Annotated in this window: 62 protein-coding genes (1 of these 62 only partly in view); 32 read left to right on the top strand and 30 right to left on the bottom strand. The window is 71.3% G+C overall.

The window, feature by feature from the left end; genetic code table 11:
* Positions 1-281: 281 nt before the first annotated feature.
* The 3 genes from PINTE_RS01180 to PINTE_RS01170 are packed head-to-tail and all read left to right on the top strand — an operon-like array spanning position 282 to position 2,000.
* On the top strand, positions 282-776 hold the full coding sequence (locus PINTE_RS01180; RefSeq protein ID WP_068425038.1) for an ABC transporter permease: 495 nt from the start codon (positions 282-284) through the stop codon (positions 774-776).
* A complete protein-coding gene (locus PINTE_RS01175) occupies positions 773-1,402 on the top strand; it encodes an acyltransferase family protein (protein WP_169798432.1) in 630 nt (209 codons plus the stop codon). The genes PINTE_RS01180 and PINTE_RS01175 overlap by 4 nt, the downstream gene beginning before the upstream one ends.
* Positions 1,353-2,000, top strand: coding sequence for an acyltransferase family protein (locus PINTE_RS01170; protein WP_068425033.1), 648 nt, complete (start codon positions 1,353-1,355; stop codon positions 1,998-2,000). The genes PINTE_RS01175 and PINTE_RS01170 overlap by 50 nt, the downstream gene beginning before the upstream one ends.
* 101 nt (positions 2,001-2,101) lie before the next feature.
* On the opposite strand, the gene PINTE_RS01165 is transcribed toward PINTE_RS01170, so the two are convergent.
* Both PINTE_RS01165 and PINTE_RS24950 read right to left on the bottom strand, forming a co-directional pair.
* Complete coding sequence (locus PINTE_RS01165; protein ID WP_068425030.1) at positions 2,102-2,845, bottom strand: hypothetical protein; 744 nt, start codon at positions 2,843-2,845, stop codon at positions 2,102-2,104.
* A gap of 455 nt (positions 2,846-3,300) precedes the next feature.
* Positions 3,301-3,873 (bottom strand): LysE family translocator, encoded by a 573-nt coding sequence (locus tag PINTE_RS24950; protein ID WP_068425026.1) that lies wholly within the window; start codon positions 3,871-3,873, stop codon positions 3,301-3,303.
* Between the two features lie 115 nt (positions 3,874-3,988).
* Between PINTE_RS24950 and PINTE_RS01155 the strand changes: the two genes are divergently transcribed.
* Complete coding sequence (locus PINTE_RS01155) at positions 3,989-4,183, top strand: helix-turn-helix domain-containing protein (protein ID WP_068425023.1); 195 nt, start codon at positions 3,989-3,991, stop codon at positions 4,181-4,183.
* A gap of 233 nt (positions 4,184-4,416) precedes the next feature.
* Complete coding sequence (locus tag PINTE_RS01150) at positions 4,417-5,703, top strand: ATP-binding protein (RefSeq protein ID WP_068425020.1); 1,287 nt, start codon at positions 4,417-4,419, stop codon at positions 5,701-5,703.
* 107 nt (positions 5,704-5,810) lie between these two features.
* Here the strand turns inward: PINTE_RS01150 and PINTE_RS01145 are convergent, their stop codons facing one another.
* Positions 5,811-6,377: a GNAT family N-acetyltransferase gene (locus PINTE_RS01145; protein ID WP_068425017.1), complete on the bottom strand. Its 567-nt coding sequence runs from the start codon at positions 6,375-6,377 to the stop codon at positions 5,811-5,813.
* Between the two features lie 266 nt (positions 6,378-6,643).
* On the opposite strand from PINTE_RS01145, the gene PINTE_RS01140 reads away from it, so the two are divergent.
* The 3 genes from PINTE_RS01140 to PINTE_RS01130 all read left to right on the top strand — a co-directional run bounded on the left by PINTE_RS01140 (position 6,644) and on the right by PINTE_RS01130 (position 8,149).
* Positions 6,644-6,826: a hypothetical protein gene (locus PINTE_RS01140; protein ID WP_068425015.1), complete on the top strand. Its 183-nt coding sequence runs from the start codon at positions 6,644-6,646 to the stop codon at positions 6,824-6,826.
* Between the two features lie 61 nt (positions 6,827-6,887).
* On the top strand, positions 6,888-7,112 hold the full coding sequence (locus PINTE_RS01135; protein WP_068425013.1) for a hypothetical protein: 225 nt from the start codon (positions 6,888-6,890) through the stop codon (positions 7,110-7,112).
* A complete protein-coding gene (locus PINTE_RS01130; RefSeq protein WP_068425010.1) occupies positions 7,109-8,149 on the top strand; it encodes a hypothetical protein in 1,041 nt (346 codons plus the stop codon). The genes PINTE_RS01135 and PINTE_RS01130 overlap by 4 nt, the downstream gene beginning before the upstream one ends.
* Before the next feature lie 52 nt (positions 8,150-8,201).
* On the opposite strand, the gene treF is transcribed toward PINTE_RS01130, so the two are convergent.
* Complete coding sequence (treF, locus tag PINTE_RS01125) at positions 8,202-9,638, bottom strand: alpha,alpha-trehalase TreF (protein WP_245642734.1); 1,437 nt, start codon at positions 9,636-9,638, stop codon at positions 8,202-8,204.
* Here treF and PINTE_RS24095 point away from each other — a divergent pair.
* Positions 9,622-9,909, top strand: a complete 288-nt coding sequence (locus PINTE_RS24095) for a hypothetical protein (protein WP_245642733.1) — start codon at positions 9,622-9,624, stop codon at positions 9,907-9,909. The genes treF and PINTE_RS24095 overlap by 17 nt on opposite strands.
* A 156-nt stretch (positions 9,910-10,065) precedes the next feature.
* Here PINTE_RS24095 and PINTE_RS01120 read toward each other — a convergent pair whose 3' ends face one another.
* Complete coding sequence (locus tag PINTE_RS01120; protein ID WP_281178815.1) at positions 10,066-10,572, bottom strand: GNAT family N-acetyltransferase; 507 nt, start codon at positions 10,570-10,572, stop codon at positions 10,066-10,068.
* Positions 10,573-10,633: 61 nt separating this feature from the next.
* On the opposite strand from PINTE_RS01120, the gene PINTE_RS01115 reads away from it, so the two are divergent.
* From PINTE_RS01115 to PINTE_RS01105, 3 genes are read left to right on the top strand one after another with little or no spacing between them, the layout of a single operon-like run.
* Entirely contained in the window at positions 10,634-11,128 is a 495-nt protein-coding gene (locus PINTE_RS01115) for an RNA polymerase sigma factor (protein WP_068425069.1), read from the top strand.
* Positions 11,125-11,712, top strand: coding sequence for a methylated-DNA--[protein]-cysteine S-methyltransferase (locus PINTE_RS01110; RefSeq protein ID WP_068425004.1), 588 nt, complete (start codon positions 11,125-11,127; stop codon positions 11,710-11,712). The genes PINTE_RS01115 and PINTE_RS01110 overlap by 4 nt, the downstream gene beginning before the upstream one ends.
* Before the next feature lie 20 nt (positions 11,713-11,732).
* A complete protein-coding gene (locus PINTE_RS01105; RefSeq protein ID WP_068425001.1) occupies positions 11,733-12,188 on the top strand; it encodes a VOC family protein in 456 nt (151 codons plus the stop codon).
* A gap of 12 nt (positions 12,189-12,200) precedes the next feature.
* On the opposite strand, the gene PINTE_RS01100 is transcribed toward PINTE_RS01105, so the two are convergent.
* Complete coding sequence (locus PINTE_RS01100; protein ID WP_157087012.1) at positions 12,201-12,365, bottom strand: winged helix DNA-binding protein; 165 nt, start codon at positions 12,363-12,365, stop codon at positions 12,201-12,203.
* A 216-nt stretch (positions 12,366-12,581) separates the two neighbouring features.
* On the opposite strand from PINTE_RS01100, the gene PINTE_RS01095 reads away from it, so the two are divergent.
* Both PINTE_RS01095 and PINTE_RS22470 read left to right on the top strand, forming a co-directional pair.
* A complete protein-coding gene (locus PINTE_RS01095; RefSeq protein ID WP_068424995.1) occupies positions 12,582-13,019 on the top strand; it encodes a MarR family winged helix-turn-helix transcriptional regulator in 438 nt (145 codons plus the stop codon).
* Positions 13,009-13,596, top strand: a complete 588-nt coding sequence (locus PINTE_RS22470) for a hypothetical protein (RefSeq protein ID WP_068424992.1) — start codon at positions 13,009-13,011, stop codon at positions 13,594-13,596. The genes PINTE_RS01095 and PINTE_RS22470 overlap by 11 nt, the downstream gene beginning before the upstream one ends.
* Here PINTE_RS22470 and PINTE_RS24945 read toward each other — a convergent pair.
* From PINTE_RS24945 to PINTE_RS01075, 4 genes are all read right to left on the bottom strand, one after another.
* On the bottom strand, positions 13,482-13,832 hold the full coding sequence (locus tag PINTE_RS24945; protein WP_245642735.1) for a PIN domain-containing protein: 351 nt from the start codon (positions 13,830-13,832) through the stop codon (positions 13,482-13,484). The two genes, PINTE_RS22470 and PINTE_RS24945, sit on opposite strands and share 115 nt — an antisense overlap.
* Before the next feature lie 53 nt (positions 13,833-13,885).
* The gene (locus tag PINTE_RS01085; protein ID WP_068424990.1) at positions 13,886-14,119 is read right to left on the bottom strand and encodes a hypothetical protein; all 234 of its coding nucleotides are present in this window, start codon (positions 14,117-14,119) and stop codon (positions 13,886-13,888) included.
* A 52-nt stretch (positions 14,120-14,171) separates the two neighbouring features.
* On the bottom strand, positions 14,172-15,188 hold the full coding sequence (locus PINTE_RS01080) for an LLM class flavin-dependent oxidoreductase (RefSeq protein ID WP_068424987.1): 1,017 nt from the start codon (positions 15,186-15,188) through the stop codon (positions 14,172-14,174).
* Between the two features lie 129 nt (positions 15,189-15,317).
* On the bottom strand, positions 15,318-15,644 hold the full coding sequence (locus tag PINTE_RS01075; RefSeq protein ID WP_068424984.1) for a thioredoxin family protein: 327 nt from the start codon (positions 15,642-15,644) through the stop codon (positions 15,318-15,320).
* A gap of 172 nt (positions 15,645-15,816) precedes the next feature.
* On the opposite strand from PINTE_RS01075, the gene PINTE_RS01070 reads away from it, so the two are divergent.
* Positions 15,817-16,734 (top strand): NAD(P)-dependent oxidoreductase, encoded by a 918-nt coding sequence (locus PINTE_RS01070; protein WP_068424980.1) that lies wholly within the window; start codon positions 15,817-15,819, stop codon positions 16,732-16,734.
* 4 nt (positions 16,735-16,738) lie between these two features.
* Positions 16,739-17,995, top strand: a complete 1,257-nt coding sequence (locus PINTE_RS01065) for a M24 family metallopeptidase (protein ID WP_068424977.1) — start codon at positions 16,739-16,741, stop codon at positions 17,993-17,995.
* 6 nt (positions 17,996-18,001) lie between these two features.
* Here the strand turns inward: PINTE_RS01065 and PINTE_RS01060 are convergent, their stop codons facing one another.
* The 5 genes from PINTE_RS01060 to PINTE_RS01040 all read right to left on the bottom strand — a co-directional run bounded on the left by PINTE_RS01060 (position 18,002) and on the right by PINTE_RS01040 (position 22,664).
* Positions 18,002-19,018, bottom strand: a complete 1,017-nt coding sequence (locus PINTE_RS01060) for an NAD(P)/FAD-dependent oxidoreductase (protein ID WP_068424974.1) — start codon at positions 19,016-19,018, stop codon at positions 18,002-18,004.
* The gene (locus PINTE_RS01055; RefSeq protein ID WP_068424971.1) at positions 19,015-19,539 is read right to left on the bottom strand and encodes an isoprenylcysteine carboxyl methyltransferase family protein; all 525 of its coding nucleotides are present in this window, start codon (positions 19,537-19,539) and stop codon (positions 19,015-19,017) included. Before PINTE_RS01055 ends, PINTE_RS01060 begins: the two co-directional genes overlap by 4 nt.
* The gene (locus tag PINTE_RS01050; protein WP_084343067.1) at positions 19,536-20,705 is read right to left on the bottom strand and encodes a type III polyketide synthase; all 1,170 of its coding nucleotides are present in this window, start codon (positions 20,703-20,705) and stop codon (positions 19,536-19,538) included. Before PINTE_RS01050 ends, PINTE_RS01055 begins: the two co-directional genes overlap by 4 nt.
* A gap of 106 nt (positions 20,706-20,811) precedes the next feature.
* Complete coding sequence (locus PINTE_RS01045; protein ID WP_084343066.1) at positions 20,812-21,783, bottom strand: UbiA family prenyltransferase; 972 nt, start codon at positions 21,781-21,783, stop codon at positions 20,812-20,814.
* Positions 21,784-21,902: 119 nt separating this feature from the next.
* A complete protein-coding gene (locus tag PINTE_RS01040) occupies positions 21,903-22,664 on the bottom strand; it encodes a DeoR/GlpR family DNA-binding transcription regulator (protein WP_068424969.1) in 762 nt (253 codons plus the stop codon).
* Positions 22,665-22,721: 57 nt separating this feature from the next.
* Here PINTE_RS01040 and PINTE_RS01035 point away from each other — a divergent pair, with 57 nt between their 5' ends.
* Together PINTE_RS01035 and PINTE_RS01030 are read left to right on the top strand one after the other, a co-directional pair.
* Positions 22,722-23,324, top strand: a complete 603-nt coding sequence (locus tag PINTE_RS01035; RefSeq protein WP_068424966.1) for an HAD family hydrolase — start codon at positions 22,722-22,724, stop codon at positions 23,322-23,324.
* Positions 23,325-23,368: 44 nt separating this feature from the next.
* Complete coding sequence (locus PINTE_RS01030; protein WP_068424963.1) at positions 23,369-24,274, top strand: CPBP family intramembrane glutamic endopeptidase; 906 nt, start codon at positions 23,369-23,371, stop codon at positions 24,272-24,274.
* Between the two features lie 23 nt (positions 24,275-24,297).
* Here PINTE_RS01030 and PINTE_RS01025 read toward each other — a convergent pair whose 3' ends face one another.
* Positions 24,298-25,185 (bottom strand): alpha/beta hydrolase fold domain-containing protein, encoded by an 888-nt coding sequence (locus PINTE_RS01025; protein ID WP_068424960.1) that lies wholly within the window; start codon positions 25,183-25,185, stop codon positions 24,298-24,300.
* Positions 25,186-25,385: 200 nt separating this feature from the next.
* Between PINTE_RS01025 and PINTE_RS01020 the strand changes: the two genes are divergently transcribed.
* The 4 genes from PINTE_RS01020 (at position 25,386) to PINTE_RS01005 (ending at position 27,390) form a co-directional block, all read left to right on the top strand.
* Positions 25,386-25,727, top strand: a complete 342-nt coding sequence (locus PINTE_RS01020) for a VOC family protein (protein WP_068424956.1) — start codon at positions 25,386-25,388, stop codon at positions 25,725-25,727.
* A 170-nt stretch (positions 25,728-25,897) separates the two neighbouring features.
* The gene (locus PINTE_RS01015) at positions 25,898-26,254 is read left to right on the top strand and encodes a cyclophilin-like fold protein (protein ID WP_169798431.1); all 357 of its coding nucleotides are present in this window, start codon (positions 25,898-25,900) and stop codon (positions 26,252-26,254) included.
* 21 nt (positions 26,255-26,275) lie between these two features.
* Entirely contained in the window at positions 26,276-26,908 is a 633-nt protein-coding gene (locus tag PINTE_RS01010) for a M23 family metallopeptidase (RefSeq protein ID WP_068424951.1), read from the top strand.
* A 59-nt stretch (positions 26,909-26,967) separates the two neighbouring features.
* Positions 26,968-27,390 carry an organic hydroperoxide resistance protein gene (locus PINTE_RS01005; protein WP_068424949.1) on the top strand — a complete coding sequence of 141 codons (423 nt, stop codon included), beginning with the start codon at positions 26,968-26,970 and terminating at the stop codon, positions 27,388-27,390.
* 77 nt (positions 27,391-27,467) lie between these two features.
* Here PINTE_RS01005 and PINTE_RS01000 read toward each other — a convergent pair whose 3' ends face one another.
* The 3 genes from PINTE_RS01000 to PINTE_RS00990 form a co-directional block, all read right to left on the bottom strand.
* Positions 27,468-27,917: a nitroreductase family deazaflavin-dependent oxidoreductase gene (locus PINTE_RS01000; RefSeq protein WP_068425066.1), complete on the bottom strand. Its 450-nt coding sequence runs from the start codon at positions 27,915-27,917 to the stop codon at positions 27,468-27,470.
* Positions 27,918-28,009: 92 nt separating this feature from the next.
* Complete coding sequence (locus PINTE_RS00995) at positions 28,010-28,996, bottom strand: zinc-dependent alcohol dehydrogenase (RefSeq protein WP_068424947.1); 987 nt, start codon at positions 28,994-28,996, stop codon at positions 28,010-28,012.
* Entirely contained in the window at positions 28,993-30,828 is a 1,836-nt protein-coding gene (locus PINTE_RS00990) for a lysylphosphatidylglycerol synthase domain-containing protein (RefSeq protein ID WP_157087010.1), read from the bottom strand. The genes PINTE_RS00995 and PINTE_RS00990 overlap by 4 nt, the downstream gene beginning before the upstream one ends.
* An 89-nt stretch (positions 30,829-30,917) precedes the next feature.
* Here PINTE_RS00990 and ribA point away from each other — a divergent pair, with 89 nt between their 5' ends.
* Entirely contained in the window at positions 30,918-32,261 is a 1,344-nt protein-coding gene (ribA, locus tag PINTE_RS23765) for a GTP cyclohydrolase II RibA (RefSeq protein WP_068424941.1), read from the top strand.
* Here ribA and PINTE_RS00980 read toward each other — a convergent pair.
* Genes PINTE_RS00980 through PINTE_RS00970 form a run of 3 tightly spaced genes read right to left on the bottom strand, consistent with a single transcriptional unit; the run spans position 32,248 to position 34,792 of the window.
* Entirely contained in the window at positions 32,248-33,195 is a 948-nt protein-coding gene (locus PINTE_RS00980; protein WP_068424938.1) for a class I SAM-dependent methyltransferase, read from the bottom strand. The two genes, ribA and PINTE_RS00980, sit on opposite strands and share 14 nt — an antisense overlap.
* Positions 33,192-34,406 carry a glycosyltransferase family 4 protein gene (locus tag PINTE_RS00975; protein ID WP_068424936.1) on the bottom strand — a complete coding sequence of 405 codons (1,215 nt, stop codon included), beginning with the start codon at positions 34,404-34,406 and terminating at the stop codon, positions 33,192-33,194. The genes PINTE_RS00980 and PINTE_RS00975 overlap by 4 nt, the downstream gene beginning before the upstream one ends.
* Positions 34,403-34,792, bottom strand: a complete 390-nt coding sequence (locus PINTE_RS00970; protein ID WP_068425063.1) for a 6-pyruvoyl trahydropterin synthase family protein — start codon at positions 34,790-34,792, stop codon at positions 34,403-34,405. Before PINTE_RS00970 ends, PINTE_RS00975 begins: the two co-directional genes overlap by 4 nt.
* A 148-nt stretch (positions 34,793-34,940) precedes the next feature.
* Between PINTE_RS00970 and PINTE_RS00965 the strand changes: the two genes are divergently transcribed.
* Entirely contained in the window at positions 34,941-35,657 is a 717-nt protein-coding gene (locus tag PINTE_RS00965) for a type 1 glutamine amidotransferase domain-containing protein (protein WP_068424933.1), read from the top strand.
* On the opposite strand, the gene PINTE_RS00960 is transcribed toward PINTE_RS00965, so the two are convergent.
* The gene (locus tag PINTE_RS00960; RefSeq protein ID WP_068424929.1) at positions 35,644-36,195 is read right to left on the bottom strand and encodes a DUF488 domain-containing protein; all 552 of its coding nucleotides are present in this window, start codon (positions 36,193-36,195) and stop codon (positions 35,644-35,646) included. The genes PINTE_RS00965 and PINTE_RS00960 overlap by 14 nt on opposite strands.
* Before the next feature lie 192 nt (positions 36,196-36,387).
* On the opposite strand from PINTE_RS00960, the gene PINTE_RS22460 reads away from it, so the two are divergent.
* Positions 36,388-36,546, top strand: coding sequence for a hypothetical protein (locus PINTE_RS22460; protein WP_157087009.1), 159 nt, complete (start codon positions 36,388-36,390; stop codon positions 36,544-36,546).
* A complete protein-coding gene (locus PINTE_RS00955) occupies positions 36,543-37,403 on the top strand; it encodes an SDR family NAD(P)-dependent oxidoreductase (protein ID WP_068425060.1) in 861 nt (286 codons plus the stop codon). Before PINTE_RS22460 ends, PINTE_RS00955 begins: the two co-directional genes overlap by 4 nt.
* Before the next feature lie 4 nt (positions 37,404-37,407).
* Here the strand turns inward: PINTE_RS00955 and cls are convergent, their stop codons facing one another.
* On the bottom strand, positions 37,408-38,904 hold the full coding sequence (cls, locus tag PINTE_RS00950) for a cardiolipin synthase (RefSeq protein ID WP_217996454.1): 1,497 nt from the start codon (positions 38,902-38,904) through the stop codon (positions 37,408-37,410).
* Between the two features lie 182 nt (positions 38,905-39,086).
* Here cls and PINTE_RS00945 point away from each other — a divergent pair, with 182 nt between their 5' ends.
* Positions 39,087-39,578, top strand: a complete 492-nt coding sequence (locus tag PINTE_RS00945; protein WP_068424927.1) for a hypothetical protein — start codon at positions 39,087-39,089, stop codon at positions 39,576-39,578.
* A gap of 11 nt (positions 39,579-39,589) precedes the next feature.
* Here PINTE_RS00945 and PINTE_RS00940 read toward each other — a convergent pair whose 3' ends face one another.
* Complete coding sequence (locus PINTE_RS00940; protein ID WP_068424924.1) at positions 39,590-40,234, bottom strand: DUF1345 domain-containing protein; 645 nt, start codon at positions 40,232-40,234, stop codon at positions 39,590-39,592.
* 60 nt (positions 40,235-40,294) lie between these two features.
* Between PINTE_RS00940 and PINTE_RS00935 the strand changes: the two genes are divergently transcribed.
* Positions 40,295-40,654, top strand: a complete 360-nt coding sequence (locus PINTE_RS00935) for a DUF488 domain-containing protein (protein WP_068424919.1) — start codon at positions 40,295-40,297, stop codon at positions 40,652-40,654.
* Between the two features lie 37 nt (positions 40,655-40,691).
* The gene (locus PINTE_RS00930; protein ID WP_084343063.1) at positions 40,692-41,606 is read left to right on the top strand and encodes a YhjD/YihY/BrkB family envelope integrity protein; all 915 of its coding nucleotides are present in this window, start codon (positions 40,692-40,694) and stop codon (positions 41,604-41,606) included.
* Positions 41,607-41,615: 9 nt separating this feature from the next.
* Here PINTE_RS00930 and PINTE_RS00925 read toward each other — a convergent pair whose 3' ends face one another.
* Together PINTE_RS00925 and PINTE_RS00920 are read right to left on the bottom strand one after the other, a co-directional pair.
* Complete coding sequence (locus PINTE_RS00925) at positions 41,616-42,803, bottom strand: MFS transporter (protein ID WP_217996453.1); 1,188 nt, start codon at positions 42,801-42,803, stop codon at positions 41,616-41,618.
* A 36-nt stretch (positions 42,804-42,839) separates the two neighbouring features.
* Positions 42,840-43,532, bottom strand: coding sequence for a helix-turn-helix transcriptional regulator (locus PINTE_RS00920; protein ID WP_068424909.1), 693 nt, complete (start codon positions 43,530-43,532; stop codon positions 42,840-42,842).
* Between the two features lie 149 nt (positions 43,533-43,681).
* Here PINTE_RS00920 and PINTE_RS00915 point away from each other — a divergent pair, with 149 nt between their 5' ends.
* Complete coding sequence (locus PINTE_RS00915) at positions 43,682-43,963, top strand: DUF2249 domain-containing protein (RefSeq protein WP_068424906.1); 282 nt, start codon at positions 43,682-43,684, stop codon at positions 43,961-43,963.
* Positions 43,964-43,992: 29 nt separating this feature from the next.
* Here PINTE_RS00915 and PINTE_RS00910 read toward each other — a convergent pair whose 3' ends face one another.
* Positions 43,993-45,210 (bottom strand): FAD-dependent monooxygenase, encoded by a 1,218-nt coding sequence (locus tag PINTE_RS00910; RefSeq protein ID WP_169798430.1) that lies wholly within the window; start codon positions 45,208-45,210, stop codon positions 43,993-43,995.
* A gap of 122 nt (positions 45,211-45,332) precedes the next feature.
* Between PINTE_RS00910 and PINTE_RS00905 the strand changes: the two genes are divergently transcribed.
* Entirely contained in the window at positions 45,333-45,920 is a 588-nt protein-coding gene (locus PINTE_RS00905; protein ID WP_068424901.1) for a TetR/AcrR family transcriptional regulator, read from the top strand.
* A gap of 24 nt (positions 45,921-45,944) precedes the next feature.
* Here PINTE_RS00905 and PINTE_RS00900 read toward each other — a convergent pair whose 3' ends face one another.
* Both PINTE_RS00900 and PINTE_RS00895 read right to left on the bottom strand, forming a co-directional pair.
* Positions 45,945-46,421: a cupin domain-containing protein gene (locus tag PINTE_RS00900; protein ID WP_068424897.1), complete on the bottom strand. Its 477-nt coding sequence runs from the start codon at positions 46,419-46,421 to the stop codon at positions 45,945-45,947.
* Positions 46,422-46,486: 65 nt separating this feature from the next.
* Complete coding sequence (locus tag PINTE_RS00895) at positions 46,487-47,305, bottom strand: MBL fold metallo-hydrolase (RefSeq protein ID WP_084343061.1); 819 nt, start codon at positions 47,303-47,305, stop codon at positions 46,487-46,489.
* Positions 47,306-47,675: 370 nt separating this feature from the next.
* Between PINTE_RS00895 and PINTE_RS00890 the strand changes: the two genes are divergently transcribed.
* Positions 47,676-48,673 carry the 5' portion of an anaerobic C4-dicarboxylate transporter family protein gene (locus tag PINTE_RS00890; protein ID WP_068424890.1) on the top strand. The gene runs 319 nt beyond the window's last position, so only the first 998 of its 1,317 coding nucleotides appear in the window; the start codon lies at positions 47,676-47,678; the stop codon falls past the right edge of the window.

Here is a 48,673-nt window from a genome sequence, read left to right as displayed (position 1 = left end):
TCAGACACGACGAAGCGAGAGCCGCTGCTCGTCGCCTTGAAAGGGACCGTCTTACCGACGAAGGCCGAGACGGCCTCTGAGATCTGACGCGCAAATGCGTCGGACTCTTCCTCCAGGGTGCTCACGAGGACTGGAGCCACCTGAGGTCTCGAATTCGTCGAAGGACCTGGTAAAGGTCAGCGTCCAACGCGTCTGCCTCAGCGAGGTGCTCGGCAAGATCAACTGGCATGCCGAGCTGCGCTGCCAGCCTGCGGAGTTCATCATCGAGCTGTCCTGGCGTCATGGACTCTGTTGTGGCGGACCCCATCGAGCACCTCCATGTAGATGGCTTTCACTATGACAGACGCTACGTGCAGCCACTGACAACCAGCCTGTCGAGTGCGCTCGTCGCACTGGCCAGTCGCTGGGGCGCGCCGACACCGCGCGCTTGTCTCGTGCCCGGCGCGGGTCGGCAGGTGGTCGAGGTGGCGGCGGAAGAGTTCGATGACCTCGCCCTGGCGGGGCTCTACCCCTCGGTGGGGGCGGCCACCGGCGTCGGGAACGTCCTGATGATCCTGCTCATGCTGACTTCCGGTGCGTTCACGCCCACTTCCGTACTGCCCGACGGCGTACGTCGCGTGTTCGAGTTCTCGCCCGTGCGGTGGTTCGTCGACCTCACCCAGCCGCTGTGGGACGCCGGCACGGTCACCATGCGCCCATTGCTCCTACTCACGGCGCTGCTCGTCGCCGCCGCGCTGATGGGTCGCCTTCTCTTCCGATGGGAGACGGCGAGATGACCACCGCCGCGCAGCACACTCCGGTGCCCGCTGCCCGAGCGCGCATCCACGGCCTCGACGCCGTCCGGGGAGGGGCGCTTCTCCTGGGCATCGTTCTGCACAGCCTCATGCCCATATCGGCGGGAATGCCATGGATGGTGGAGGACTCCCAGCGTGCCGACTGGCCGATCGTACTCATCACCGCCATCCACCTGTTCCGGATGACCATGTTCATGCTCATGGCCGGCTACTTCGCCCGGCTGATGCGCCACCGTTGCAGTACGCGCTCATACCTGGCCGACCGGCTCAAGCGGATCACCCTGCCCGTGGTCGTGTTCTGGCCGTTGGCGGTGATGCCCCTGGGTCTCCTCGCCGCCTGGCACGCCAGCCGCAGCGGCACCCATATGATCCGGCCCGACATCGCCGGACACGGTGGGATCCTCGGCGCGGTCGACCTTGGCCACCTGTGGTTCCTCTGGGTCCTGACTCAGGTCATCATCATCGCTCCTGGTCAGGGCGGCTGCAGCTCGGCTGTTCCCGGTTGCCGCCGAACGGCTGGCACAGACCCTCGCGCGCGTACTCACGAACCCCGGCGGCGTGCTGCTCGCCGCCGTTCCCTACGCCATCACAACCAACCTCCAGGGTGACGCGTCAGGCATCGTCGCCCCCTCCACCCTCCTGCCGGACCCCGTCGCCCTCATCGCCTACCTGGGTGCCTTCCTCGTCGGCTGGATCCTCACGCACGACCCCGAGTCCCTCACTCGGCTCGGGCGCCAGGCCTGGTGGCACGCGGGGGTGCTCGTCGTACTGCTGGGCTTCTTTGCGCTCGGGATTCTGCCTATCGATATGGACAGTTCGCGGCCCGGCTGGTCGACCTTCATGGCCCTCTTCGGGTGGTTGACCTGCTACACGCTGCTCGGCCTCGCCGTCCGGCACCTCACCCAAGAGCGGGCCTGGATCCGCTATCTCGCCGATGCCTCCTACTGGATGTACCTCATGCACCTCGTGCTGCTGACGTTCTTCGAGGTGCTCATCGCGGGGTACACGTGGCCCCCTGCGCTCGAGGTGCTCCTGAACATCATCGTCACGACCGCGATCCTGCTCGTGACCTACCACCTATTCGTCCGCAGCACTGCCCTGGGCGGATGGTTGAACGGCCGGCGAGCGCGGAAGACCGACCGGGTCGCAGCCGCGCCCGGCGCAAAGTCTGTCGCTCTCAAAGACGGCACTCTCTCCAGTCGCTGAAACTCGGCCTCCCCGGCGGTGGCAGGGCTGACGGCTTGGGTCTGTGTAGAGGGGGGCTGGGGCACCGTTTGCTTGGGCCAGCAAGCCGCAACCTTTGCTCCTCATCGTCCGTTCAGGTGGTGGTGCACCCAGACGTTGGGCTCAACGTAGACCGCGTGGCCCTGGGCCACATCCACGTGAACCGGCACCAGTGCGCCGGGGACAACCACGTTGCCGGACCGGTCGAAGGGGAGCCCGGTCCACTCCCGCCACTGACCGAGCGTGCCAGGGATGACCATCGACAAGAACGCAACCTTGACGATGACTCCCCCGGCGCGTACGTGGACGCGCAGCCAGGCGTCCTCGGGAAGGCCGTCGCCGCGCGTGCGGGCGGCGTACTTCTCGATCGAGGCGGTGGGGTGCTCGGCCTTCCCGTTGGGGCGCACCGGCCCGACGAGATGCTCGACGCCCAGGCTCCGCAGGTGGGCGCAGGTCTGTGTAAGCACCTCGTGACTGAGTCCCTGGCCGCGCAGGCCAGGACGAAGCCGGATCTCTATGAGGCTCACGCCGGTGAGGTCGTCGATCGGCCGGTCCACCGCATCGGACAGGACGGCGTCCCAGCCCGTGACAGGCAGATCGTCAACCCCCTGCCAGCGCAGCGGCACCGCGTGAACCCGAGCCACCGGCTCTCCGTCGAGCAGGCCGAGCAGGTGCAGCTGGGGGTAGAGATGGCGGGCAGCGGTGTAGCGGACGGCCACCGGATCCTTCTCCATGAACGCCGGCCAGGCCCCCTCGACGTTGTTCCAGTGGGGCTCTAGCTCGGGGTGGTCGGCAAGGGCGTGCAGTTCGAGGGCTGTCGCTGTCATTCTGGAAGCCTAGGATCGCCGTGCGCCGTCGCCCCCCTCCTTTGCCGACTCGGGGCGGCGGCGTCACAACCACCGGCATGACGCTGGCCGCGCTGCGCGTCCGCTGGTCGAGACGGGCTACTTCGCATGGCCGCCTGTCAGGCCCCGATCTGTGCCAAGTGGGCGGCGGGTGGCTGTGCATAGTACGGCGCGTCTCGCACCTATTGTTGTCGAGATGCAGTGAACTTTTCACCGGCCGCGAGGCTATGAAACGTCAACTTCAAGTTATGTGACGTGTCGCGTTTGATCGAGTGTTATGAGCAACGTTCTCTCTGGGACCAGGTCGCGGCTGCTGGCACGACTGCGTTAACGGGACTCGTGCGGCTGATAGGCTGGGTATGTATCGCCTTCGGCGGCGCCAGCATCTCTCATCGACGGGGTTCCGGGACGCAGATGGCAACGGGGGTTTGCGGGGGTTAGTGGGCTTCCGTGGCGACCCTGAGGCCAAGCCCAACTAAGACTGTTCCCATCGTCGCCTCTTGGATGCGCCGGGCTCGAGCGGACGAGAGAAGTCGTCGAGCACGGCCAGCGAGGACGGCGACCAAGGAGAGGCCCCCGGCGCTGAAACCGCCCGCGATGAGGGCCAGGAAGAGTGCCGTGAGAGTCGGCTGTCCGCCCGAGGCCACAAACTGGGGCAGGGCCGCGAGGAAGAACAGCGTCGCCTTCGGATTCATCAAGTTGGTCAGCAACCCCTGAACGTACGGTCCCCTTCGGCGACGGCTGCCGGGTTCGGTCGATAGGGGCTGGTGGTTGCGGCAAGCACTCCAAAGGCTGATCAGTCCGAAAGCCACCAGCAGGACAGCTCCAGACAGTCGGACCGCCTCGAAGACAGCAGCGGAGTTGAGCAGGATCGCGGAGAGCCCGAGTGCTACGCCAGCCGCGTGAGCGAATAGGCCGGTCGCGCACCCGAGCGCGGTGCGGATCCCCGCATGGCTGCCGGACGCCAGCGCTGAGCGCAAAACAACTGCAGTGTCTAGTCCTGGCGTCACCGAACGGGTGGGTGAACGAGGCGCAGCGACCTACCGACTCGCTCCTGAACTGGGCGGGTCACCGACTCCGCCATCGGTCCGGTCGGAGCAGCTTGATCTCGGCGACGAATCCCGCGTGGCGGAGGTGACCAAGAACGCCCGAGCCGTGTGGCAGCAACTCGAACAACCCACGACGCGAATTGAACTCGCCGACGGGCTCAGCCTGACGCTGCGACAGGTGCAGTTCACGCTGGACAAGCTGCGCGACGCGGGGTTCGTCGACATGGTGGGAGCGGGACGCCGCCCGGCCTATCAGCGACGTCTGGAATGACAGATCCGCGCCGTCCGGCTCGCCGCCCGGAGCCGGCAGCGCTCGTGAAACCTCGTCGCCGAGCTGGACCTCGAGGTTGAGGGTGCCGCGGAGGGCCTCGACGCAGCTTCAAGCCCGAACTGTGCAGATCCTTGCAGGCCCTCAGGACTGGCAACTTCGAATGATCACGAATGTAAGGTTTGTACGCTCTAGTTTGTCATGTGTAAGGCCTCGCGTCTGGTAGGTTGGCGGTCGTGATCCTTGAGTCGCTGGTGCCGCGCAGGGTCAGTGAACTGCTGACAGACCTGGTGCAGGTCGAACCGGTGATCGCATTGCATGGACCGCGATCGGTTGGCAAGTCGACGGTGTTGAGCGGATTCGCCACGCAGGCTGGTGGATCGGTGCTCGACCTGGACGACGTGGCGGTGCGTGAAGCGGTCGCGGGCAATCTGTCCTCGATAGTCAGCGGTCCTGCGCCGCTGTGTGTCGACGAGTATCAGCGGGTCCCTGACCTCCTGGATGCGCTCAAGGCACGGCTGAACCGCGAGGGCAGTCGACCTGGCACTGCCGTGATCACCGGCTCGACGCGGCAGGACGCCCTGCCCGCGTCCGCCCAAGCTTTGACCGGGCGGCTGCATGCGTTGACCATCTGGCCCCTGTCCCAGGGTGAGATCGCTGGGGTCCGGGAGGATCTGCTGGAGAGCCTGTGGGTTGATCCTGAGGGCACCGTCCTCCGGACCGCCACTTCCACGACCACGCGGACGGACTACGTGGACCGAGTCTGCGCCGGTGGCTTGCCCCTTGCTCTGCGACGACCTCGAGCGGCACGGGCGCGCTGGTTTGACGACTTCGTCCGTGCGTCGGTGGAGCGGGACGCCCTGGAGCTGGGCCGGATCCGGGAGCGACAGGCCATGAGCGACCTGCTCGCACTCCTTGCGGCACAGACAGGACAGCTACTCAACGTCTCAGCCGCTGCCGACAAGCTCGGTGTCAGCCGGCCCACCATCGAGACTCACCTGCGGCTGCTCGAAGACCTCTTCCTCGTCGTGCGACTGTCCGCGTGGGGCAAGACACTGCGTTCCCGAGTCAACGTCAAGCCCAAGGTGCACGTCGTCGACTCCGGCTTGGCCGCCCGGCTGCTGCGACTGATACCTGACAAACTCACAGGTCTGAATCCAGCAGCCCTGAGCGACTTCGGCCACCTGCTGGAGACTTTCGTCGTCGGAGAGCTCCGCAAACAGGCATCCTGGTTGCAAGAGCCGGTCACCTTGGGTCACTGGCGCACCAGCGACGGAGCCGAGGTAGACCTGATCATCGAAAACGATGACGGCAACGTCCTCGCTTTCGAGGTCAAAGCTAGCGAGCGAGCAACCGCTTCCGACTTCCGCGGCCTGACCCAGCTCCGCGACACCCTGGGGCCACGGCTCGCCGCAGGCGTCATCTTCACCACCGGCATGCGCTCATACACGTACGACCAGCGCCTCCACGTCATGCCCATCGACCGACTCTGGACCTCGGCCACAGTCGACATCACACAGTGATCGCACACTCACTTGACGCGGTCTTCGTCCTTGGTGCGGGCATGACTCCAGCTTGCTGAAGAGTCCAGGACGAGTCCAGGACGAGACCCGAGGCAGATCACAGCACGTCACTTTGCGGAGTCAGCTGATCTCCGCTGCTCAGTTGTCGGACCGTCGTTGACGATGCGCTTCTCGAACCGGAAGAAGTCCTGTTCTGCGGCCCCAGGATGCTCGGGATCCCGGTGCGGATCGGGGTGGCCGGCGTGGTAGTACTCGACGATCTGGAAGCCCAGCTTGTTGACGTAGAAATGGATGTTGCGCTTCTCGAAGTACGGGGTGTGCGTCTCCCACACCAACACCTGTGGGTATTGCCGCTCGATCGCCTGCCAGATTCCCCGGCCCGCGCGCTTACCCTGCCGGCCGACCACCGTGTAGAGGAGGTCGAGATTTCCACGGTCGCCGGGATCCTGGACAACCACGATCGCTCCACCGACCACGGATCCGTCCTCACCCACGGCGAACCAGCCATCCGCCCCGGGCGCCGAGAATGACTTCTCGACGTCGTCTCGGGGGAGGATCGGTCGGTCCGCCGGGCCGTACACCTGCTCGTAGCCCGTCTGAAAAGCGGCCTGAATCTGTTCGATGAACACGTGCCGCTGGTCTGCCGTCACGGGCACCAAAGCCACCTGGGTCATGGCCACACGGTATGCACTGGGGCGAGCAGCCCCGCTGCCCCAGGTCAACCATCCGCGTCGAACGGACAGACCACATGGAATGGGACGCCTCACTGCGGTGGACAGCAGGCGCCCGCGAGTAGTCGCCGGGACGTGCCCGAGGCTCTTCCCCCGCCTCCATGCTGGACGTTGGGCTTTATCCGGCGATCCGCGGAGCGCTGACCAGAGGTTCAGTAAGTACTGACCTAGAGGTACAGTAGGAAACCGTCCCAAGGTACAGTAGCGCGATGGCGCCGCCATATCTGACCCGCACGATCGACCGCGAACTCGACGAGCTCATGCCGTTGGCTCCGGCCATCGCGTTGGACGGCCCGAAGGGCGTGGGCAAGACCGGTACCGCCCGCCGTCGAGCCACCCAGACCTGGCTCCTGGACCTCGCCGAGCAACGGGCTCTGCTGGAGGCAGACTAGGCGGCCAACCAGCGGCGCAGCGTCTCGGGTTCGCCGCGCCGTGGTTCCCGAGGAGGACCCGGTGGTGGTCGAGACGACCCTCGGTGACGGGGCCGCGCTGGTGCTGATGACCGACGGCGTCGGCGACCCGCTGGGCTCCGGCGCGGGCGAGGTCGGGACGACCCTGGCTCAGCTGTGGTCCCGCCCGCCGCACCCGGTGGAGTTCGCGGCCCAGGTCGCGTTCGGCCGCAAGACCTTCGACGACGACCGGGCCGCGCTCGTCGTGTGGCTGGTGGGTGACGAGTGAGCCTGAGTGCCGGCGAGCTCATCGAGAAGTCCCAGCTCGGCCAGCTCGAATACATCGCCGAGGGCGGGCAGGGTCGGATCTACCGGTGCCCGTCCCTGCGCCTGCGCGACTTCGCGCACCCCGTGGCCTACAAGGAGTTCAAGTCCGGGCAGCTGGCGAGCAGCGGCCTGGAGGCGGTGGTGGCGGTGCGGACGCGGATGAACGACCGCGACCGCGACCTGCTCGACACCCACGCCACCTGGCCGATCCGGCTCGTCCGGGACCAGGGCCGGGTCGTCGGTCTGCTGATGCCACTGATCCCGGACTCCTTCGTGCAGGTGGGGAGGTCGATCACGGGGTCGGCGATGCGCAAGGAACGCGAGATCCAGTACCTGTTCCTCGGCGCGGCCCGCTGCGCCAAGCTGGGGTTTCCGCTGGTCAACCTGCATCAGCGGTTCGCCATCTGCGAGGGCCTCGCGCGGGTCTTCGCCCTGCTGCACGCCCACAACGTCGTGTTCGGCGACCTCAACGCCAAGAACGCCCTGTTCCGAGTCGGGCCGGGCCGCCAGGACGCCGACGTCATGCTCGTGGACTGCGACGCCGTGCGAGTGCGCGGCACGATGTCGGCGGTGCCGCAGCTCAACACCCCCGACTGGGAGCCGCCCGCGGCCGAGCGCACCCAGCTGACCCACCAGACCGACGTCTATAAGTACGCGCTGTTCGTGCTGCGCTGCCTGAGCCCGGGCACCAACGCCTCGACCGCCCGGGACCCGCGTCGCGTCTCGAACGTCCTCGACGCCGACGGCCAGGCCCTGCTGTCCGCCTCCTTCAGCCAGACCCCCGCGCAGCGGCCGAGCGCCGAGCAGTGGGCGTCCTACTTCGCCCGGCTGCGCAGCTCTTCCGGCGCGCAGACGCCTTCCGCTGCGCCGGCCCCTGCCGCCACCCAGGCTCCTCCCGTCGCGCCGGGCCGTCAGTCGAGCACCGCGACCCCCGCTCCCGCGGGACCGTCGGGGTGGGTGCGCACCCCGAGCGGTGAGTGGGTGCGCGCCCGCGGCTGAGGCGCTCGTCGGTGGCCGGGACAACCGTCGAGGCCACCCCGGCTCCGAGCTGCTATGTCGTCGGCATGCCGTACTTCTCGATGAGCGCCCGCGTGACACCGTTCGACCAGCCGAAGCCGTCTTGGAGCTCGTATTCGCCGCCTCCGCCGCCGGCTTGCGATTCGATGTTGTATTTCTCGACGAGCTTTCCGCTGCGCTTGTACTCGGCGAGAACGGTGGTGAGGAACCGGTCGGAGATCGTTTTCGCGAGGGCGTGTTGCCCGTTCTTCTCGAGCCCCTCGACCGCGACCCATTGCAGCGGCGCCCAGCCGTTGGGTTCATCCCACTGCTGACCGGTCTTGACCGTCGTGGTGCGCAGCCCGCCCGGAGCCAGCAGCTGGGCTTTGATCGTGGCCGCGAGGTCGTTGACGCGGGATTTCGGGGCGAGCCCGACGAAGAGCGGGAAGGCGGTGGCCGCCGTGACCCCCGGACGAATGGCGGATTTCTTGACATCCCAATCGCCGTACCGCTTCTGGGAGCTGCTCCACAGATAGGTGTTGATGGCCTTCGCGCGCCGATCGGCCTTCTTCGTGAAACTCTGCGCACACGCGCGGTCCGCCGCCTCACGGCAGCCCTGCGCGATCGATCTCTCCATTCCGTACAGCAGGCTGTTGAGGTCGACGGGCACGATGTTCGTCGTGTCGATCGTCGTGATCGACCTGCCGTCGGCGAACCACCGGGAACTGTAATCCCAGCCGCTCTCGGCGCCGGCCCGAAGGTCGCGATAGACCTGCGCCTTCGGGCGCCCGGACTTGTGTGCCGTCTCGACATCCTCCAGGTAGGACTCGTCACGCGGGGTCGCCCGGGCATCCCAGTAGTGCTGCAGCTTCGAGCCGTCCGGCATCGACACCGTGCGGGCCTTCGAGGTCATGTACGCGTATTCGGCCTTGACCGCCGCCAGCCGCCGGGCCTTGACGCGATCGTTCGTCGTCTCCGAGAGGCCGACCATGAGGTACAGGAACGGCGGCTGAGACCGGCTCAGGTAGTACGAGCGCGTGCCGTTGGGGATGTGCCCGTATCGCTCCACGAGCGACACGAAGTCGTTGATCGTGCTTTCCATCACCGTGTTCTGCCCGTCTTCCTTGAGGCCGAGCATGGTGAAGTAGCTGTCCCAGTAGTACATCTCCCGGAATCGTCCACCCGGCACGACGAAAGGCTCGGGCAAGGACAAGGCTGAGCCGCCCTTGACGCTTTTCACGGCGGGGCGGGTCAGGTGCGGCCAGAGTTCCTTGATGTGCTGCTGGAGCGATGCGCCCTTGGTGACCGGGACCGTTGTGGGCGGGCCGTCGTTGACGCCGGGGACGACGAAGTTCTTCAGCGCGAAAGCCTTCAAGGCCGCGTTCGTGCTGGGCTTCTGCCGCTGGTAATCCTTCATGATGTCGGCGACCGGGCGCTTCGGCACCGCGTCGACGAACGTCTTGCCGTCGACGAAGATGTCGCGCATCTGCACCTGGACGAACAGGTCGTCGTACAGCTCCGACGGCGTCTTCACCGACAGCGGGTCGATCCGGGGCTTCGGGTCGGGGTGGCGCTCGGTGCGCGCGGTGGCGGCTCCGGCTCCGGCCGTCGCCAGCGTCATGGCCAGGCTGCCGGCGGTCAACGCGACGACAATTCGTCGCGGCCCGCGGTGCCCGCAAGTGCGCGAACGCGTCGTCGTCGACGCTCGCGAGGCAGCGTTCATGCCGGGATTCAAGCAGAGGAGCGGTGTGAGCGCGCCCTGAATGCGGAGGCAATTGCACTCAGTTGCAACGCAATACCTCCGAGGACACAGGCTTTGATCAACTATTGGTGGCTCTGCGTGCGCCTCCTTCGCTGCGGGCTTATCGCTTGCATGAGGCGGTGACCACCCGGTACGACAGGGGCGTGCCCTGCGCGACTCACGTCGCTGACAGCGTCTTGACGAAGAACACCCGACGAAACCCGTGCTCGACGGCCCGATGGCTCTCCCGATAGCCGAGGCGGGGGTAGAACTCGAGGTTCTCGGTCATGGCCTCGTTGGTGTACAGCCGCACCTCGCGCCGCTCGTGGCCGGCGGCGTAGCCCTCGACCGTGCGCATGAGCAGCCTGCCGACTCCCGCGTGCTGGACCCGCGGATGCACCGCGACGTTCTCCAGAAGCACGTGGTCGAGGCGCAGGTGGGCGACCGCCACGCCGACGATCGTTTCGCGCCGTTGCGCCACCCACACCTGCGCGTTCGCGATGAGGTGCGCGTAGTCCTGATCCATCGGCGCCGGCCGGCGAGACATGCGGGCGATGTACGGCGCGTACGACAGCTCCACGATCCGCGTGATCGCCGCGGCGTCGGCGTCGACCTCGGCCCGAATCGTGACCGTCTCCATGCGCCGATTCTCGCGGGGGCGACCCCGATCCTGTCGGTCCGGCACAGGTCTCTAAGCGGGTCGATCTCACGTTCGGCGCGGCTGATGCGTCTACGGTGCGATGACGATGAAGGAGCCATTCGAGCGGGCCGTGACGCGGCACGGGGCCACCGTGTTGCGCGTGTGCCGTGCCGTGCTCGGCCCCGGCGCCGACGCCGACGACGCGTGGTCGGAGACGTTCGTGGCGGCGCTGCGTTCGTGGCCGGAGCTGCCGGAGGACACGAACGTGGAGGCGTGGCTCGTGCGGGTGGCGCGCCGCAAGGCGATCGACGTGACCCGCCTCCGGGCCAGGCACGCGATCCCGGCCGAGCTGCCCGAGCGGCCTTCGTCGGTCGGTAACCCCGGCGGCGACGAATACGGCGTGTGGCAGGCGGTGGCCGCGCTGCCCGAACGACAACGACTCGCGATCGCCTACCACTATCTCGGCGGCCTGCCACATGCCCAGACGGCGGAACTCATCGGTGGCACCCCGGAGGCGGTGCGCCGGGCGGCAGCGGACGGCATCAAGAGTCTGCGGCGAACCTACGGCGCCGGCGAATCACCGAAAGGGGCATCCCGATGAGCCACGACCTGTTCCCGGTGTCGGGAGACGACCTCACGCGCCTGCACGCCGCCCTGGCCGCCCGCGCCCAGAACGACGGTCTCCTCGACGTCGCCTACCGCGTGTTCGACAGCCCGGTCGGGCCGCTGCTGCTGGCCGCGACGCCGAAGGGCCTGGTGCGAGTGGCCTACGAGACCGAGGGGTTCGACTCCGTGCTGGCGGCCCTCGCGACGAAGGTCAGCCCTCGCATCCTGCTCGTCCCGAGTCGGTTGGACGCGGTCGCGGTGGAACTGGAGGAGTACTTCGCGGGTGAGCGCCACGAGTTCGACGTGCCCCTGGACTACGCGCTCTCGAGCGGGTTCCGGCAGATCGTGCAGCGCTTCCTGCCGCGCATCGGGTACGGCCACACCCGCTCCTACAAGGAGGTCGCCGAGCTCGTCGGCAATCCGCGGGCCGTGCGAGCGGTCGGCACCGCGTGCGCGACGAACCCCCTGCCGGTCGTCGTGCCGTGCCACCGAGTGCTGCGCACCGACGGCAGCCTCGGCGGCTACATCGGCGGCCTGGATGCCAAGACAACACTGCTGAGTTTGGAGAAGGCGGCATGACGGCCCGCGAGGATGAGGGCATGGCACGCCTCCCGCGCTTCGACCACGTCGGCATCACCGTGACCGACCTCGACGCCGTCACCGGCTTCTTCGTCGCGCTCGGCCTGCAGGTCGAGGGCCGGACCTTCGTCGAAGGCGAGTTTCTGGAGACCGTGTCCGGCATCCCCGACTCCCGCACCGAGATCGTCATGCTCACGACGCCCGACGGTGCCAGGCTCGAGCTCGCCCGGTTCGTGCGGCCGGAGTCGGTCTCCGGCTCGGGACTATCGGGGGGCTCGGGCGCTGCGATGCCCAACGAGCTCGGGCTGCGCAACGTCGCCTTCGAGGTCGACGACCTGGACGCCGCGATCGCCTGGGCGGCCGGCGAGGGCTACGGGCTGGTCGGTGGCGTCGGCGAGTACGAGGGGGCCTGGCGGATGGCCTACGTCCGCGGGCCGGAAGGGATCATCGTCTCGCTCTGCGAGCGCGTCGGGTGACCGTCCGAGATGTCAGCGCCCCTGCGCGTTCGCGGCCAACCGGGTGAGCGCGTTCGTGAGCGCCTCGAGTTCGTCGTGGGTGAAACCGGCGCGGAGCTGAGCGTCGAACCGGGCGGCGGCGTCGCGTGACCGGTGGAACCGCGCCCGCCCGGTCGGGGTGATTTCGATGATGTGCACCCGTCGGTTGGCCGGGAGTTGGAGCGCCGGCACGAGGAATCGGACATCAGCGTCGTCGGGGTCAACGGGGCCCTCGCGCGGCAGTTCGCGCCCGTGCTCGATCGGCTGGCCGCGGGGTAGGGGCGACTCGGGCGGGCTGACGCCGTCCGGACTAGTATCAGGCGACTGATACTGTGCGAAGGTGCGATCGAGGACGCGGCGCCCGCGGGGGCGACCATGACCAAGGCGCTGCTGCCCCTGTGGGAGTTGGTGCAGACCCATCAGGTCGTGGCCCGGCGCTTTCGAGAGCTCTTCGTCGAGCACGGGCTCACCCCCAACCAGTTCGGCGTTCTTGCCTGCCTCGCCGACGGCGATGACTTCACCAAGGCGCAGTTGGCCCGGGCTGTCTTGGTGACCCCGCAGAGCATGGACCCTCTCATCGACTCCCTGCTGGCCCGAGGGTTGGTCCGGCGCGCCGGGCCGCCGGGCCGCGGTCGGGCAGCGGGAATCGGCATCACCCCGATCGGCCTCGACCTGCTGGCGGTCGTGCGCCCACAGGTGGAGGCTCTCAACGCGCCGGCGGCGATCGGTCTGCCGAGCGCGGCAGTGCCGACGTTCGTCGAGCACCTTCGAGCAGTTCGTGAGCGCCTCGACGAGCCGGCCGATGGGTCCTGAGCAGCGCGGGCGGCGCGCTCAGCTCTCACCGGCCGCCCGCAAGGCGTGGCTGCTCGCCCATGTCGTGTTCTCCGTCGGATGGCTCGGCGCCGGGGCGGCGAATGTCTCGCTCGGAGCACACGCCTGGTCGCGACCCGGCGGCGAACTCACCCCACTGCTGGCGCATCACGCGATCCGGCTCATCGACACGTGGGTGGTCATCCCCGCCGCGTTCGGGGCGCTCATCAGCGGGCTCGTCGTCTCGCTCGGCACCCGTTGGGGGCTCTTCGTGCACTGGTGGGTGACGATCAAACTCGTGCTCACCGTGGTTGTCATCCTCGCCTCCACCGTCGGAATCGGCCGCTGGATCGAGGAGTCGGTGGCCGACGGCACCCCGGCCGCCGCCCAGGCGCTCTCGGCAAGGATCGTCGCGCTGGGGGTGGGCAATCTGCTCGCGTTCGGCGTGATGACCGCGTTGTCCGTCTACAAGCCGCGCGGGACGATCCGCGGGATCAGGAAACCACCGGGCAACCGAGACATGGGCTCGTCGAGAGTCGCGACGAGGCTGCCGCGGGCCAGCGCCAGCGAGCGCAAATAGGCGTCGGTCACCTGACGGTGCCCGGACACATCGGTCAAGTCGGTTGCTGCGAACGGGATGTCGTCGGGCCAGAAGGCGTGGTCCGTGCGGGCTGCCACGGCCTCGAGCCAGCGTTGGGCGTCGGAGGCGAGTTCGCCGGACCGCACGAGGAAACGCACCACCGCACCCTGCGTTATGGGGCACGTGGCGAAGGACGCGATGGAGGCGAGCCATCGGTCGCACCGCTCGTGATGCACGTGCTGAGGTACCGCCAGGGCGATGAGCACGTTCGCGTCGAGCAGGTAAGTGGTCACTCGTCATCCAGCGCATCAGCGACGTCGTCGCTGGTGACGACGCTGCGCGCCAGGTCGATCGTGGGAAATCCGGAGTGCTGGCTGCGGGAGATGACGACCGGTTCGCCCGAGAGCGCCATGCCCCGGATCGTCATCTCCGCGATCAGCGACGACAGCGACTGCCTCCGTGACGCGGCCAACTGGACGGCACGCCGATGTACCGCCTCGGGGAGATCGACCGTTGTACGCATGTCTGCATCATACGAGCATCAGTCTGATGCGGACCACATAGTTGGTCGCCCCTCAGCGCCAGCCGAGCTCGCGTCCGACGGCGAGGACCTGCTCGACGACGTGCGCGCAGTAGTCGACGCCCAGCTGGTTCGGCACGGTGAGCAGCAGGGTGTCGGCCGCCGTGATCGCCTCGTCGGCGGCGAGCTGGCGGACCAGCTCCTCGGGCTCCGCCGCATACGTTTTGCCGAAGGTGGCGCGGCCACCGTCGATGATCCCGACCTGGTCGGAGCTGTGCCGCTCCAACCCGAAGTACGCGCGGTCCTGGTCGCTGACGAGCGGAAAGATGCTGCGGGAGACCGAGGTTCGCGGCTCACGGTCGTGGCCCGCCGCGCGCCACGCGTCCTGGAACAGCCGGATCTGCTCGGCCTGCAGCTCGTGGAACGGCATGCCCGCGTCTTCGGTGAGCAGCGTGGAACTCATGAGGTTCAGGCCTTCGGTGGCGGCCCAGCGCGCGGTGTCGCGCGACCCGGCTCCCCACCAGATGCGCTCGCGCAGGCCCGCCGAATACGGCTCGACGCGCAGCAGGCCGGGCGGGTTCGGGAACATCGGCTGCGGATTCGGCTGCGCGAAGCCCGCACCCTCGATGACCTCCAGGAACCGCGCCGTGTGCCGCCGCGCCATCTGCGCGTCGGTCTCACCCTCGCGGGGGTGGTGGTCGAAGTACCGGTAGCCCTCGATGGTCTGCTCCGGCGATCCCCGGCTGATCCCGAGCTGCAGCCGGCCGCCCGAGATGAGGTCGGCCGCGCCCGCATCCTCGGCCATGTACAGCGGGTTCTCGTAGCGCATGTCGATGACGCCCGTGCCGATCTCGATGCGCTGCGTGCGCGCCCCGACCGCCGCGAGCAGCGGGAACGGCGACGCCAGCTGACGCGCGAAGTGGTGCACCCGGAAGTAGGCGCCGTCACCGCCGAGCTGCTCCACCGCCTCCGCGAGCTCGATCGACTGCAGCAATGCGTCGGAGGCCGACCTCGTCGCCGACTGCGGGTGCGGGGTCCAGTGCCCGAAGGACAGAAAACCGATGCGCTTCATGTGACGTGTCAACAAACCGCGATGGCTGGTATTCCCTCGCCCAACGTCCCTCGAAACTGCGTGTCGTGGTGAGGACTGCGAGACGGACCGCAGTCGCGACCGTGAAGCGCAGTTCTCAGCGAAGGGGGCTCAGGGAAGGGGGGCGGTGATCTTGGCCAGGGCGTCGTCGATGACGGCGCGGTTGCCGGGGCGCACGACGCGGTCGAGTTCGACGCCGTCGCGCAGGAACACCAGCGTCGGCCACAGCTTCACGCGGTACGAGCGCCCGAGCGGCCGGCCCGGCCCGTCCTCGACGCCGATGACCGGCACCTGAGCCTGGTCGGCGAGCGCGGGGGAGATGTAGCGGTCCGCCGCGAGGCAGAAGCCGCACCATTCGGTGCCGAACGCGAGCACGAGCGGTCCGCTCGTCGCGTCGATGTCGTCTCGCAGGGGCTGTTCGGGGCTGTAGTCGGGCACCCCTCCAGGATGCCCGGCGCGCGAGCGGTCCGCCGGGCGGGCCGCCGGGGGCGACCGACGACACACGAATCCGCGCGACCGCGGCCGATGCTCAGTGGTTGACGCCGGGACTGCCCGGCTGCTGGGGTGCCCTTAGCTGTTCCCGGAAGACCCACGTAGATCGGACGGCGACATGTCGGAGCGACCCACCCTCGGCTTCATCGGCCTCGGCACCATGGGCGGCCCCATGTGCGCGCGGCTGGCCCGGGCCGGCTACACCGTGCACGCCTACGACCTTGATCCGCAGCGCCTGGAGGCGGTCGTCGCGGCGGGTGCACGCGCCGCGCACTCAGCCATCGACGCTGCCGCGGAGGCCGACCTGCTGCTCACCTCGCTGCCCCGGCCCGACCACTGCGAGGCGCTCATGCGCGCCGGCGGGGTGCTCGCAGCCCTGCGGCCCGGCTCCGCCTGGGTCGACCTGACGACCAACAGCGTGCCCCTGCTGCACGCGCTCGCCCAGGAGGCGCCGGCCGGGGTGGCGGTGGCCGATTCGCCCGTCACCGGGGCCGTCGACGGCGCCCGCGGCGGCACCCTGACCCTCTTCCTCGGAGGCGGTCCCGACGTCGTCGCGCGGGCCCGCCCGGTGCTGGAGCACCTGGGCCGGGTCATCGACTGCGGCGCGCTCGGCACCGGCAACGTCGTCAAGCTCGTCACCAACCAGCTGTGGTTCGTGCACGCCGCCGCGCTCGGCGAGGGGTTCGCCCTCGGCCGCCAGCACGGCGTCGACCTCGGCGTGCTGTGGGAGGCGATCAAGGCCAGCGTCGGTGACTCATTCGTCGCCCGGCACGACGCCCCGTCGATCTTCGCCGGCCACTACGACCCGTCGTTCACCCTCGACCTGTGCCTCAAAGACCTCGGCCTCATCGCCGAGCTGTCGCACGAGGTGCAGGCCCCGCTGCCGATGACGGTCGCCGCGCACGAGACCTTCGCCCGCGCCGGCGACCGGTACGGCCGCGACACCGCCGAACTGCACGTGGCCCGGCAGATCGAGGAGGATGCCGGTCTCAGCTTCCGCCTCGCCGGCGACTGGACCCCGCCCTGGGAGCAGTGAGGGCATGACCGAACTGGACTGGCACGCCGAGCGCGGCGACATCGAGGGCCTGGCCCAGCTCGGCCGCGAACCCGCCGACGGTATCGATCTCGTCGCCGTGCGCGGCTACCGGCTCGGCCGGGTGCGCGCGCAGATGGAGCGGCTCGGGGTCGACGCGCTGATCGTCTCCGACCCGGTGAATATCCGGTACGCCACCGGCGCGCGCAACATGCAGGTCTTCTCGATGCGCAACGCCCCGTCGAGCTACCTGCTGCTCACCGCGCAGCGCAGCATCCTCTTCGAGTTCACCGGCTGTCTGCACCTGGCCGCCGGGCTGGAGACCATCGACGAGGTCCGCCCTGCGCGCATCGCGAGCTTTGTTGCAGCCGGTCAACACATCGTCGACGTCGATCGGGCCTGGGCCGCCGACATGGCCGCGGAGCTGACCCGGCTCGTCGGGCCGAAGCCCACCGTCGGGCTCGAGCGGCTCAACGCCGGGGTCGCGATCGCGCTCGCCGCCGCGGGGGTGCGCGTCGTCGACGCCCAGCACGCCCTCGAACTGGCCCGCAGCGTGAAGTCCGCCGAGGAGCTCGCGTGCGTCACCGCCTCCTTGCGGGCGACGGAGATCGGGGTCGCGGCGCTGCGGGAGGCGATCCGCCCCGGTCTGACCGAGGCGCAGCTGTGGTCGGTGCTGCACGCGTCGGTCATCGCACAGAACGGCGACTACATCGAGACCCGGCTGCTCAGCGCCGGCAGCCGCACCAACCCGTGGTTCCAGGAGACCAGTGACAACGTCATCGGGCCCGACGAACTCATCGCCCTCGACACCGACGTCGTCGGCTGCCACGGCTACTACTCGGACTTCTCCCGCACCTTCCACTCCGGGCCCGGTGCGCCGACGCGCGAGCAGCGCGAGCTGTACCGACTCGCCCGCGAGCAGGTCGGTCACAACATCTCGATCCTGCGCCCGCACATGAGCTTTCGCGACTACGCCCGCGAGGCGTGGGACATCCCCGAGGAGTTCTACGTCAACCGCTACTACCTGTCCGCGCACGGCTGCGGCATGACCGGGGAGTACCCGTACCTGTACCACCACGGCGACTTTCCGACCGCCGGCTACGACGGCGAGATCGTGCCCGGCATGACGATCTGCGTCGAGAGCTACATCGGCCGCGAGGGCGGCCACGAGGGCGTCAAGCTCGAGGAGCAGGTGCTCATCACGCCGACCGGCGTCGAGGTGCTTTCGCGGTTCCCGTTCGAGGACGCGCTCTTGAACGGGTGACGCGGGCTACCCGCCGAGAGCGTCGACCGCGCCGGCGAACACTCTCGGGAACGCGGCGGCCAACGGCACGAGTCGGTTTCGTGCGGCGGGCAGTTGGGTGGGGAGCACGAGGGCGTGGGTGAGGAGACGGTACCGGCGGCTCACTCGCCGCCAGGCCCCTTCGTAGGAGACCGGGTCGCCGGCAGCGCAGGCCGCCACCGCCTCCCGGGCCTGGGCGAGGGCGAGCGCGACGCCCTCGCCGGTCAGCGCGTCGACGTACCCGGCGGCGTCGCCGACGAGCAGCACTCGCCCGGCGGTTCGGGCCCGGGTGCGCTGCAGCATCGGCCCCGCGCCCAGCGTCGGCGACATCTGCGCACCCGCCAATCGCTCCGACAGTTCGGGGAACTCGGTCAGGAGGTGGGCGAACGGGGCGCGTCGGGTGGTCAGCAGCGCCACCCCGACCTCGCCCGAGCCGAGCGGGGTGACGTACGCCTCGGCGCTCGGCCCCCAATGCACCTCCACCCGGTCGGTCCACGGCGCCACCCGGGCGTGCCGCCGCTGACCGTACCGCCGCAACCCGGCCGGTCGAGCGCCCAGCCCGGCGGCCGCGCGGACCGCCGAGTGCAGGCCGTCCGCGCCGACGACGTAGCGCGCTCGGACGCCGTCGACGGTGACCGACTCCTCGTCCTGGGTGAGGGTCGAGAACCGCTGCGGCCGCACCGGCACGGCCGCGGCGAGGGCTGCGGAGTGCAGCGCGGCGTGCAACGTCGTGCGGCGCACCCCGCGCCCGAGCCCGGAGCGGAAGGGTGCGCTCGCCGAGCGGGCGCCCGCGACGTAACGGATGCCGGTCAGGTCCGCCCCTGCCGGGTCGACGCCGAGTTCGGCGAGGGCCGCGACGGCCGTCGGCATGAGTCCCTCGCCGCAGGCCTTGTCGACCGGAGCCGCTCGCGGCTCCCACACCTGCACGTCCAGGCCGGCGCGCGCGGCGTGCAGCGCGGTGGCCAGGCCGGCCGGACCGCCTCCGACGACGAGCAGGTCGATCATCGAGCCGGTGGCAACGTGGCCAGGGCCGCGTTCTCGCAGCGGATCCGCACGGTGAGCAGCGCCGCGTTGAGCACCGTGAAGCACACCGCGGTGAGCCACGCCGAGTGCACGAGCGGCAACGCGATGCCCTCGAGCACGACCGCGACGTAGTTCGGGTGCCGCAGCAGGCGGTACGGGCCGCGGGTGACCGGCGGTAGACCCGGGACGACGATGACCCGCGTGTTCCAGCGCCGCCCCAACGACGCGATGCACCACCAGCGCAACGCCTGCGCCGCCGCGACGAGGGCGAGCATCGGCCAGCCGAGCCACGGCACGAAGCCCCGCCCGAGCACCGCCACCTCGACGAGCGCGCCGACGAGCAGGAGGCTGTGCAGCGCCACCATCGGCGGGTAGTGCCCCGCGCCGAACTCCCGGCCGCCGCGGGCCATCGACCACGCCTCGTTGCGGCGTGACACCACCAGCTCGGCCACCCGCTCGGCCGCCACCAGCGCGATGAGCAGCGCATATAACCCCAGGCTCATCGGGTCTCCCGTCCGGTGGCTGAGTCGACTGTGTGGCCCGAGTCGGGTGTGTCGGCTGTGTCGACTGAGTCGACGGAGGGCGCCAGCGCCCGCAGCAGGACGAGCTCGGAGCAGAACCCGGGTCCCATGGCGAGCAGCAGGCCCAGCCGCCCGGCCGGCGGTGGGCGCTGCGCGAGGGTGTCCGCGAGCACGTGCAGCACCGAGGCCGAGGAGAGGTTGCCGATGCGGTCGAGGGATCGCCACGTGACGGCGAGCGCCTCGCGATCGACCCCGAGCGCGTCCTCGAGCGCCTCCAGCACCTTCGGCCCGCCGGGGTGCGCGACGTAGAAGCCGAGGTCGGAGCGCGTCAGCCCGTGCCCGGCGAGGAACGCGTCGACATCCTCGCCGACGTGGGCGCGCACGAGGTCCGGGACCCCGGCGTCGAGCACGATCCGCAGGCCCGAGGCGCCGACGTCGAAGCCCATCGTGCGTTCGGAGCGCGGGTACAGGATGCTGCGCGAGTCGAGCACCTCGAGCGCGGGCGCTGCGGGCGCTGATCGGGTGCGACCGGCCGCCGGATGCTGCTCGCCGCAGGCGACGACCGCCGCGGCACCGTCTCCGAAGAGTCCGCTGGCCACGAGGTTGGCGGCGGAGGAGTCGCCGCGCTGCCACGTCAGGGAGCACAGCTCGACGGTGACGAGCACCCCGAGCCGCGCAGGCCGCCCGCGCAGATAGTCGTCGAGGCGGGCCAGGCCGGCGGCCCCGGCCACGCACCCCAGCCCGACCAGCGGCACGCGCACGACGTCGGGCCGCAAGCCCACCGCCGCGGCGATGCGGGCCTCGAGCGACGGCACCGCCAGGCCGGTGACCGTGGCGCAGACGATCACGTCGACGTCCGCCGGCTCCGCCCCGGCGGCCGCGACGGCCTCCCGTACGGCCTGCGAGCCCAGTTGCACCGCCGCCGCGATGAACTCGTCGTTGGCCTGCCCGAAATCGGTGAGCTCCCCGTAGCGGTCCAGCGCCAGCGCGGTGTGGCGCGTGCTCACTCCGGCGTTCTCGTGCAGCCGCCGGGTGAACCGCGCGTCCACGCTCGCGCCGAACGTGCTCAGCACCTGGGCGGTGATCTGCGCCTGGGTGTAACGGTGCGACGGCAACACCCCGCGCGCGCTGAGCACGTGAGTGGGCACGGGGTCTCCTTGCGCTGGGTGCGCGCGGCGCCGGATCGCCGCCGCGGTAGAGCAAACTTCGCATAACGTCGGCGGGGACGCATGGCCAAGGCGAGTGCCCCGGAGGTCAGCCGGAGCCGGTTCCCGCGACGGTCCGTTTCGCGGTCGCCGTCCGGGCGGGGACGGGTGCTGGGATCGCGTGGCCCTCGGCGACGAGCGCCACGGCGTCGAGCAGCGCCATCGCGCTCGCCGCGCGGAACGGGGCGCGGCCCGCACCGGTCACCGCCACCCCGGCCAGCACGGTATTGAGGGCCAGCAGCGCGCCCCGCCCGCGCGCCGACAGGCCCCGCCCGGTCGCCGCGAGCACCGCGGAGGCGCCGGTCAACAGGCTCGCGGCCAGCAACCGGCTCCGGCGTTCGCCGAGCCGGTGCGGCAGTCCGCGCACGCCGGTGCGCGCGTCGTCGTCGAGATCCCGGATCGCGTTGAGCAGGTGTGCGCCGACCCCCAGGGCGGCGGCCAGCCCCGTGACCCGGGGCGGGGCGGGCGCCGGACGCGGGCGGGCCAGCGTGACGACCGACGGCAGCGCACCGAACGCCGCGGCGTACGGCAGCCACGACCACCGCGTGCCCTTGAGGCCGAGGTTGTAGGCGTGGCCGGAGATCACGACGAGGCCCATGTGGGTCAGCGCGGCGCGTCGACCCAGCCGGCCCGACAGGGCGGCGCACGCGCCGAGGGCGCCGGCGACCAGGCCCACGACGAGCCGGGGGTCCGCGGCGCCGCTGGCCACGGGTTTGTCGGATCGCCCCACCGCGCGGTCCCGGTCGGCGTCGGCGAGGTCGTTGCCCCAGCCGATCGAGAGCTGCCCGAGCAGCACCGCCGCGACGACCTGACCCGCGCGGCGCGCAGTGAGCCGGGAGCCGGAGGCCAGCAACGCGGTCAGCGCGGTCACCGTCAGGGTCGGGCCGGGGTGGGACGCGCCGACGACCGCGCGAGCCGTGCCCGCGAGATCCGGTCCGTGCGGCTGTGGGTGGGTGCCCTCGCCGGGCACGTCGCCGCGGAACTCCTCGGGGGCGTCGGTGAACTCGCCGGCGGATGTCATGACGGGCCTCCGTGCCGTCGCGGAGCCCGATCGCCGGGCCGACCGTGGGCCAATGGTGGCGCCAGGCTAGTGCCGATCCGCTTGGACGGCTCGAGATGCCTGGGCCGCACCGGGCGCCCCTAGTCCGCGAGGTGCACCTGCACCCCCGCGTCCCGGAACTCCTCCAGCAGGTCGGCCGGAGACTGTCGGGTGGTGATCAGATCGTCCAGGTCCTCCAGTCCGGCGAACCGGAAACTCGCTGTGCGAGTCAGCTTTTCGTGGTCGGCGAGGAGAATTCGTCGGGTGGCCGAGCGGGTGATCTCGCGTTTGATCTGGGCGTCCTCCCACGTGGTGGTCGTCAGACCGTGGCGCGCGGTGGCCGCGACCGCGCCGAGCACGGCGACGTCGGCGCGGATGCCGCGGGCGGCCTCGATGCACGCCGCCGAGGTGGCCGAGAGGGTGTCGGCGGCGATCAGCCCGCCGGGCACGATGACCTGGGTGGCCGGGTGCGCGCCGAGCGCCACCGCGGCGTGCAGCGACATGCACAGCACCGTCAGGCTCCGACCGGTGAGCGCGCGGGCCAGGGCGTCGTTCGTCGTGCCGTTGTCGAGCACGACGGCCTCGTCCTCGTCGATGAGACGGGCCGCGACCGCCGCGATCGCCTCCTTGCGCTCCAGGTCCTGCGTCGCGCGCAACGCGTACGGCATCGTGCGCCGGCCGCGTCGCTCGACCGCGACCGCCCCGCCGTGCACCCGCTTGATGAGCCCGTGTCCCTCGAGGTCGGCGAGATCGCGCCGGATCGTGATCGGGGACGCGCCGGTGAGGTCGACGAGCGCATCGACGCTGGTGCGGCGCGGGGTCATCGCCCGAATGATCATCTTGTGGCGAGCTGGTCGTTGCACGTGATCAGGTAATCAACAACCATCGATATCGACAACTCCTACCGGAGGGAAAGACCGATGTTCGAGCTCGCCGACCTCCTCGACGACACCCTGGCCCTGGACGGCGTTCTCGTGAGCGTCGACGCCGTGGTCGACACCGACTCCGGGGCGACCGCAGCCCCGCGACCCGGAGCCAAAGCCCTGCTCAACCTCCTGGCCACGCACCACCGGCCGTGGGCCTACGTGACGACGGGCGCCCCCGCCGACGCCGCCCTCGACGTGTGGACCGCCGGCCTGCCGCCCGCCCGGGTGCTGGCCGTGCCGGCGGATGTCGCCCTGCCCATCGGGATCCGGCTCGCCGCGCGGCAGCTGGGCCTGCAGCCGCGGCGCGCGGCCGCCGTGCTGCGACCGGGCGCGTTCGCCTCGGCCGCCGTGCTCGTCGGCTTCGTGCCCGTCACGCTGCCGGCCCCGCGCAACCGGTCCAGCCGGCCGCGGCGCTCCTGGCGAGAGGTCGTCGCCACGACCGCGTCGGAGTGGCAGCTGAAGGGCTGCGAACCACCTACGTGCAGATGCGTGCCCTGGAAGCCGCCGCCCACCCCGCCGAGGCCTGACGCGCGGCCCGCGGCTGCGGTCCGCGTTTCGCGGGTCCCCGCCGGTGTGTTTTTTTTCTCACGAGTGTGACACGGTGTGACTATCACGACCGTGACACGAAGACCGGAGGGCCGATGGACGATTCGCGCGCGAGGCTGGAGCGTCGCCACCCACCCGAACCGGCTCCGCGCGTCGGGCGATGGCTGGTCGGGCTGCTGACGGTCGCGTTCGCCGCCGCCGGGGCCACCGTGCTTCTCGCGCTCGGTGGTCAGATCACGCCCTCGAGCGACCCCGGTAGCCCGACCACGCACGTCGCCTGGACGTGGCTCGCGGTCGCGCTGCTTGTCGCTGTGTGCGCCCTGACCAGCCGCGGACTCGACGGCCCGCCCGTGCGCCCCGGGCCGCGCCTCGGCATCGACCTGGCGGTGCTCGTCGCGTGCGCGATCGCTTTCCCCGCAGTCATGCGCCTGCCGGTGTGGCAGCCCGAGGACTACGTGCTCGTCAAGATCGTGGTTCTGCTCGCGGTGCCGGCCCTTTCCCTGTGGCTGCTGCACCGCCGGGTCGGCCCGGGGGTGGTCGTCGACCGGCCGCGGCTGGGAGCGCTCGCTGTCGTCGGGGCGGTGGCGGCTGTCGCGGCGCATCAGGCGATCACCCAGTTCGGGCCCGGCAACGCCGCCGCCGACTTCTCCCGCTACGACCTGACGACGCTCGTCGTCGCGGCCACCGCAACCGCCCTGACGGCAAGCATCGGTGAAGAGATCTTCCACCGCTACTGGCTGCAGACCCGCGTCGAGGCGCTGTGGGGGCGCTGGCCGGCGATCCTGCTGGCGTCCGCGATCTTCGGACTCATGCACCTGGCCAGCCACACCGCCGGCCACGGTGTCGGGATCGGTGTCGCGATCGTCATCGCCAACCAGGGGGTCTTCGGGATTGCCTGCGGCTACCTGTGGAGTCGATACCGGCGCCTGTGGCTGCCGATCCTGCTGCACCTGTCCACCAACGGGCTGCTCGTGGTGATCTATCTCGCGGGCCAAGCGTGAGCGGGTAGCTCGGGTCTTCGGCGTCAGTCGCGAAGGTCGGCGACGATCTGCTCGCGGGCCAGCTGCCCCGCGCGGGTGGGTAGCAGCGGGTAGACGTGCACGAGGCCGTCCCCGACGTGCAGGTCGACGTCGACGCCGGCGGCGCGGGCGCGCTCGACGAGCAGCCGGACGTCGGGGGAGAGGATGTCGCGGGTGCCGATGTACACGCTGAGCGGTCCGAGCCCGGCGAGGTCGGCGGCCAGCGGGCTGACCCGCTGATCGGAGACGGGCAGGTCGCCGCGCCAGTGCTCGGAGAACACCCGCCCGCCGGGCACCGCGAGCCACGGGTCGTCGGGTTGGACCTGCGGGATCTGCGGGTTCGACCACGACAGGTCGAGCCCCGGGGCGATGAGAACGGTTCGGGGCAGCCGCAGTTCGTGCCGGTCGCGGAGTTCCAGTGCGGTGGACAGCGCGATCTGCCCGCTGGCGGAATCTCCGGCCAGGCGCACGACGCCGTAGCGGTCGCCCGCTCGGAGCGCGATGTCGGCGACGGTGCCGACGACCTCCCGCGCGGTGCCGAACGGCACGAGCGGATAGATCGGCACGATGACGGTGGTGCCCGACTCCGCGGCGATCTGCTCGACGAGCCGCCAATGCGGCAGGACGATCTCGTTGACCCAGGCGCCGCCGTGCGTGTACACGACGGCCCCGCGCGGCGCGGGGCCCTTCGGCGCCACCGTGTAGACCGGCCAGCCGTCGTGCCGCGCCGCCGTGATCGTCACCGGGCGGGTGAGCCGCCGGGGCGGGTGGAACGACTGCGGTCGCAGGGAGCGCTCCGCGATCCGCTCGCGGGCCAGCTCCGGCGACACGAACGCGCGGTTGGCGCGGGTCGCTCGCAGGGCCAACGGCACCAGTGCCTCGGGAACGCGCATGAACGGCTCACCTCTCGAACGCGGGGGCGCGTCCACCTTAACCAGGCCGCTAACCGGGAGTCGGCCGCCGAGTTCGCCGCCGATGACGGGCGAACGCGGGTGCGCCCTGCCGTGGCGCGTGCCACACTGCACACCATTGCGCCACGGCCGTCGGGCCCCGCCCGGCGTCTCGCCCCCGTGAACCTCACCGGAGGAGACCGATGCCCGCCTTCAAGACCATCGTCGTCAACGTGGATGACGTCGCCGCGGCCAAGGCCGTGTACGCGACGGCGCTCGGTGCCGAGCCGCACACCGACCTGCCCTCGTACGTCGGCTTCAACGTCGACGGCTGCGAGTTCGGGCTCGCCCCGCGGCAGGGTCCCGACCTGCCCGCCGGCGTCGTGCCCTACCTCGACTCCGACGACGTCGAAGCCACCCTGGACGCGCTGCGCCAGGCCGGCGCCACCGTGCTGCAGGAGTCCACCGACGTCGGAGGCGGTACCGCCCTCGCCATCGTCGCCGACCCCGAGGGCAACCGGTTCGGCATCCGCTCGCGCCGGTGAGTCGTCGCGGCGCCGCCAGGGCGGCCGTGACGCTCGCGGCAACGGTGCTGCTGGTGGGCTGCTCGTCGTCGGGGGTGGAACCGGCTCCGGGCGCGGCCTCGGCTCCGTTGTCCCAACCGAGTGCGACAACCGACCACGCGACCGCCGACCCGACCCGGAATGGAGGCGCCGTGAGCGCAGTGACGATCACCGTCGGGGACCGGGCCATCGAGGCCGAGCTGAACGACAGCGCGACCTCCCGCGACCTCATCGCGCAGCTGCCGCTGAGCCTGACCTTCCGCGATTACGGCGGTCAGGAGAAGCTGGCGACCCTACCGGCTCCGCTGAGCGTGGACGGGGTGCCCACAGGGTCGGCCGCGCAGGCGAACGACATCGGCTACTACGCGCCGGACAATGTGCTGGTTCTTTACTACAAGCCGGTGGGCTACTTCAACGGCATCGTGCGGCTGGGCACGGTCGGCGCCGACGACATGGAGTTCCTGCGCTCGCAGCCCGACGGCTTCGCGGCCGACATCACTGCGAGCTGACGGCGTGCTGTCGCGACATCGATGACGACACCGGAGACCGTTGACCTGGCCTACCCGTTCCGCGGCGACTGGCTCGTGCAGAACAGTCCCGCGAACCGGGTGCCCAGCCACGGCACCTGGCTGTTCGCGACGAGCCACGCCATCGACTTCGTGCCGGTCGGTGCCGACGGCCGTTCGGCGCGCGTCACGGCCTCCTCGATGGTGCGACCCGAGGCGCCGCAGCGGTTCGTCGGCTTCGGGCGATCGGTGCTCGCTCCCGTCTCCGGGATCGTCGTCGCGGCGCACGACGAGGAGCCCGACCACGCGGCCTATCGCGGACTGCCGTCGGTCGGCTACGCGCTGACCCAGCGCCGCAGGGCCGCCCGCGGGTGGGTCGGGCTCGCCGGTAACCACGTCGTGATCGCCCTCGGCGAGGGTGGCCCCCTCGTCGCATTGTGCCATTTGCATAATACAAGTGTCGGTGTGCGGGTCGGCCGACGGGTCAGCGCCGGCGACCGTGTCGGGGAGTGTGGCAACTCGGGGAACAGCACCGAGCCACACCTGCACGTGCAGGCCGTGGACACCCTCGACATCGAGCGGGCGCGCGGCCTGCCGATCACGTTCGACGGTCACCTGCCGCGCAACGGCGAGATCGTACGCTTGCCGGGGTCGTAGCCGCCGACCCCGCGGCAACTCGTGACACCGCACACCGCAGCGGCATCGAAGGAGAACACATGGCCACCCTGTACACCGCAGAAGCGATCGCGACGGGGGCGGGCCGTGACGGCCACGCCCGTTCCGTCGACGGCCGGATCGACCTCGACCTGGCGACCCCGAAGGAAATGGGAGGCAGTGGCGAGGGTGCCAACCCCGAGCAGCTGTTCGCCGCCGGTTACGCCACATGCTTCCACTCGGCCCTGCAGTTGGTCGCCCGCAAGGAGCGCGTCGAGCTCGGTGATTCGAGCGTGGGCGCCCGCGTGGGCATCGGCCCCAACGACACCGGCGGGTTCGAGCTCGACGTCACGCTGGAGGTCGTCATCCCCGACGTCGAGCACGCCAAGGCCGTCGAGCTGGTCGAGCGGGCCCACCAGGTCTGCCCGTACAGCAACGCCACCCGCGGCAACATCCCGGTCGAACTGGTCGTCACGGACGACTGAGCGGACACTGACGCGAGAACGTCGGCTGTGACGCATGCGCAGAGGCGCCTGGAGTACGTGGCCTGGCCGCCGTGGCGCTACCCGCCCAGGCGCAGCCGGACGACGGGGATCTGCGGATCCGCCTGGCCGGTCGCCTCGCTGATCACCGAGCGCAGCCGGGCCCACAACCGGGGATGTGCCCGTTGATAGCGCGCCAGCACCGCGGCACCGGCCTGCTGGTCGAGGAGTTCGGCGGTCGCCGGCACGCGACGCGCGAACTGGTGCCAGACGTGACACTGCGGGTGGGCGCGCAGGTTCCGGTACCACTGGGCCCGTTCGCCGAAGCCGGACGCGACGATCAGCGCCTGCGGGCGTTGGTCCTCGACGACCTCGAGGGTCGTGAATCGCGTTGCGCGGCTGCGGCGCCCGGTGTGTTCCAGCAACAGCAGGCGCGGACCGAACAGCCAGCCCAGGCCGGCGCGCTGCACCAGTATCGGTGCGCGCGCCAGCCGCGGCATCGTGAGGAATCGCCCGAGCATGCCGGTCATGGTTGACCCTCGGACCCGTCGGAGCAAGCAGTCCGGAGAGACCCGTGCGTGGTCCTCGTCCATGCAGAACTGAACGATCTCGGTGTCCAACGTCACTGTGCGTAGTCGATGACGTGGCACAGCTGGCCGCGGGCGTCGTCGGCCAGCACCGCGCGCATGGCGTCCTCGATGCGCTCGAACGGCGTGACGCCGGTGATGAACTCGTCGAACACCGGGTCGCGCAGGGCCTGCAACGCGACGGCGAGACGGTCCGCGTGGCTGCGGGAGGACCGTCTCCGCGGTGAGATCCGGCCGACCTGGCTCGCGCGCACCGACAGGCGCCGGCTGTGGAAGTCGGCGCCCAACGGCACCGGCACCTCACCCTCGCCGTACCACGACATCTCGAGCACCTCGCCCTCGTCGGCGACGAGCTCCAGCGCTCGCGCCAGCCCGGCGGGGTGGCCGGAGGCGTGCACGATGCTGTCGCAGCCGTCGGCGGCCTGGTTCGGGGTGGCGAAGTCGATGCCGAGCGCCGCGGCGAAGGCCGCCTTGCCGGGGTCCGCGTCGATGAGTTGGAGATGTTCCACGGGAAACATGCGCAGCAGTGCCGCGACCGACGCCCCGACCATGCCCGCGCCGATCACCGCGATCCGGTCGCCGAGCAGCGGCGCGAGGTCCCAGCACGCGTTGACGGCCGTCTCCAGGGTGCCCGCGAGCACCGCGCGGCGTGGCGGCACCCCGTCGGGCAGCACGGTGACCGCCTCGGCCGGCACGACGTAGCGGTCCGCGTGCGGGTGCAGGCAGAAAACGTCGCGCCCGAGCAGGTGGTCCGGCCCGGCCTCCACGGTGCCGACCGACAGGTACCCGTACGCGACCGGCCAGGGAAAGTCCCCGCGCTGGAAGGGAGCCCGCATCGTCGACGCGACGGCGGCGGGCACCCGGCCGTGCCGCACGAGCCGTTCGGTGCCCCGCGAGATCCCGCTGAACCGGGCGCGCACGACCACCTCGCCCGGAGCCGGTGCCGCCAGCGGCTCCTCGCGCAGCTCCCCGCGATCCGGCCCGGTGAGCCAGTGGGTGCGGGCCGTGTCGTGCGCGTTCATGCCGCCCTCCGCTCTCCGTCTCGACGCCCGCGCCCGAACCGGCCGCGCTCGCCGCGCGCCCGGTCGGTGCGGGTTGCCGGGACCCCCGGGGTTCTCGCGGCACGAGCCGCGCCTCGGGTCGGACGGAGCGCGGCAGACGGAGTGGTCGAGCCGTCGGAGGCCGCCGCCGGCTGCGCGCGCCGCCCGAGGAGCCACACGGGCAGCCCGGGCAGGCTCGCGACGAATGCGAGCACGCCGTACGCGACGGCCGTGCTCAGGCCCAGCTGCGCCCCGAGGCCCGCGGTGGCGAACGCCCATGCCGCGGCCCCCTCGCGCGGCCCCCACCCGCCGACGTTCAGCGGCACCCCCATCGCGACGAGCGCGAGCAGCACCAGCGGGAGCAGGGTGGTCACGGGCTCCTGGGCGCCGACGGCTCGGGCCGCGACGAGGAACAGCGCGACGTGCCCGGCGAGCACGGCCAGTGACAGGCCCGTGACCTGCGGCCACGTGTCGGCGGCGAGCAGGCGACGCAGCTGGCCGCGCACGCGACCGTCTCCGTGACGGGATGCGCGGCGGGTCGCGACGACCCCGACCAGCAGCGCGGCAAGGAGCCCGAGCAGCAGCCCGACCCCGACCGCCGACTCGACCGGCGAGGCCCACGCGCCCAGCCAGGCGGGGCCGGTCGCGAGCGCGACCGCCGTGACGACCCACAGCGCCACCTGCCCGCTGAGCCGCTCGAAGACCACGGCCCGGGCGGCGGGCCCGGGTGCGCCGCTGGAGACGGCGTGCCGCACCGCGCGCTCGGCGTCGCCGACGATCCCCGCGGGCAGCGACGCGTTGAGGAACAGCGAGCGGTAGTAGGCGCCGACCGCCTGCGTCAGCCGCAGGTGCAGCGCGCCGAGCCGGGTGGCCACGAGCCGCCATCGCAGCGCGCTGCCGATCGTCGTCAGCAGCCCGATGCCGAGGGCGCACGCGACGGTCGCGGGGGTCAGCGCACCGGCTCCCTCGACGAACCCGTCGGTGCCGAACCGGGCCGCGAGGAATCCCAGGATCGCGACGCCGGTGCCGACCTTCGCCGTCGCGCCCAGCCACGCCGGCACCCGCTGCCACGCCGGCGCAGCCCCCCGATGCCGCCACAGCCACCGCGTGTCGCGGCCGAACGACCAGGCCAGCGCCGCCGACGCCGCCGCGCACACGACCTGGGCGGCGGGCACCGGTAGCAGCCCGGAGGCGGTCACCGCGAGCGCGACGCCCTGCACCGCGGCCACGGTTTTGCGGGCCGTCGACGGCGGCAACGGGGCGGTCAGCCACGGCAGCGCGAGACCGGCTCCGGCGAAGACGTACCGGGCCGCGCCGATCGACAGCACCCACCAGCCGACGGTCGGGGCGACCGCGAGCGCGAGCAGCGCGATGAGCAGCGCGTCCGACTCCATGTCGAAGCGGGCGCCGCGGGCGGTGGAGCCGCGGCGCCGGGCGACGTACCCGTCGAGGGCGTCCAGCGCCAGGGACACGCCCGCGACGGCGGCCACCAGGGGGCCGGGCAGGGTCGAGACGGGCAGCGAACCGGGCGGAGTCGGCGCGGTCAGGGCGCCGTCGAGAAAAAGGGCCCCGAGGCAGCCAGCCACCGCGCAGGTCAGCCCGGCCCGCGCGAACGTCACCCGGTCCGCGGAGTTGACCGGGCCGCGCGCCCAGGCGTACCACGTGACGATCACGGTGCCCGTCGCCAGCGCGAGCACCACTGGCACGATCGGTGATTCGATGCGAGCCGAGGCAAGGGCGAGCATCGCCGCGGCCAGCCCCGCCCAGCACCACCAGGCGGCGAGCTCACCGGCCATCGCTCGCGATCCGCGCACGGACTCCTCCTCGGGGCGGGTGTGCCGTCAAGTATGTCCGTTCCTGTCTCGTCTCGTCGGGTGAGAGCTTGTGTGTCAGGGTGTCCCGCATGACCGGAATCGACGTCGGCGTCACCGTGGCGGCGCGCACAGTGCTGCCGACCCGTCATGGCCGCTTCGACGTGCTCGCCGTGCAGGTCGACGACGAGCCCGCCTATGTGCTCCTCGGGATGGGACTTCAGGAGGCCACCGACGAGCCGCTGCCGGTGCGCCTGCACTCCGAGTGCCTCACCGGCGACGCCCTCGGCTCGCACCGCTGCGACTGCGGCGACCAGCTCGACGCCGCCTTCGCGTGGATCGCCGCGCACGGCCGCGGCGCCGTGCTCTACCTGCGCGGGCACGAGGGGCGCGGCATCGGCCTCGTCGACAAGCTGCGCGCCTACGGACTGCAGGACGCGGGCGCCGACACCGTCGACGCCAACCTGCGGCTGGGCCGCCAGCCCGACGAGCGCGACTATCGGGGCGCGGCCCGCGTACTCGCCGGCCTGGACATCCGGCGCATCCGGCTGCTGTCGAGCAACCCCGCCAAGGAGGAGGCGCTGCGCGAGGCGGGCATCGAGGTCGTCGAGCGCCGCGGGCTGCTCGTGCCCGAACGCCCCGAGAACCGCGCCTACCTGCAGACCAAGCGGGCGCGCATGGGCCACGACCCGGCGGCCCCGGCGGCGGGCGACGCCGACCCGTTCTACGATCCGGCGCGCCGCCCGGTCGTCACGTTCGCGCAGATGGGGCAGAGCATCGACGGGTTCGTCGCGACCCGCGCCGGCGAGGGCCTCGGCCTGACCTCGCCCGAGGATCACCTGCACCTGCACCGGTTGCGCTCGCTGGCCGACGCGGTCGTCGTCGGCGCGTCGACGATCGTCTCCGACGACCCGCGCCTGACCGTGCGGCTCGTGCCCGGCGCCAACCCGGTGCGGGTCGTGCTCGACCCCCGCGCCCGGGTGCCGCGGCACGCCGGCGTGTTCACCGACGGCGCGGCCCCGACCCTGTGGATCGTCGGACCGCAGGCGCCCGTGCAGGAGCCGCCCGAGCGGGCCGAACTCGTGCGGCTGCCCCTCGCGCAGGGGCGGTTCGAGCCGGCCGCGGTCGTCGCGGCGCTGCGGGAGCGCGGGCTGACCAGGGTGCTCGTCGAGGGCGGCGGCACCACCGTCTCCGCGTTCTGGGGCGCCGGGGCGCTCGACCACCTCTACCTGACGATCAGCCCGGTCTTCCTCGGCGACGGGGTGCGCGGCGTGCGGGTCGAGCCCTGCGATCGGCTGGACGCCGCGCCCCGGCCGCCGGTCGTGTCGCGCCCGCTCGGGTCGGACACGTGCCACTCCTTCACGCTCTGCCCGGACCCCGCAGCGTCGGTCGGGCCGCAGCCCGGGGAGCCCGTCGGGCCGGTCACTGGGGGCTGAGCCACACGTCGGTGTGCTCGAGCCGCACGGTGAGCCGGCCGCGCCGCAGATCCGCGCGGCGACGCTCGAGCCAGGATCGGGCCGGGTCGCGCAGTTCGGGGCGGGCGGCGACGGCGGCGGCCGCCCGCTCGGTGAGGAATCGGTCGATGAGGGCCGCGTCGGCCGGATCGGCGGCGTTCAGTTGCCACGGGGAGTCGGCCCGCAGGGCCCGGGGGTGACGGTCGACGAGGCGGTCGATCGCGCGATGTCCCAGCGCCCGCCCCCGGCCTTGATGCTCGTGGAACGCGGCGTCGAGCCGGTCGGACAGCCGGGCGTCGGGCCCGTCGAGCGGCTCCAGACGCCAGGTCGGGCCGATCGTGAGGGCCACGAGCAGGGCCGCGTCCGCCGCCAGGGCGTCGTCGACGAACCGGTCGAGCTGGTCGGCGGTGAGCAGGTCGAGTAGCGCGGAGGCGGTGACGAACGTGGCCCGCGTGCCCGGCCCCGACACTGACTCCGGCTCCGGGGACTCGGACCGCCGCAGCAGCCCCGGCAGGTCGGCGAGGTCGCCGCACACGCGCCGGGCGGTCAGGCCGGGCGGCACGTGCGCGAGGAGCCGGTCGTCGTGGTCGAGCAGCGTCCAGCGCAGCGGGTGCCCGGACGCGAGGGCCGTCAGGCGCGGGGCGAGCCAGCGCGCGTTGGCGCCCGTGCCGGCTCCGGCGTCGACGACGTGCAGGGGGCCGTCGCCGCCGGCCAGCCGGGGCGTCAGCCAGGCCGCGATCGCGGGGCGCAGCGCCGGCCAGGACCGGTCGCGGGCGGCGGCGTCGGCGGGTTCGCGCAGCGCCAGCCAGTCGGGTTCGATGCGGTCGGCGTTGATCTCGGTGTTGATCTCGGTGTTGATCTCGGTGTTGTCCTCGGTGTTGCTCTCGGTGTTGCTGTCGGCGTTGTGGTCGCTCATCGCCTGGCCTCCGCTTCCTCGGCGGCCGCCGCCGGTAGCGCGAACGCGGACGCCACCGCCCGGGCCGTGTCTCGCCACGTCGGCAGCCGCTCGGCGGCACGCGCGGCGGCGGTCGCCCAGTCGGCCCGCAGCCGCTCGTCGAGCAGCCAACGGCCGAGCGTGCGAGGCAGGTCGGTGAGGTCGACGGCGGCGCCCGGTGTGGGCTCGCCGCCGAGCCCGAGGGCCTCTTGCGCGCCGGTGCCCGCGGTGACGACGGCGGGCACGCCGCGCACCAGCGCCTCGGTGACGACCATGCCGAACGTCTCCGCGAGCGAGGGCAGCACGAGCAGGTCGGTGCGGCGCCACAGCTCCTCGAGGTCCGCGCCGGCGGCGGCGCCGCGCACCGTCACGCGACCGCGCACGTCCGGGGCGTCGGCCCGCGCCCTCAGGCGGGCGGCGTAACCGGGATCGTGGTCGTCGGGCCCGCACAGGGTGAGGCTCCACGGCCGGTCGACGTGCGCGGCCAGCGCCTCGACGAGGGCCGCGGTGTTCTTGCGAGGAGTCAGCGCGGCGAGGCAGGTCACCGCCGGCGGCGCGGCACCGGCAGCGGCTCGCGCTCTTCGCCCGGCACCCTCACCCGCCGTCGAGACCGGGCCCCTGTCCGCGGCCGGGAGCAGGTCCGTGCCCGGGTGCGCGACGACGAGCCTGGGCCCGCCGCGGTCGTGGGCTTCCCCGAGTCCGTAGGTGTCGCTGAGGAATTCGGCCGTCCAACGGCTCGGGCAGACGATCACGTGCGCCGCCCGCATCGCCTGCGCCTCCGACCGAGCGAGGCGCTCGCGGCGCTTCGGCGGCAGACCCGTCTCCAGTTCGGCGGGAAGGTGGGCGATGATCCCGAGGTGCGCTTCGGCGGCGAGGCGGCCGACGGCCTGCGGGCAGCCGGCCGCGAGCAGGCCGTCGATGAGCACCGCCGAGGGTCCCGAGGCGCCCGAGCCGTCAGCGGCGCCAGCGGCGTCAACCGCATCTGCGGCCGCGGCGCACAGCCGCTCACCAGCGGCCGCAGAATCGTCGGGCCAGGGGCCGGGCACTTCGACGAGCCGGGCGCTCACCCCGAGGTCGCGCAGCGCGTCGACCAGCCGCCGGTCGTAGATGTTGCCGCCGGTCGGGGCCTGCACCCCGGCGGGCGCGAGGAGCGTGAGCGTGCCCGGCCGCGTCGACGCGGCGGCTGCCGTCATGCGAGGTCGCGGCGGTAGGTGGCCCAGGCGTCGGGGTGTTCACGCAGCGTCGCGGCGACTCCGCTCAGGCCGGTGCGGGCGTGGCCGGGCAGCCGCTCGACGAGTTCGTCGACGACGTACCGGGCCAGCGCCTCGGTCGTCGTCAGCGTGCCCGTGAACCGCGGGTGCTCGTCGAGGTTGCGGTAGGTCAGCTCGCCGGTGATCTCCTGCAACGCCGTGGTGGCCAGGCCGATGTCGATGACGATCCCGGAGTCGGACAGCTCCGCCCGCTCGAACGTCGCCTCGACGACGTAGGTGGCGCCGTGCAGCGCCTGCGCCGGCCCGAAGTCGGGGTGCGGCAGGCTGTGGGCGATCATCATGTGGCTGCGGACCGTGACGCTGAACATCTTCGCCACTGTAGGCGCGCACCCGGCCCCCGGCCTCCCGATACCGGCCCGCCCCCGGTGACCGCGGGGTCGACGAGCGATCGACGGGCGGGAGCACGCCCCCTGACGTAGGGTCGGCATTCTGTACACGCACACGCAGGAGTGGGTCATGGCCAAGAAGACGACGCCCTCGGGCAAGCGGATCCTCGTGGTGGTCACGAGCGCGGAGGAGTATTCGGCGGCCGGGTACCGCACGGGGCTGTGGCTCGGTGAGCTGACGCACTTCTACGACGTCGTCACCGACGCCGGCCACGAGGTGGTCATCGCGTCGGTCACCGGTGGCCGGGTGCCGCTGGACCCCGAGAGCCTGAGCACGCTCATGCTCAAGCAGGGCGACACCGGAAAGCGCTACCGCGACCGGGCGTTCATGGATCTGCTCGACGACACCGTCAGCGTGCACGACGTCGTCGGCGAGGACTTCGACGCGATCTACCTCACCGGCGGCCACGGCACGATGTTCGACTTCCCGAACAACCCCGACCTGGCCCGGCTCATCCAGCGACTCGACGCGCAGGGCAAGGTCGTCTCGGCGGTCTGCCACGGTCCCGCCGGGTTCCTCGGGGTGCGCCGCGAAGACGGCACCCCGCTGCTGCAGGGCCGCCAGGTGACCGGCTTCAGCTGGCCCGAGGAGAAGCTCGCCGGCCGCGCGAAGGTCGTGCCGTTCCGGCTCGACGACCGCCTGCGCGGGGAGGGCGCCGACTACAAGAAGGCGCTGCGCCCCCTGGCCTCGAACGTCGTCGTCGACGGCCGACTCGTCACCGGGCAGAACCCCACCAGCGCGAGCGGCGTGGCGAAGAAGGTCGTCAAGCTCCTCAAGAAGGGCTGACCCGCGGGTACGTGATCCGCCCGTCGTCCGCGACGTCCGGCGTCGCGCCCCACTGGCCGAATTCGTGCAGGCGCGGCCGACCGTCGGTGAGCAGGTGCCACACCTGCCAGCCGGCGGCGGTGAGGGTGTTGGCGATGACCGAGCGGTGGCACCGCCACGGCATCGGCTCCCCGCACAGGATCGCCACCCGCCGTTCCCGCGCCAGACCGGTGAGTCGGTCGATGCCCGCCCGGTATTCGTCGCTGAGCGTGTAGTCGGCGTAGTTGCGAAAGCTCGCGTTCTCCCAGCCGGCGTTGAGCGCCGGGTCGACCGGTTGCTTGCGTCGGCGGCCGCCGAGCTCGGCCAGGTGCACGTAGTCGATGCCGTCGTCGGCGAGCCAGGTCGGCATCTGCTCGCGGTCGAACTGCGGGCTGCGCCGCGAGCCGGGCAGCGAGCGCACGTCGGCGACGAGCTCGATGCCCGCCTCGTCGAGGGGCTGCAGGAAGACGTCCCGGGGGCAGGTCCAGTGCCCGATGGTCCAGATGGTCGGCGCGCTCACCCCCGCGATTCTGCCCGCCGGGCGGTCGGGGCACGAACCCGGCGTCACGACGGGCGGCGGCGCTGCCCCCGCAGGATAGTGGGAGATCCGCCCGCGCAGTCGCGGCAGATCTGCCGCGCTCTTCGGCGTCAGGACACGGCCTGGCCCGTTTGGCAGGCTGGCCTCCTGGGCTTCGCGAAGGGGGACGCAACCATGAGCAGAACCGACCTCGACGTCGCCGTCATCGGCGCCGGTGTCTCCGGTATCGGAGCCGGTCACTGCCCGGTGCGCGACGAGCACCTGCGCTTCGCCCGGCCCGGTGAGCGGTTGCCGCTCGATGAGACCGCGTGTTCGGAGCCGGTGCCGACATGACCCCGCCCGCAGGTCGCGTCGTCGCGGCGATCACGGGTGCCGGCTCGGGCATCGGGCGCGCGCTGGCGATCGAATTGGCCTGGCGTGGAACCGATCTCGCGCTCAGCGACCTCGACGCGGGTGGCCTGGCCACCACGCGGACCGAGGCGGAGGCCGCGGGGGCGAGCGTGCACACGTCGGTCGTCGACGTCGCCGACCGCGCGGCGGTCGCGGCCTGGGCGCGGGACGTCGTCGGTCACTTCGGGGTCGTGCACCAGCTGTACAACAACGCCGGCATCGCCTTCCGCGGCGGCCGGGTGCTCGACTCCGACTACGACGCCATCGAGCAGACGCTGCAGATCAACCTCTGGGGCGTCATCCACGGCACCAAGGAGTTCCTGCCGCACCTCATCGCCTCCGGCGCCGGCGCGCTCGTCAACATCTCCAGCCTCAACGGCCTGCTGGCCCAACCGGGGCTCGCGCCGTACTGCGCGTCGAAGTACGCGGTCCGCGGCTTCACGGAGGCGGTGCGCGCGGAGATGCTCGCCGACGGCCACCCGGTGGTCGTGACCGTCGTGCACCCCGGCTCGGTGACAACCAGCATCGCGACTGCCGCCCTGGAGGCGGCCCGCCGCGCCGGGGCGAGCGTGACCCCGGAGCAGGAGGCTCGCGCCCGCTTCTCCGACGAACGGGTCTTGCGCACGAGCGCCCCGGCCGCGGCCCGCATCATCATCGACGGCGTGCAGGCCCGGCGCCCAAGGATTCTAGTCGGCCCCGACGCCCGGTTCGTCGACGTCGCCACCCGCCTGGCGCCCGGGTTCGCGCTGCGCCGCACGGTCACGGTGGAGCGCCTCATGCGCCGCGGCTGGTCGTCGTGACCCCCTACAGCAGCGGCCCGAGCATCCCCACGGCGTTCTGCACGAGGCGGTACCGCAGCGGCCAGGCCGCGACCGCCTCCGGGTCGACGCGATGGGAGACCGCCAGGTAGGAATCCTGGCGCGCGCGGACCTGCGCGACCACGTCGCGGTCGACGACGACCATGTTGTTCTCGAAGTTCAGCTGGAGGCTGCGCCGGTCCATGTTGGCCGAGCCGACGAGGGCGATCTCGCCGTCGAGGGTCATCGTCTTGGTGTGCAGCAGCCCCAGCGGGTACTCGTAGACCTGCACCCCCGCCTCCAGCAGCGACGGGTAGGTGCTGCGGCAGGAGGCGCCGACGAGCGGGGAGTTGTTGCGTTCGGGAAACACAATGGTGGTCCTCACGCCGCGGCGGGGCGCGGCGCAGATCGCCCGCAGCAGGGCCGCGTCGGGCACGAAATACGGCGTGGTGATGACCAGGTCGTCGCGGGCGGCGAAGATCGTCGCGACGAACATGTCGGACATCGCGTCGTCGAGCGTGGTGGGCCCGGTGCCGAACATCTGCGCGATCGCGCCGCCCTCGAACGTCTGCGGCGCGGGCTGCGCCGTGGGCAGCCCCTCCAGCGACGACTCGCCGGTCACGGCGATCCAGGAGGCGAGGAAGATGTACTGCTCCTGTCGTACAAGCGGCCCCTCGCAGCGCAGCCAGATGTCGATCCACGGCGCATATTTGGGCGCGACCCTGAACTGCGGGTCGGCGCAGTTCTGGGAGCCGCAGTAGGCGATGGCGTTGTCGATGACGACGATCTTGCGGTGGTTGCGCAGGTCGACGCGCCCGATCGCGAGGTGCCCGAGGCGCGGGATGTCGTTGAGGGTGGCGTGCACGTGCACGCCCGCGTCCTGCAGCTGCTTCCAGCGCGGGGAGTGGATGAACGCGTGCGACCCGAGATCGTCGACCATGACGCGGCACTGCACGCCGCGGCGGGCGGCGGCGCACACGGCGTCGGCGACCTTGCCCCCGTTGTGGTCGTCGAGCCAGATGTAGAAGCTGAGGTGCACGTGCTCGCGGGCCGCCTCGATGTCGGCGACGAGCGCGTCGATGGCGACGTCGGAGTTGATCATCGGCTTGTCGGCGGGGGCGTCGGGGTCGCCCATGACCCGGATGCGGTTGCCCGACCGGGGCTCGAAACGGTTGATGGTGCGACCGAGGTCGAACAGCTCCACCGCCCGCTCGGGCACGTCGAGCCCATTGTCGGGGTGCTCGTCGGGCCGGCGCATCCGCTCGTTGACCGCGCGCAGCTTCTTCACCCGGTCGCGGCCGATGCTCGTCTCCCCGATGAACAGGTAGGCGACGATCCCGACGAGCGGCAGCGTCATGATGACCGCGACCCAGGCGATGCGGGAGGTCGGGGTGCGGTCGGGTCGCACGATGGCGCGCGCCACGACCGCCAGGTGCACGACGAACACGAGCATCGAGAAGAGCCAGCCGAACGGGCTCTGCTGCCAGATCACCAACGGGGCCACGTCCGGCCTCCTACACGCGTCGCAGGTGGTGCGAGCCTAGCCCTCGCCGCTGAATGGGAGCCCGACCAGACGCAGCGCCCGGGCCAGCAGCGCGGCCGCGACGACCTGCGACGCGGCGGTGACGGCGACGAGCTCGACGAGGATCCGCCCCGCGGTCCGGCGCTCGCCCGTAGCATCGCGGCATGACTGCCGACACGGACAGCAGCACGGACCAGGGCACCGGCAAGGGCATCGACAAGGAGCAGGTGCGGGCCGACCTCATCGCGCACCTGCGCGGCGAGGAGTCGTCCGCGGACGCCTCGATCGACGACCGTGAGAGCGCGGCGCAGGCGCCGGACGACCAGGAGCACCGCGTCGACGACGACTCCCAGCGCGACGAGGCGGGCGACCAGCGGGCCGCGTTGCAGGAGAACGAGGCCGCGCAGCTGGCGCTGATCTCGCTGGCGAAGGGCCTGGACATGAGCCCGACGCAGGTCGTGCAGCCGGGGGCGATCGTCACCCTCGACGGCACGAGCTACGTGGTCGGGGTGCCGACCGACGAGTTCACCTCCGGGGGTGCGGCGTACGCGGGGCTCGCCACCGACGCACCGGTGTATCAGCTGCTGCTCGGCAAGCGCGCGGGTGAGACCGTGGTCGTGGCCGGCTCCGAGACGACGATCGACGCGGTGGTCTGAGCCAGAACCGTTCAGTTCGTGGCGATCCCGGCGACGAGGTTGACCGTGCTCGCCAGCACGACGGCGCCGAAGACGTACGAGAGCAGGCAGTGCCGCAGGGTGGTCGCGCGGATCGTGCTGTCGCCGACGGACGTGTCGGAGACCTGGTAGGTCATGCCGAGGTTGTAGCTGAAGTAGAAGAAGTCGCGGTAGGCGGGCGGCTCGCTCTGGTTGAAGTCGATGCCGTGCCCGCTCTCGCGGATGTAGTACAGGTAGGCGTATCGCCCGGCGTACATGAGGTGCAGGCTGGCCCAGGCGCTGAACACGCCGGCGAGCGCCACGGCCGCGCCCACCTGGCTGTCGGAGCCGGAGTGGGTCAGCACGAGCAGCATGACGATGCCGACGAGGGCACCGACGGCCGCGGCGACGACGATGAGTTCTTCGACGACGGGCCGCACGTCCTGGCGGCGGGCGTTGGCGGTGGTCTGCTCGGGGGACAGCGGCCACAGCACGGTCCACCCCCAGCCGAGGAACACCAGATGCATCACGGTGACGCCGACGAGGATCCCCAGCGGCACCGCCGATGAGGCGGCGACGAGCGCGCCGACGACGGCGCCGACGCAGAGCGCGACGATCATGCGTCGCCCCGGCGGCATGGGAAGTCGGGGGGTGTTCATCGGTGTCACGATAGGGCCCCCACCTTGCCCCCGGCCGGGACCGCGCCGAGACTGGCGGACATGGCGAAGGGACGCGTACAGGTCCGGCGCATCTACGAAGACGAGAAGCCCGACGACGGCCGGCGCGTGCTCGTCGACCGCGTGTGGCCGCGGGGCATGAGCAAGGACCGCGCCGACCTCACCGAGTGGTGCAAGCAGGTGGCGCCGTCGACGCAGCTGCGCAAGTGGTACGCCCACGACCCGGACAAGTACGAGGAGTTCGCCCGGCGCTACCGCGAGGAGTTGACGGAGCCGGAGCGCGCCGAGGCCCTGGAGCACCTGCGGGAACTGGCGTCGCAGGGTGACCTCACGCTGCTGACCGCGACCAAGCGCGCCGACATCAGCGAGGCCACCGTGCTGGCCGAGGAACTGGGCGGCTGACGAAAGCCCGCCGAGGCGGCCTTTCTACACTGCGGGCGTGCAACAGCGACTAGCGGCTCGAGCGACGCGCGCCCGGGACGGCGCGACCCGCCTCACGGCGCGCACTCGGGCTCGCTCGCCGCTGGTCGACCACGTCGTGCGGGCGGTCGGGCAGTACCGCGCCCGGCAGGGTTCCACGCTCGCGGCGGCGGTCACCTATTACGCGTTCCTGTCGTTCTTCCCCATGCTCGCGCTGGCGTTCGCGGCCGTCGGCGCGATCAGCGCCTACGCTCCGGACGCCCGGCAGTCCCTGGAGCAGGGCCTGCAGGCGGTGCTGCCCGGCATGATCGGAGCCGGTCAGGGCCGGCTCTCGCTCTCGACGATCGAGAGCGCGGCCGCCCCGGTTGCCGGGCTCGGCGGCCTGGCCGTGCTGTACTCCGGGTTGGGCTGGATCGGCAACATGCGCTCGGCGCTGCAGGCGATGTTCGACACCCCACTGCGGGATCGGCCCGGATTCGTCACCGGCTACGCGCGCGATCTCGTGGTGCTCGTCGTCATCGGCGTGGTGCTCGTCCTCGGCGTCGCGCTCACCGGGCTCGTCACCGGGTTCTCCACGCGCATCGCGGAATTCATCGGTCTACAGACCGGGTTGGCGTGGCTGCTGCAGGCCCTGTCGCTGGCCCTGGGGGTGCTCGCGAGCACGGTGCTGTTCACGGTCATGTTTCGGCTGCTCGCCGAACCGCCGGTGTCGGCGGGCGCGGTACGGTCTGGCGCGCTGCTCGGCGGCGTGAGCTTCGAGGTGCTCAAGCAGGCGTCGACCTGGTTGCTGGCCTCGACGACCCGGCAGCCGGCCTTCCAGGCCTTCGGCATCGCGCTGATCCTGCTCGTGTGGATCTACTACTTCTCCCGCGTCGTCATGTTCGCTGCGGCCTGGGCCCGCACGGCCCGGTCACCAGGCGCGGTGAAGGGCTGACCGGCCCGCTCAAGCGAGCGGGCCGCGGCGCCCGAGGGCCCACAGGGCGAGGCCGACGACGCACAGCGCGGCCATGGCACCGACGATGGCGAGCCAGCCGCCGGCCGACCACAGGGCGCCGGCGGCGGCCGAGCCGAGCGCGGCGGCGACGAAGTTGAGGCAGACGAGCGCGGTGTTGACGCGGCTGCGGGCCTGCGGGGTGAGGCCGAACAGGCGGGCGGCGATGAGCACGTTGACCGGGAACAGGGCCAGGTGCAGCAGCACGACGCCGGTGATGAGCACCGCGAGGGAGCCCGGCGCGAACGCGAGGATCGCCAGCGAGACCAGGGCGAACACCCAGCACACGCCGATGGCCGGCAGCGACCAGCCGCGGTCGTGCAGCCGGCCGGTGTGCTGCGCGGCGACGACCCCGAACAGCCCGAGCAGGCCGAAGACGCCGATCGCGCTGACCGGGTAGTCGAACGGCGGGCTGCTCAGCAGGTACGTCAGCGCGGTCCAGAACATCATGAACACGCAGAACTGCGTGGCGCTCAGCGCGAGCGTCCATCGCACCGTGCGGTTCTCCCGCACCAGCGTGCCGATCGACGCCAGCAGCGCCGGGTACCGCAGGGTCGCGCGGGGCGCCAGCACCGGTATGTGGCGATGCACGGCCCACGCGAGCACCAGCGCCACGAGCGCCGCGGCCACGAAGATCGATCGCCAGCCGATGGCGTCGGCCAGCGCCCCGCTGACCGCCCGCGACAACAGCGTGCCGGCGAGGAATCCCGCGATGACGGTCGCGACGACCTGCCCCCGGGAGGCGTCGTCGGCGAGATCACCGGCCAGCGGGATCACCAGCTGCCCGGCGACGCTCGTGAAGCCCAGCAGCGCGATCGCCGCCACGAGCAGGCCGAACGTCGGCGCCGTCGCGCACGCCAGCAGCGCGATGACCGAGCTGAGCACGATGAGCGGCACCAGCCGCTTGCGGTCGAGCAGGTCGCCGAGCGGCACGATGAGCAGGATGCCCAGCGCGTAACCCAGCTGGGTCGCGGTGACGAGCAACCCCGCCGACTCCGTCGAGACCCCGAGCTCGGCGCTGATGACCGGCAACAGCGGCTGCGCCCAGTAGAGGTTGCTCACCGACATCGTGCCGAGCACGGCCAGCAGGAGCGTGAATCCGCGTGTCATTCCGGACGTGCCGGCCGTGGGTGAGGTCACCGCCACATCAAACACCGTCGGGCCGCGGCCAGGCAGTTACTGCTCGTGCCCCCGTGGCTCCAGCCGCACCAGGCACGTGTCCGGCGCGGCGAACGGTTCGAGGGCGACCCGGCGCCGGCCCGCCTCGGCACCCTCGGGCAGCGACCGCTCTAGCATCCCCTCGAGCATCCCCTCGTGGACCGCGCAGACCACCGGCTGGTTGTCGTCGACGATCTCGCGGAACGGGCAGTTGCGCAGCGCGATGCCGCCGGGCACCGGCTCCGGCTCGAAGCCCATGTCGCCGAGCACGTCGGCCACGGGCTCGCTCGAATCCCCGGTCCCGCCCGATCGGTGGGAGACGGTGTCGCCGGCCAGTCGCCGCCCCCAGCGCCGGCCCGCCTCCCGGGCGGCCGGCAGCGGGTCGGGTGAGCCGAGCGCGAGGTGCTCGACGAGCATCGCGGCGAGCAGCTGGTAGTTGCGCTCGCCGCCGCGGCTTCCCGCCCGGGTGGGCCGGTACAGGATCTTGGGGCGCCCGCGACCGACGCGCTGCTCGCGCTCCTGGCGGAGCATGCCGTCGGCCTCCAGAGCCTCGGTGTGGAAGCGCACGGTGTTCGGGTGCAGGTCGAGCCGTTCGGCGAGCTCCTCGATGCCCACCGCACGCCCCGACGCGCGCACCGCCGCCAACACCTGGCCGCGGGTGCCGGCCACCCCAGCGGTGGGGCGGCCGATCGAGCGCGGGCTCTGCGACATGACTGATGGCTTTCGGCATCGGGACGAGGACGAATTAATACTACTGCAATGTGATAATTTCAGCCTTGTGCGGCGCGCTCGGTGCCGCCACATCCCTGATGCTGCCGCCCGCGCCGCGACGAACAGCCGGGCGAGGAGAGGAGACCTCGATGTCGGAGCTGGAGATCACCGAAGTGCGGTCCGCCTGCGGCTGCCACGAAGACCACGGCGAGCCCGAGCTCGACGCTCGCGCCATCCCGCACGCGATCCGCCACGCGACGATCTTCGGGGCGCTGTCGGCGATCAAGCCGGGTGGCGCGCTGATCCTCGTCGCGCCACACGACCCCAAGCCGCTGCTCGCGCAGATTGCCGACCGCGAGGGCGACGCGATCGAGGTCAGCTACCTGGAGCGCGGCCCCGAGGCCTGGAAGCTGCGGCTGGCCCGCCGTTGACCGGCATCCGACCGGCATCCGACCGGACCTCACACCAGGTGCACCTCGCGCTTGCGCATGACCGGCAGTAGCGGCAGGAGGCGCGCGAACACCCACGAGGTGATCGGCGCGGTCTGCAAGCGCATTCGCCGCTCCCCGGCCCGCAGTTCCTGACCGGTGGCGGGGGTGAAGAACGACCGGGCGTCGACGCCCATCTTCTGGTACTCCCGGATGTGCGGGCGCAGCGTGCGCTCCCACCCGTCCAGCGCCGCCGAGACGTCGCCGGGATGCTCCGCGAGGCGCAGGCCCAGCAGGTTCGCGCCGGCGAGGCCGGAGGTCGCGCCCATGCCGGAGTACAGCGACGGGCACCAGGCGGAGTCGCCGACCAGCACCACCCGCCCGCGGTGCCATGACGGCAGGTGCACCTGCTCGACCGCGTCGAACAGCGCCGGGCGGCCGTCCTCCAGCTGCGTGATCGCCGCCTCCAGCACCGGGCCGAGTTCGGCATCGTGCCCGTACACCTCCCGGAGGCGGGCCGCCACCGGCACTCGCTTCTCCGCCTTCACGTCGTCGGTGCCGTAGGAGAAGAGCACGGTCGACGGGCGGTCGTCGAACGGAAACACGTGGAACGCGCGGTTGGGCTCCAGGAGCCGGGCGCCCATGCCCTGGGGCAGCGTCGGCAGATCGTCGGTCAGCGCGAACGCGCAGATCATCGTGCCCATCCGGTCGATCGCTTCGGAGTCGGGGGCGAACACAAGCCGGCGTACCTGGGAGTGGATGCCGTCGGCACCGACGACGAGGTCGAAGCGCTCGGTCGTGGTGCCGTCCGGCCCGGTGAGGGTGACGTCGACCCCGTCGGCGTCCTGGCTGATCGCGCGGGGGGTGGTGCCGAATCGGATCGATACGTCGGGAGCCTGCTCGCGCAGGGTGTCGTAGATCGCCTCCTCCACGTCGTCGCGCATCGTCAGGTACGGGTTGATCGGCAGGTCGCCGAACCCCAGGCCCGGGCGGCGGTGGCCCGTGCGGTCGATTGTGTACGTCGTCGGTTCGGGCGAGCGGTGGTTGGCGAGCCGGTCACCCACACCGAGGTCCTGCGCCGCGTACCGACCGGCCCCGAAAATCGCCATGAAGTAGCCGCCGCGCCGGCGTTGCGGCGCGCGCTCGATGATTACCGGCTCCCACCCGGCGCGGTGCAGCGCCAGGGCGGAGGCGGTGCCACTGATACCCAGCCCGACGACCAGTGCTCGCGGGGCTGGTTCCCGGTGCACTCGAATGCTGCTGTCTGTCATTGAAGCCCACTCCCATCCACGTAATAAGAAACCCCTCGTTTCTTAACGAAGACGCTGGCAGGGTGCGATAGGATACGCAAAGTGTCTTAGGAGGTGAGGGGATGACGACCCGACGTCGGGGCAAGGAGCTGGAAGGGGCGATTCTGGCCGCGGCATGGGAGCAGTTCACGCAGGGCGGCTACCCGGCGGTGACGATGGACCTGGTCGCCGAGCGCGCCGGAACGAGCAAACCGGTGCTGTACCGGCGCTGGCCGGATCGCGACGCCCTCCTGCGAGCCGCGATCCAGCACGCGGTCTCGCGGGTGCGACTCCAGGCTCCGGGCACTGGCTCCCTGCGCGACGACATGCTGGCCCTCATGCGGCAGGCCAACGATGAACTGCTCGGAATCGCCGCCGCCGTGAGCGCCCACCTCGCGCGCTACTTCGCCGACACGGGAACGACACCGGCGGCCCTGCACGCGTCGATCGACGTCGATCTCCTCGCGCTCGTGCAGACCATGTACGACGAGGCCATCGCCCGCGGGGAGATCGACCCGGCGCGACTCACCCCCAGGATCGCGGCGCTGCCGGTCGACCTCATGCGCATGGAGATCGTCACGCGACTGGAGCCGGTGCCGCAGGACGTGATCGAGGAGATCGTCGACACGATCTTCCTGCCGCTCGTGCGCCCCGCCGGCGCGACGGGGTGACCGCTGAGCCGGCGGCGCTGACTCTCAGGCGTGCCCGTCGGGCTCGCCGCCGCCGGGCTGCACAGACCACGACGGTGGCTCGTCGCGGCCGGCCTCCTCGTCCGCGCTGGCGTCCGCGGCCGTGGCCTGCGTAATGCCAGGCGCGTGGTGCACGGGCGCGTAGATCGTGTACAGGCGCATCGGCTCGTCGCCGGTGTTGATGACGTCGTGCCACGTGCCGGCGGGCACCTGGATGGCCCACCCGTCCCGCACGTCCTGCTCGAACTCGAGCCGGTCCTGCGCCGGGCCCATGACACATCTGCCCTGGCCCGCGTCGAGCCGCAGGAACTGGTCGGTCTCGGGGTGCACCTCCAGGCCGATCGACTCACCGACCGGGATCGACATGAGGGTGACCTGGAGGTACTTGCCGGTCCAGGCGACCGTGCGGTAATTGCTGTTGGCCCGGGTCTCACCCTCGATGTCGAAGGCGTTCGGGTGGGGGCCGTTGTCGGAGACGGTCATCGTGTGCCTTTCTCTGGCGCCGAGGGCGCTGCGCTCGAACCTGTCGTCTCGACCCTAGAGTCGTTTCAGGGGTCGTTTCGACCCGCTTGGCCCGACAAGGGCAGCCGAAGTCCTTCGTCCGCGAGCACGATGGGCCCGTCGAACGATCGGCGCGCGTCCGCCAGCGTGCGTTGGCGATCGTTTCCCGGCCAGAAGTGCGTCATGAGCATGCGCCGCGCGCCCGCCGCGGTGGCGATGTCACCGGCGGCGTGCCCGTCGAGGTGGAACTCCGACTGCAGCGAGGCCGGCACCTGCACCCGCTGATAGCGGTCGCTCGCCTCCGCGATGAACAGGTCGACGCCCGCCACGAGCTCCACGAGTTCCGGAGACGGGCCGCACCCGCCGTTGTAGGCCACGCTCACGGAGTTTGACTCGGAGTCGGAGTCGAGGCGGACTCCGGCGTTCGGCACGACGTGTGGCAGACGACGGGCGGTGAGGCGGAACGGGCCCAGGTCGTAGGTGCCCGGCAGCTCGTGCCAGCGGAAGACGGAGTCCACCGCGCGCCCGGGTGCGTCGCCCCGGCGCGCCCGGACGGTCATGCGGACCCCCTCGGTGGCGTACACCGGCAACGGCGGCAGCGCGCCGGAGCTCCCACCCGCGTTGTGGCGGGCCTGGAACAGGGTGTGCAGGTCGATCATGTGATCGGGGTGGCGGTGCGTGATGATGACGGCGTCGAGGCCCTCGGCAACCGGCGACCCGAGCAGGTCGAACAGCCGCGGGGCCGTGCGGTATCCCAGGTCGAGGGCGACGCGATAGCCCTCGTGCTCGAGCAGGAAGCCGGAACAGGCGCGCCCCGTCTCCGGCCATGCTCCGCAGGAACCGAGAACCGTCAATACCGACGTCACGAGCCAACCCTAGTGGCGGCCCGCGATCACCCTGGCGGAGGCGGAGGCCATGCAGGGGTCGCGACGACCCGCGATGACCCCGCTGACGGCAACCTCACTCAGCCACCATGCACGGTGCGCTTTCTGAAAAACAGCTAAGAATTCCGCGCTTTCTGAGAAGCGTGCGGAATGTGCTCCCGGAATTGTCGATGGACGGCCGCAGGTGGGACCTTCTTCCTTCCCCGCGCGAATATGCCCGCTGCTACTGTTCCCGTTGGAGCCGCGCTGACCTGCGTCGATCTCGGATTCTTCCGATCGTGTCCGCCGACTCGATATTCGATTCGTCCTGCCTAAGTGGGACTTTTCATGCTCACGGAACGGGGCGGGCCACATGATTTGGTTTCACCTGATCGTCGTTCTCGCATTCATCATCATCGGTGCGCGCCTGGGTGGCATCGGCATCGGCCTCGCGGGTGGAGCCGGTGTGCTGGTACTCGCCGTCACCGGCCTGCACACGACCGCCACGAAGGACGTGCCGTGGTCGGTGATCGGCATCATCATGCCGGTGATCTGCGCCGTGGCCGCGCTCCAGGTGGCCGGCGGCATGGACCATCTCGTGCACCTCACCGAGGTGCTGTTGCGCCGCCACCCGAAGCAGATCAACTATCTGGCGCCGTTCGTCACGTACATGCTGTCGCTGCTGTGCGGCACCGGGCACACGGCGTACTCGGTGATTCCGGTCATCGTCGACGTCGCCAAGGAGCGCGGGATCCGACCATCGCGGCCGCTGGCGATCGCGGTCGTCGCCTCCCAGGTGGCGGTGGCCGCCTCCCCGATCTCAGCAGCGATGGTGGCGTTGGCCGCCGCGATGACGCCGCTCAACGTCGGTTATCTGCAATGCCTGGCGATCACCATTCCGACGACCTTCATCGGGTGCTTCGTCGGCGCCATCGTCTCCTCGCGCCAGGGCTGCGAACTCAGGGACGACCCGGTCTACCAGGAGCGTCTCGCCAAGGGCCTGGTGCGCCCGAGCGTCGCGAGCGCCGACGTCGACTACACGCCGCAGCGCAGCGCCGTGCCGAGCCTGCTGCTGTTCATGCTCGCCCTTGTGCTCGTCGTCACCTACGCGACCCTGACGTCGAAGGAACTCGGGATCATCGCCGAGCCGCCGATGGACTCCACCGCCGCGATCATGGCGATCATGCTGACGACGGCCGCCCTCATCTGCGTCGTCGCCAAGAAGCCGGCCGGTGCCATCGCCGAACAGGGCACGTTCCGCGCCGGCATGACCGCCGCGATCTGCATCATGGGCCTGGCCTGGCTGGGCAACATGTTCGTCAACAACTACCTCGAGCAGATCCAGGCGGCGCTGGCCGGTCCGCTGCAGGC

Origin of the sequence: Piscicoccus intestinalis NBRC 104926 (assembly GCF_001515525.1) — a bacterium.
In the GTDB taxonomy this organism is placed as follows: Bacteria; Actinomycetota; Actinomycetes; order Actinomycetales; family Dermatophilaceae; genus Kineosphaera; species Kineosphaera intestinalis.
This window is presented reverse-complemented; position numbering and strand designations above follow the sequence as displayed.

Bases quoted from the DNA above. Each gene is read 5' to 3' on its own strand.
- PINTE_RS01180 (WP_068425038.1), top strand. From the start codon at position 282: ATGGACTCTGTTGTGGCGGACCCCATCGAGCACCTCCATGTAGATGGC.
- PINTE_RS01175 (WP_169798432.1), top strand. From the start codon at position 773: ATGACCACCGCCGCGCAGCACACTCCGGTGCCCGCTGCCCGAGCGCGC.
- PINTE_RS01165 (WP_068425030.1), bottom strand. From the start codon at position 2,845: ATGACAGCGACAGCCCTCGAACTGCACGCCCTTGCCGACCACCCCGAG.
- PINTE_RS01145 (WP_068425017.1), bottom strand. From the start codon at position 6,377: ATGACCCAGGTGGCTTTGGTGCCCGTGACGGCAGACCAGCGGCACGTG.
- PINTE_RS01140 (WP_068425015.1), top strand. From the start codon at position 6,644: ATGGCGCCGCCATATCTGACCCGCACGATCGACCGCGAACTCGACGAG.
- PINTE_RS24095 (WP_245642733.1), top strand. From the start codon at position 9,622: ATGTCGCGCATCTGCACCTGGACGAACAGGTCGTCGTACAGCTCCGAC.
- PINTE_RS01115 (WP_068425069.1), top strand. From the start codon at position 10,634: ATGAAGGAGCCATTCGAGCGGGCCGTGACGCGGCACGGGGCCACCGTG.
- PINTE_RS01110 (WP_068425004.1), top strand. From the start codon at position 11,125: ATGAGCCACGACCTGTTCCCGGTGTCGGGAGACGACCTCACGCGCCTG.
- PINTE_RS01105 (WP_068425001.1), top strand. From the start codon at position 11,733: ATGGCACGCCTCCCGCGCTTCGACCACGTCGGCATCACCGTGACCGAC.
- PINTE_RS01095 (WP_068424995.1), top strand. From the start codon at position 12,582: ATGACCAAGGCGCTGCTGCCCCTGTGGGAGTTGGTGCAGACCCATCAG.
- PINTE_RS22470 (WP_068424992.1), top strand. From the start codon at position 13,009: ATGGGTCCTGAGCAGCGCGGGCGGCGCGCTCAGCTCTCACCGGCCGCC.
- PINTE_RS01085 (WP_068424990.1), bottom strand. From the start codon at position 14,119: ATGCGTACAACGGTCGATCTCCCCGAGGCGGTACATCGGCGTGCCGTC.
- PINTE_RS01080 (WP_068424987.1), bottom strand. From the start codon at position 15,188: ATGAAGCGCATCGGTTTTCTGTCCTTCGGGCACTGGACCCCGCACCCG.
- PINTE_RS01070 (WP_068424980.1), top strand. From the start codon at position 15,817: ATGTCGGAGCGACCCACCCTCGGCTTCATCGGCCTCGGCACCATGGGC.
- PINTE_RS01065 (WP_068424977.1), top strand. From the start codon at position 16,739: ATGACCGAACTGGACTGGCACGCCGAGCGCGGCGACATCGAGGGCCTG.
- PINTE_RS01060 (WP_068424974.1), bottom strand. From the start codon at position 19,018: ATGATCGACCTGCTCGTCGTCGGAGGCGGTCCGGCCGGCCTGGCCACC.
- PINTE_RS01055 (WP_068424971.1), bottom strand. From the start codon at position 19,539: ATGAGCCTGGGGTTATATGCGCTGCTCATCGCGCTGGTGGCGGCCGAG.
- PINTE_RS01045 (WP_084343066.1), bottom strand. From the start codon at position 21,783: ATGACATCCGCCGGCGAGTTCACCGACGCCCCCGAGGAGTTCCGCGGC.
- PINTE_RS01035 (WP_068424966.1), top strand. From the start codon at position 22,722: ATGTTCGAGCTCGCCGACCTCCTCGACGACACCCTGGCCCTGGACGGC.
- PINTE_RS01030 (WP_068424963.1), top strand. From the start codon at position 23,369: ATGGACGATTCGCGCGCGAGGCTGGAGCGTCGCCACCCACCCGAACCG.
- PINTE_RS01025 (WP_068424960.1), bottom strand. From the start codon at position 25,185: ATGCGCGTTCCCGAGGCACTGGTGCCGTTGGCCCTGCGAGCGACCCGC.
- PINTE_RS01020 (WP_068424956.1), top strand. From the start codon at position 25,386: ATGCCCGCCTTCAAGACCATCGTCGTCAACGTGGATGACGTCGCCGCG.
- PINTE_RS01010 (WP_068424951.1), top strand. From the start codon at position 26,276: ATGACGACACCGGAGACCGTTGACCTGGCCTACCCGTTCCGCGGCGAC.
- PINTE_RS01005 (WP_068424949.1), top strand. From the start codon at position 26,968: ATGGCCACCCTGTACACCGCAGAAGCGATCGCGACGGGGGCGGGCCGT.
- PINTE_RS01000 (WP_068425066.1), bottom strand. From the start codon at position 27,917: ATGACCGGCATGCTCGGGCGATTCCTCACGATGCCGCGGCTGGCGCGC.
- PINTE_RS00995 (WP_068424947.1), bottom strand. From the start codon at position 28,996: ATGAACGCGCACGACACGGCCCGCACCCACTGGCTCACCGGGCCGGAT.
- ribA (WP_068424941.1), top strand. From the start codon at position 30,918: ATGACCGGAATCGACGTCGGCGTCACCGTGGCGGCGCGCACAGTGCTG.
- PINTE_RS00980 (WP_068424938.1), bottom strand. From the start codon at position 33,195: ATGAGCGACCACAACGCCGACAGCAACACCGAGAGCAACACCGAGGAC.
- PINTE_RS00975 (WP_068424936.1), bottom strand. From the start codon at position 34,406: ATGACGGCAGCCGCCGCGTCGACGCGGCCGGGCACGCTCACGCTCCTC.
- PINTE_RS00970 (WP_068425063.1), bottom strand. From the start codon at position 34,792: ATGTTCAGCGTCACGGTCCGCAGCCACATGATGATCGCCCACAGCCTG.
- PINTE_RS00965 (WP_068424933.1), top strand. From the start codon at position 34,941: ATGGCCAAGAAGACGACGCCCTCGGGCAAGCGGATCCTCGTGGTGGTC.
- PINTE_RS22460 (WP_157087009.1), top strand. From the start codon at position 36,388: ATGAGCAGAACCGACCTCGACGTCGCCGTCATCGGCGCCGGTGTCTCC.
- PINTE_RS00955 (WP_068425060.1), top strand. From the start codon at position 36,543: ATGACCCCGCCCGCAGGTCGCGTCGTCGCGGCGATCACGGGTGCCGGC.
- PINTE_RS00945 (WP_068424927.1), top strand. From the start codon at position 39,087: ATGACTGCCGACACGGACAGCAGCACGGACCAGGGCACCGGCAAGGGC.
- PINTE_RS00940 (WP_068424924.1), bottom strand. From the start codon at position 40,234: ATGAACACCCCCCGACTTCCCATGCCGCCGGGGCGACGCATGATCGTC.
- PINTE_RS00935 (WP_068424919.1), top strand. From the start codon at position 40,295: ATGGCGAAGGGACGCGTACAGGTCCGGCGCATCTACGAAGACGAGAAG.
- PINTE_RS00920 (WP_068424909.1), bottom strand. From the start codon at position 43,532: ATGTCGCAGAGCCCGCGCTCGATCGGCCGCCCCACCGCTGGGGTGGCC.
- PINTE_RS00915 (WP_068424906.1), top strand. From the start codon at position 43,682: ATGTCGGAGCTGGAGATCACCGAAGTGCGGTCCGCCTGCGGCTGCCAC.
- PINTE_RS00905 (WP_068424901.1), top strand. From the start codon at position 45,333: ATGACGACCCGACGTCGGGGCAAGGAGCTGGAAGGGGCGATTCTGGCC.
- PINTE_RS00900 (WP_068424897.1), bottom strand. From the start codon at position 46,421: ATGACCGTCTCCGACAACGGCCCCCACCCGAACGCCTTCGACATCGAG.